The sequence below is a fragment of the Corynebacterium gottingense genome (assembly GCF_002285125.1).
GTDB lineage: Bacteria > Actinomycetota > Actinomycetes > Mycobacteriales > Mycobacteriaceae > Corynebacterium > Corynebacterium gottingense.
Genome location: NZ_NSGN01000002.1, coordinates 1 through 57,252, shown reverse-complemented (window position 1 = coordinate 57,252; position 57,252 = coordinate 1). Strand labels below are relative to the sequence as shown.

The window sequence follows — 57,252 nt, the reverse complement described above, 5'->3', positions numbered from 1 at the left end:
CAGCTGCCGTTCGCGCTCACGGAGGGCCAGTCGGCGGTGTTCGGGGAGATCAGCGCGGACATGGCCTCCGTGCGGCCGATGAGCCGGCTGTTGCAGGGTGAGGTCGGCTCCGGCAAGACGATCATCGCGCTGATCGCCATGCTGCAGGCGGTGGACAACGGCGCGCAGGCCGCGCTTCTCGCGCCGACCGAGGTGCTGGCGATGCAGCACGCGCGCTCGCTTGCAGAGACGCTGCTGCGCGCCGGCGTTCCCGCGCGCGTCGTCGCGCTCACCGGCTCCATGGGGGCCGCGCAGAAGCAGGAAGCGCTGCTCAAGATCGTCTCCGGCGAGGCGGACATCGTCGTGGGAACGCACGCGCTGATCCAGGACACGGTGGACTTTTTCAACCTCGGGCTGGTCGTGGTGGATGAGCAGCACCGGTTCGGGGTGGAGCAGCGTGATACGCTGCGGGCGAAGGCGGGGGAGCGCACCCCGCACCTGCTCGTCATGACCGCGACCCCCATCCCGCGCACCATCGCTATCACCGTGTTCGGCGACCTGAGTGTGTCCACGCTCAAGGAGCTGCCGGGCGGGCGCAAGCCGATTCGCTCCTCGGTCGTGCCGGAGTTTCGGCCGTCCTGGGTGGCGCGCGCGTGGGAGAAGATCCGCGAAGAGATCGCGGCGGGCCACCAGGCGTACATTGTCTGCCCCAGGATCGAGGGCGAGGGTGGCGTGCACGAGGTGGCCGAGTACCTCGCCGACGCGGAGTTCCCGGACAGCACGGTCGCCGTCCTCCACGGCCGGATGAAGGGCGAGGAGAAGGACGCCGTGATGGCGGATTTCGCCGCGGGCGCCACGGACGTGCTCGTGTCCACCACGGTGATCGAGGTCGGCGTGGACGTGCCCAATGCCACGGTGATGATGGTGCGCGAGTCCGAACACTTCGGCGTCTCCCAGCTGCACCAGCTGCGCGGGCGCGTCGGCCGTGGCGGGTTCGAGTCGTGGTGCCTCTTCCATACACTGGCGGACCAGGGCTCCCCGTCGTTTACCCGCGTGCAGCAGGTCGCGGCCACCACGGACGGCTTCAAACTCGCGGAGCTTGATTTGCTCAACCGCCGCGAGGGCGACGTGCTGGGCAAGGAGCAATCGGGCCTGCACCGCACCCTGCGGCTGATCAATCTTGTGGACGACCGAGCACTCGTCGAGCGCGCCTACCGGGACGCGGGCAGCATCGTCGCCGACAACCTGGAGTTCGCGCGCAGCGCCACCGCGGACTTTGTCGCCGAAGACTTCGAATACCTAGACAAAAGCTAAACCCGCGCTACCTGCCCGCTACAGTGTGTGGCATGAACCGCATTATTTCCGGAGACGCCCGCGGCAGGAAGATCAAGGTCCCGCCCGAGGGCACGAGGCCGACATCCGACCGCGCCCGCGAGGGCCTGTTTTCGTCCCTCCAGGTCCGCTTCGGGTTCACGGGGGCGAACGTGCTCGACCTGTTCGCCGGTTCCGGCGCGCTTGGCCTCGAGGCAGCGTCGCGCGGCGCGCAGCAGGTGGTGCTGGTGGAAAATGACCCGCGTGCGGTCGCCGTCATCGAGCACAACGCCGAGGTCGTCGGCCACGCGGACGTCCGCATCGAGCCAGTCAAGGCTTCCACCTACGTTGCGCGCGCCCCGCGCAAGCACTTCCACATGGTGCTCGCAGACCCGCCGTACGCGCTCGATGACGCCACCGTCGCCGAGATGGTCCGCGCGCTCGAGCCATTGCTTATCGACGGAGCCGTGGTCGTCGTCGAGCGCCACCGCGACAGCCCCGAGACCGATTGGCCGGCGACCTTCACCCCGACGGGCCAGAAGCTGAAGAAGCGCACCTACGGCATTGCCCGCATGGACATGGCCGTCTACGCGGACCCCGAGACCAACGAAAGCGAGGAGCAATGACCACCGCTGTCTGCCCCGGGTCCTTCGACCCGATCACGAACGGGCACCTCGACATCGTGCGCCGCGCCTCGCACAGCTTTGACGAGGTCATCGTGCTTGTCACCGGCAACCCGTCGAAGAAGTCGGGCCTGTTTAGCGTGGACGAGCGCATGGCGCTCATCAGCGAGGTGACCGCGGACATCCCGGGCGTGCGCGTGGACTCCTGGGGAGGCCTGCTCGTCGACTACACCAACGAGCACCGCGTGACCGCCCTGGTCAAGGGCCTGCGCTCCTCGCTGGACTACGACTACGAGCTGCCCATGGCGCAGATGAACCGCCGCTTGTCCGGCATCGACACCTACTTCCTCATGACGGACGAGAAGTACGGCTACGTCTCCTCCTCCCTGTGCAAAGAGGTGGCCAAATACGGCGGCGACGTCACCGGGCTGGTGCCGCACACGGTCCGCGAGGCCATGCGGGAGAAGTTCCAGTGATCTGGCTCGCCGTCGGCGTGTTCGTTGCCATCGCTGCCGGCGCCATCTCCCAGCGCGTCTCCGGCATGGGGCTCGGTCTCATCGCCGCGCCCGCGCTCTCGCTCATGCTGGGGCCGGTCGTGGGCATCATCCTCATCAACGTCCTCGCCACGATCAACGCGGTGCTGAACACGTGGTCCATGCGCGCGGACGTCGATTGGGGCAAGTTCGCACCGATTGCGGCGGCGCTCGTCGTCGGCGCGGTGCCGGGTGCGTTCCTCATCCGCGCGGTGTCGCCCTCGGCGCTGCTCGTGGTCGTCGGCATCGTGCTCCTCATCGCGCTGAGCGTGGTGACCCTGGGTAAGCGCTACGTGCCGCCTATCGAAGGCGCGCTGCCCGCGGCCGTCTCCGGCGCCGTCGGCGGGTTCATGAACACGCTCGCTGGCGTGGCAGGGCCCGCCATCACGGTGTACTCGCAGGCGGCGCGCTGGCCGCAGCGCACCTACGCGGCCACCCTGCAGCCCATCTTCATGGTCTCCGGCGCGGTCTCGTTCCTGATCAAGGAGCTCACCGGGGCTGCGAACCTGGCGACCATCCCGGCGGCGTTCTGGGCGGCGGCGGCCGCGGGGCTCATCGTCGGCCAGGTTGCGGGCACGAAATTAGCCCCGCACATCCCGAGCGCCAAGGCGCACACCGTGGCGCTCTCGCTCGCGTTTTTCGGCGGGTCTACCGCGCTCGTGCGCGGGCTGGTCGGGATGTTCGGGGCGTAAAGGGCGCTAGAACGAGCGTTAGAACAGCGTCGAAACGAAGGCCTTGGTGCGCTCCTCGCGCGGGTTGTCCAGGACCTCGGCGGGCGTGCCGTACTCGATGACCTGGCCGTTCGCCATGAACGCAACGTGGTCGGCCACTTCGTGGGCAAACGCCATCTCGTGGGTGACCACCATCATCGTCATACCCTCGGCGGCGAGGTCCTTCATCACGCGCAGCACTTCGCCGACGAGCTCGGGGTCGAGGGCGGACGTGGGCTCGTCGAAAAGCATGAGCTTCGGCTCCATGGCCACGGCGCGCGCGATTGCGACGCGCTGCTGCTGGCCGCCCGAGAGCTGGATGGGGAAGGCGTCGGCCTTCGCGGCAAGGCCGACCATCTCGAGCAGTTCCATCGCGCGCGCCTTCGCCTTCGCCGGGTCCTCGCCCTTGACGTGGATCGGCGCCTCGATGATGTTTTCCAGCACCGTGCGGTGGCCGAAGAGGTTGAAGTTCTGGAACACCATGCCGATGTCGCGGCGCTGCTTGGCCGCATCCTTCTCGCTCATCTCGTAGAGCACGCCGTCGCGCTCGCGGTAGCCAATCAGGTCGCCGTCGACGTACAGGCGGCCCGCGCTGACCTTCTCCAGGTGATTGACGCAGCGCAGGAACGTCGACTTGCCGGACCCCGACGGGCCGATGAGGCAGGTGACGCTGCCCGGCATGACCTCCAGGTTGATGCCTTTGAGCACGTCCAGCTGGCCGAACGACTTCCACACGTCCACGGCCTGGATCATCGGTGTTGCTTTGACCGTCATGGCTTAGCGTCCCTTCTTCTTGTCCGGTGCGGTGATGATTTCCACGTTGGAGGGGATGGTGCCCTCCGCGTCGGCCAAGCTGGCGAGCTGGCGGGCGGTGAGCTGGCGAGTCGCACCGCGCTCGAAGTAGCGCTCCAGGTAGTACTGGGCGACCATGAGCAGCGAGGTGATGACGAGGTACCAGGTCGCCGCGACGAGCAGCAGCGGCACCGGCTGGAACAGGGCCGCCGCGATGTCCATGGAGCGGCCGTACAGCTCGAGCGAGTAGGGGACCGCCACGACCAGCGACGAGGTCTTGAGCAGCGAGATGAACTCGTTGCCCGTCGGCGGGATGATGATGCGCATCGCCTGCGGGAGCACCGTGCGCGTCATCGTTTGGCGCCAGCTCATGCCGAGTGCCTTCGACGCCTCGACCTGCCCCTCCGGCACCGAGGACACGCCCGAGCGGACGATCTCCGCCATGTACGCGGCCTCGTTCAACCCGAGGCCCACGACCGCCAGCGCGAACGCGGAAGAGGTGAACGGCTCGAGCGGGATCTCGGTGAAGCCGAGGTTGATCGAGTCATAAATCGCGCCGATCAGTCCCCAGAACATCAGCTGCACGTAGACCGGCGTGCCGCGGAAGACCCAGAGGAAGAGCCAGGCGACCGCGTTGAACACCGGGTTCGGGCTCATGCGCATGACCGCGAGCAGGATGCCGCCGACGACGCCGATGATCATGCCTAGCAGCGTGATCGCGAGCGTGTGCAGGCCGGCGATGGCGATGCGGGTGTCAAAGAGGTACTGGAAGTAGGTGTCCCACCCGTAGGCGTCGTTACGCGCGGCGCCGATGATGAACCAGGCGACGAGCGCGACCAGGATCGCGGCGAGCACCCAGCGGCCGGGGTGGCGAAGCGGCTTCGCCTCGATGCGCTCCGGCTTGCTCCGCCGGCTGTATACCTTGTTGCTCATCTGGTGTTACCCCAGCCCTTCTATCGGTTGTTCGTTCAGGAGTGCGTGTTCGAGCAGCCCACTATCGACGTTCCACTGCTCCAGGATGCGGGCGTATTCCCCAGTGTCGATCAGGTGCTGCATGGCCAGCGCCATGACGGGGCCCAGCTCCGAGTCCTTCGGTACGGCGATTCCGTACGGCGCCGCGTCAAACATCTCGCCGACGAGTTCGAGGTCGCCGCCCGAGCGCTCCACAGCCCACGCGGTGACGGGGGAGTCTGCGCTGTACGCGTCCGCGCGGCCGACGAGCGCGGCCAGCGCAGCGTTATCGGCGGTGTCGAAGGAGAGGACGGTGATCGGCTCCTTGCCCGCCTCGACGCAGGCGTCGGACTTGGGGCGCACGTCGTCGGTTTCGGAGACGGTCGTGCGCTGCACAGAAACGGTGAGCCCGCAGGCGTCGTTGGGGTCGACGGCGCTGTCAGTCTGCCGCGCCCACTGGATGCCGGCGTACAGGAAGTCGACGAAGTCGAACGATTCGCGACGCTCCGGGTTGTCAGTGAATCCAGATATGCCGGCATCGAGGCTGCCGGCTTGCACCGCGGGGAGGATCATGGAGAAGTCCATGTCTTGCGGGTCGTATTCCAGGCCCATCACGCCCGCGAGCGCGCGTCCGATGTCCATCTCGAACCCGATGAGTTCGCCCTCGGAGTTCTTAAACTCAAACGGGGCGAACGGCGGGTTGGCACCGATGGAAAGCTTGCCGTCCGCGGCGACCTGCTCAGGCACAAGGGCCGCGATCTCGGGGACTTCTTCCGGGACGATCGGCTCCCAGCCATCGGGCGTACCGTCCTCGGTGTTAGTCACGCAGCCGGTCAGCAGGGTCGCTGCGGCGAGGCAGGCCCCGAGGACGCCTGCCCGGCGTGCGGTGAATGTTGCGTGCATGGAACTTCCAGAAGCGTAGAAATATACTGTGCACTGTATATTACTCGCAACGGTGTCGGCGGGGAAGTCGCCATGCCGTGCGGCGTAGCTACTGCTGCGCCATGCGGATGCCGCGCATCACCAGCTCCACGAGCTGGCCGATCACCAGCAGGCCCAGCATGACCGGGATGACGGACGACGCAGCGCGGCTCGACCCCGCGGAGCTCTGCGCGAAGTCACCGGTAAAAAAGCCGGACGACATCATCGACGAGCCCTGCACCTCCTGCTTCGCCAGCTCCCACGGGTTCGCGGTATCCGGCACCGACGAGTTCTTCGCCCACGCCTGCACGACGTCCTTGCCGTCGCCCTCCTCCATGTCCTTGGTCCAATCCAGGAACATCTCGGAGCTCGACACCTTCTTCACCGGGTTCTTGTCCGGATCCAGGTGCATGGGATCCTTCTCTTCGTCGTAGTCCAGCGGCTTCAGGCCGGGCGCGGGGTCGCCGGGCTTGTTGCCCTTGGGGCGAGTGCTTGACGACGCCCCATCGCCCCCGTTCTCTCCCGCCTCCGCAGCGGCGGCGGCCGGGACGAGGGGGCTGAACTGGACAGTGGATACAGCGAGTGCGGCAGCGATGGTGCCGGCAAGAATGGTCTGGCGCATGCGAACATCCTAACCAAGCGGGTGGACCATTGTCCCATCGGCGAGGCACGCGGAAAACCCTTAACCAGTATTAGACGCAATATGTAGGCCCGCGGTTCCCTTCTGCGGATGTTTTGGGAGTCTTCTCACAAGTGCTTGTTTGCGCTGGTCACAGGCCCGTATGGTGCTGGGTATGGATGTGATTGCAGACCTTGTGGCCCACGACCGCGCCGGCGTTGACTACGTCGCCGCGGCCGCTGACAAGTCTGCAAATACGCTTATCGACGCCGGCGTCGCCCCCGACCGCGCCGCCCAGCTAGTCGTTGCCGCCCGCATGTTGTACGCGCCGACGTCGCACTCGCGCTACCAGGCCCGGGCGGTGGCAGGGGCTCGTGAGTGCGGGCATCGGGTGGATACGTTGGCCTATATTGCGCGTGCGTCGCGCTCGATTACAGATGCGACGAACCGGTGGCGGTTTATTGAAACGCTGTGTGCCACCAGTGGTGATTTGGCGTGTGTGCGCCGTGTTGCTGGGCAGTTGAAGCGGGAGTTGTGCCCGGCGCCTGCGCGCACGCCTGGGGTGCGGGTGCGCCAGCATGGTGATGGGATGGCCACGTTGAAGGTCACTGGTCCCTCGCTTGCGGTGCAGGGGTTGTTTGATGCGGCGAAAGATGATGTGGTCGGCTGGTTGTCTGATGAGTGTCCGCGGGCGGAGTATGTGGTGCGGGTGACTGCGAATTTGGACCTGGGGGAGTATGTGAAGGTCATCGCGGGGGCGGGTGATGACGTCCAGGTGCGGTTTGACAATGGTGTGGTGGTCTCCGGTGCGGCGTTTGTGCGGATGCGTTTGGCTGAGTTGGGGTCGGTGATTTTGGTGGGGGCGGCTGATGGGCCGGTGAATGCGTATGACGTGCGGTTTGCGCATCGGAAGCATCGGGAGATGATGTTGGCGGATTCGCTTACGTGTACGTGGAAGGATTGTGATGTGCCGGCGTCACAGTGCGATGCGCATCATATGGTGGAGCATCAGCATGGGGGTGAGACTGAGGTGGGGAATTTGGGGTGGTTGTGTCGGTATCACAATTATCAGGCCGGTCGGCCGTCGCGTGGGCGGACGCAGCGTCGTGGTGGGCGGATTGTGTGGGTCTCGCCGTCGGGTCGGGTCACGCCGACTGGGGTGGATCACGCCGCGCGGGCGCCGTTTCGTACCCCGGACCCGCCGGATGATGGGTAGCGTGCCGTCGCTTTCGTGTTAGCGCCAGTGCCCCTGGCGCCAACACGCATGCGCTGGGGCGGTGGCGTCGTTAAGCGAGGCGACCCAGGTTGCGCTTGCCCACGAGCAGGATTGCGAGGGAGAGGACCAGCGACGCCGCGCCGAACCAGTACGGGACGCCCGCACCGAGGGCAGCGGCGAGCGGGCCGGACACCGCGGGGGCGATGGCGCCGCCGAGGAAGCGCAGTCCGGAGTACGTAGAGGAGGCGACGTTGCGGGGGAGGTGGGTGGCTTCCATGACGGCCTCGGTGAGCACGGTGTTGAAGACGCCGATGAAGATGCCGGCGATGATGACCAGGGTGACGACCGCCGTGAGGTGCAGCGCGGCGAAACCGAGGCAGGCGAGCAAAACGCCGAAGCCGCCGAGGATCAGGTGCAGCACGGGGAAGAGGCCGAGCCATTGTACGAGGCGGGGTGCGAGGAACACCGAGGAGATGGCGAGCGTGAGGCCCCAGCCGAAGAAGACGAATCCAAGCTCGATGGCGCCGAAGTCCTTGCCTGCGAGCGAGGCGGCCTCCTCGATTGGGTACGGGGAGTACGCCAGAAGCGTGAAGAAGCCGAAGTTGTAGAAGAACGCGACCAGGCCGAGCGTGAGCAGTGCCGGTTCCTTGAGCGCGACGAAGCCTGCGCTGAATTCGACGGGGGCGGGATTGTTGGACTTGCGCTTGAGGAGCGTCGCGATTGCGAGAAAGCCGATGGCCATGAGGGCGGCGGTGCCGTAGAAGGGGGCTCGCCAAGAGATCTCGCCGAGGAGTCCACCGGCTAGCGGGCCGACGGCGAGGCCGATGCCCATCGCCGCTTCGTAGAGGATGATGGCTTGGCCGGCGCTGCCTGCGGCGGCGCCCACGATCGCCGCGAGCGCGGTGGAGATGAACAGGGCGTTGCCCAAGCCCCAGCCGGCGCGGAACCCGATGATGGCGTCGACGGAGCCGGCGGCGCCGCACAGAAACGCGAAGGCGACGATGAGTGCGAGGCCAATCAAGAGTGTGACCTTGACTCCGATTCGCGAGGAGATGAAGGCGCTGAAAAACATTGCGAGTGCCGTGATGAGCAGGTAGCTGGTGAACAGCAGCATCGTCTGCGTGGGGGACGCGTCGAGTTCGCGGCTGATTGCAGGCAGAATCGGATCGACCAAGCCGATGCCCATAAACGAGACCGTGCAGGCGAACGCGAGGGCCCACACAGCGATTGGTTGCTTCAGCATTGAATGCGGTTCGGCGTCTTCCAAACCAGCGTTGGACATGAAAACCTCCTTGTTTTTGGGCATGACAAATGTGGTGGGGTCGACTGGATTGCCGACCTCGGTAAGTAGGAATGCAGATGCGCTAGCGCTTCTCGGAGAGTTCCTCGGTGATCTGCTGGAGCAGTTCGGAGGCGCGGTGAAGCACGGCGATGTCGTCGTCGCTCAGCGTGTCCAGCACAGGCAGAATCTGGGCGGCGGAGTCGTTGCGGTACTTCAGGAGAATGTCGCGGCCCTTGTCGGTGATCATGAGGTCCGCGGCGCGCGCGTCTTCGGGCGAGGGGTGGCGGGTGATGAAGCCGCCGTCGACAAGCTTCTTGATTGCCTGACTCATGGACGGCTGTGTGATACCCTCACGACGTGCGAGTTCTCCGACGCGAAGTCCGGGCTCGCGATTGAGTGCGGACATCGCGCGCAGCGAGACGTACGAGAGTTGTACCGGCGTTGCTTGATATGCGGTCCGTGCGAAGCGGCTGCTGGCCCACACGAGGCTGTTGGCGAGCTGTGTTTGTTCGTCAATCTGCATAGCGTAAATATATACTGTGCCTATGTAAGTTGCAATCCGGGCCCACGCCAGGGTGATCTACCCCTGCGGAGGCCTACAACGCTTTACCCAAAGCGCACCCCCGACCAGACATCAAGGCTCATGACTACCGCCTGCGAACCGACAAAGTCGCCAAAAACGGCAAAACAACACTGCGATGGGGCGGCCAACTCAGACGCCTCTACATCGGACGCCGATGGGCCGGAGAACCCATCACCATCATGTGCGTAGACAACACCGCAGACATCAAAATCACGGCCACGGGGCAACACATAGCCCACTACACATTGACACCGGACAAGATCTACTACAACCAAAAAGACAACGAACTCAACCCCAACCCGGGCAACAAAAATTAAAGAAGCCCCGAGACATAACCGGAACGATGTCTCGAGACTTCACAGCGTGCCCCAGGTGAGACTCGAACTCACACTGGACGGGTTTTGAATCCGTTGCCTCTGCCAATTGGGCTACTGGGGCTCGCGGAAAAGTGTAGCGGATGTGCGCGAGGATCTGGAAATTGCGTGGCGTGGGCGGTCGCTAGACTGGTGCACCGTGACTGATCAAAAACGCCTCCTGCTCATCGACGGCCACTCCATGGCCTTCCGCGCCTTCTACGCCCTGCCGGCGGAGAACTTCTCCACCACGGGCGGGCAGCACACGAACGCGGTGTACGGCTTCCTCTCCATGTTTGCCAACATCCTCGCCGACGAGGCCCCGACGCACGTCGCGGTCGCCTTTGACGTCGGCCGCAAGACGTTCCGCACGGAGCGCTTCCCGGAGTACAAGGCGCAGCGCGAGTCGGCGCCGCCGGAGTTCAAGGGCCAAGTCCCGATCATCGAGGACGTGCTGCACACTCTGGGGATTGTCACGCTGTCGAAGGAGAACTTCGAGGCCGACGATATTGTCGCAACGCTGGTCACCCAGGCGCGCGGCGACTACGAAATCGTCATCGTCACCGGTGACCGCGACTATTTGCAGCTTGTCGACGCCCACACGACCATCCTCTACCCAACCCGCGGCGTCTCCACGCTCACCCGGTTCACCCCGGAAGAGGTGGAGAACAAGTACGGCCTCACGCCTGAGCAGTACCCGGACTACGCGGCGCTGCGCGGAGACCCGTCGGACAACCTGCCGAGCGTGCCGAAGGTGGGCGAGAAGACGGCGACGAAGTGGATCGTGAAGTACGGCTCGCTCGCGGAGCTCATCGCCCACGCCGACGAGATCAAGGGCGTGGCCGGGAACAACTTCCGCGAACGCATCGAGCAGGTGCAGCTCAACCGCGAGCTCACCCAGATGGTCACGGACGTCGAGCTGCCGGTCGGCCCGGACGAGCTGGCGCTGACAACCGCGGACGTGGGGGAGGTCTCCAAGGCGTTCGATGACCTGGAGTTCGGCGCCAACCTGCGCGAGCGCGTGCTCAAGGCCGTGCCGACCGAGGGCGATGCGGCTGAGCAACAGGCGCCGGTGGAGCTCGCGGATGTCGAGATTGCGGACGAGCCGCTGGACTCCTGGCTCGAGGCCCGCCGCGGGGAGGGGCTCGCCGTGTACCTGGCTGGTTCCGCGGTGCCGGCGGGTGGTGATGTGACGGGGCTGGGGATCGTCGATAAGCAAAGGCACGGCATCCAGCGAGACACTGCCGAGCTTTCCCCGGCCGAGGACGCGGCGCTCAAAGCCTGGCTGGAGTCGGAGGACCCGAAGTACCTCCACGACGCGAAGGGCGCGTACCACATGCTGCGCGGGCGCGAGATCGAGCTGTGCGGGATCGCGCACGACACGGCGATCGCGGCCTACCTGCTGCGGCCCGGCCAGCGCACGTACGGCCTCGAGGATGTCTACCAGCGCCACCTGCAGCGCCAGCTCACCGTGGGCGGGGACCAGTTGAGTCTGCTCGAGGACACCTCGCTTATCGACGCCGCCGCGGCCGTCCTCGAACTCGCCGAGGAACTCACCACGCAGCTGCGCGACATCGCGGAGTACGAGCTCTACGCGGACCTGGAACTCCCGTTGGTGCCAGTCCTCGCCGAGATGGAGCACACCGGCATCGCCGTGGACCGCGACGTGCTCGAGGCGCAGCGCAAGGACTTCGCCGACAAGGTCACCCAGGTGGAGGAGAAGGCGCGCGAGCTTGTCGACGAGCCCGAGCTCAACCTGTCCAGCCCGAAGCAGCTCTCCGTGGTGCTCTTTGACAAGCTCGAGCTGCCGAAGACGAAGAAGACGAAGACGGGGTACTCGACGGCGGCGTCGGAAATCGAGGCGCTGGCGGAGAAGCACCCGCACGAGTTCCTTGACTACCTGCTGCTGCACCGCGAGTACCAAAAGATGAAGTCCACCATCGAGGGCCTCATCAAGGCGGTCGGCGACGACGGCCGGATCCACACGACGTTCAAGCAGACGGTGGCGTCGACAGGCAGGCTCAGCTCCGCGGACCCGAACCTGCAAAACATCCCGGTGCGGACAGACGCGGGCCGCGAAATCCGCTCCGCCTTCAGGGTCGGCGAGGGCTACGAATGCCTGCTGACGGCCGACTACTCGCAGATTGAAATGCGCGTGATGGCGCACCTGTCGCGCGACGAGGGCCTTATCGAGGCGTACAAGGAGGGGGAGGACCTCCACAACTTCGTGGGCTCGCGCGTCTTCGACGTGCCGATCGACCAGGTCACGCCCGAGTTGCGCCGTCGCGTGAAGGCGATGAGCTACGGCCTGGTGTACGGGCTGTCGGCCTACGGGCTGTCGAACCAGCTGGGCATCTCAGCGGGCGAAGCGAAGCAGATCATGGAGAGCTACTTCGAGCGCTTCGGCGGTGTGAAGCGCTACCTGGATGAGGTGGTCGAGCAGGCGCGGCGCGACGGCTACACCTCAACCCTGTTCGGCCGCCGCCGCTACCTGCCTGAGCTGAACAGTGATAACCGGGTCGCGCGCGAGAACGCGGAGCGCGCGGCGCTCAACGCGCCGATCCAAGGGACGGCTGCGGACATCATTAAGGTTGCGATGGTCCGCGTCGACAGGGCGCTCGCGGGCTACCAGTCGCGAGTGCTGCTCCAGGTGCACGACGAACTTGTCGTCGAGGTTGCCGCGGGTGAGCTCGACGAGGTGCGCGGGATCGTCGAGCGAGAAATGGATGGGGCGATCTCGCTGCTGGTGCCGCTCGAGGTTTCCGCCGGCACGGGCACGAACTGGAACGAGGCGGCGCACTAAACGCACGGAAAATCGCGGGGTGAGCCGTCTCCGTGCAGTTCACCCCGCGCCTTTCGCGCTCAGCTGCGGGCAGAGCCGCCGCTGAGGGACGAGGAGGCGGGCACCAGGGCCGTTAATCTCGTGCCCGCCTCTCGCGCAGCATTCCGGGGAATGCTGCATCCCCCTTCCCCCCGATCGCGTGGCGAACCCCCTCCACCACGCTGTGCTTCCCTTTTCACTTAAACCCCCTGTGAGCGGGGAAGGGTTTTCGATGTTTTTCCCGCCTCAGTGGTCTTCCCTTACCAGAGGGGCGAGCTTCGAAAACCAAGAGCGAGTTTAACATGTTGTGAGCGAATTGCCGGGTTCGCCTTACGTGAAACTCAGGTATGAAGAAGCATTTATATTTTATGACGAGTCTCACGATGTGGAAATATCTTGACCTGCAAGTTGGCTGTGTATAGGTCGATTTTCTCGGAAAAGCGGTAAATGGTCATCTCACTTCAAGGAGCGGTGCAAGTGCCCCTATATGGGGGTGTTGGGTTCGGGGAGAAGCTGAGAGTGTGGGAAGTGAAGCTTAGACCGCCTGGGTAGCGAAGATGGCTGTGCCCGGGAAGAGCGCGCCGCGCTCCGGTGACCACTGCCTCCAGGTTTTTGTGAGGGTGGGCGGCCAGGTTGGCTCGGTGACGTCGACAAGCGGCAGTCCCGCTGTACGGAGGGCGCGGACCCAGTCGCCGAACGTGCGGTGGTATTCCGCGTAGGTCAATCGGCCCTCGGCGTCGCGCTCCTCGTAAGCGCGGTCGAAGTAGCTGATCTCGGCGGTGGTGGAGACGGGGTCGTCGGGGAAGACCCAGCGCATGGGGTGCGTGACGCTGAAGACGAAGCGTGCGCCGGGGCGCAGGACGCGGCGGATCTCGGAGAGGGCCACGTCGAGGTCGGCGACGAACGGCAGCGCGCCGAAGGCGGAGAATGCGACGTCGAAGGCGGCGTCGCGGTACGGGAGGGCGAGCACGTCCGCTTGTGCGAGGGGGAGTCCGGTGGGCGCGCGGCGCAACATGCCCGCGGAAATGTCGAATCCGGTGACAAAACCGGTGCCTTGCTCGGGGCGAGCAAGCCACGCGCTGCACGGGGCGGAGCCGCACCCGATCTCCAGCACGCTGCGCCCGGCGAGGTCGCCGAGGAGGCGTGCCTCCGACTCGTGGAGCATCTCCGGGCACCAGTAGAAACTTGACAGGTACGCCGCGTGATCGGCGTGGTAGCGTGCCGCGTCATCGTCCCAGAATTGGCGGTTTGCCGCGGAGGGGGTGACGGTGGCGTCGATAAGCGAATGATCGGAATTGTGCATGACGGATATTATTTGCTTAAGCAGGTGAAACGGACTACCCTTGCAGGGGCGCATCGACGTATCGGGGCGACACCGGCCGTAATAGGAGGGCCTGGGTCGATCCTCGCGCGAGATCTTTCCCACGTCAAGCCCCCCATTGGAATTTGAACTGGGTGGAGAGATGCGCCCCTGTCCAATTTCGATCTCCTATTCATTTCGGAGCACATATACTTATGCGCACTACTAACGCACCCCAGGTTGCTATCAATGACATCGGTGGCCCTGAGGAATTTCTCGCTGCAGTCGACGCCACCATCAAGTACTTCAACGACGGTGACATCGTCAGTGGCAAGGTTGTCAAGGTTGACCACGACGAGGTCCTCCTTGACATCGGCTACAAGACCGAAGGTGTCATCCCGACCCGCGAGCTGTCCATCAAGCACGACGTCGACCCGGACGAGGTTGTCGAGGTCGGCGACGAGATCGACGCGCTTGTCCTGACCAAGGAGGACAAGGAAGGTCGCCTGATTCTGTCCAAGAAGCGCGCTCAGTACGAGCGTGCTTGGGGCACCATCGAGGAGCTGCAGAACAACGACCAGCCGGTTACCGGTACGGTCATCGAGGTTGTCAAGGGCGGCCTCATCCTGGACATCGGCCTGCGCGGCTTCCTGCCGGCATCGCTGGTTGAGATGCGTCGCGTCCGCGACCTGGAGCCGTACATCGGCCAGGAGCTCGAGGCGAAGATCATCGAGCTGGACAAGCACCGCAACAACGTCGTGCTGTCCCGCCGCGCCTACCTGGAGGAGACCCAGTCCGCGGTCCGCTCCGACTTCCTGCACCAGCTGCAGAAGGGCCAGGTCCGCAAGGGCGTCGTGTCCTCCATCGTCAACTTCGGCGCCTTCGTCGATCTTGGCGGCGTCGACGGCCTGGTCCACGTGTCCGAGCTGTCCTGGAAGCACATCGACCACCCGTCCGAGGTTGTCACCGTGGGCGACGAGGTCACCGTCGAGGTGCTCGACGTGGACCTGGACCGCGAGCGCGTGTCCCTGTCCCTGAAGGCAACCCAGGAGGATCCGTGGCGCGTGTTCGCACGCACCCACGCCGTGGGCCAGATCGTCCCGGGCAAGGTCACCAAGCTCGTCCCGTTCGGTGCGTTCGTTCGCGTCGACGAGGGCATCGAGGGCCTCGTCCACATCTCCGAGCTGGCTCAGCGCCACGTCGAGGTGCCGGACCAGGTTGTCAACGTGGGCGAAGAGGTCATGGTCAAGGTCATCGACATCGACCTGGACCGTCGCCGCATCTCCCTGTCCCTCAAGCAGGCTGACGAGGACTTCACCGAGGAGTTCGATCCGTCCCGCTACGGCATGGCCGACTCCTACGACGAGCAGGGCAACTACATCTTCCCGGAGGGCTTCGACCCGGAGACCAACGAGTGGATGGAAGGCTACGACGAGGCTCGCCAGGAGTGGGAGGCACGCTACGCCGAGGCAGAGCGTCGCCACCAGGCGCACGCCGGCCAGGTGGAGCGTCACCGCGCCGCAGCCGCAGAGGCCGCCGACCAGGCAGCAGACCAGGCAAACTACTCTTCCGACTCCAACGCTGCAGCTCCGGCAGCGGAGCCGGCAGAGTCGTCCATGGGCTCCCTGGCTTCGGATGAGCAGCTCGCCGCACTGCGCGACAAGCTCACCGGCAATTAAATCCTCCATGTGAGGTCGCACGGCGGCCCGCACCCAGTCGCTTATCGACGGGGCGCGGGCCGCTTTGCTCTATCATCGGTGCCCATGTACATGATCGGATTGACCGGCGGCATCGGCAGCGGCAAGTCCACGGTCGCGGCGCTTATGCGCCAGCGTGGCTTTCCCGTCGTTGACGCCGACCAGGTGGCCCGCGACAACATGGAACCCGGCTCGCCCGTCCTCGCCGCAGTGGCGGAGGAATTCGGCGCCGACCTGCTCGGGCCGGACGGCGCGCTGGACCGGGCGGAACTGGCCCGCCGCGCATTCGCCTCGGAGGAGGCGACACAGCGACTCAACGCCATCACCCACCCAGCGATCCGTGCGGAATCCGCCCGCAGGTTCGCCGCGCTGGAGGCCGCTGGGGAGCGGGCAGCGGTATACGACATGCCGCTGCTCGTGGAGCTCGGCATGGACCAGGACATGGACATGACCGTCGTGGTCGACGTGAATCCGGAGGAACGCGTGCGGCGCCTGGTGGCGCACCGCGGGCTGGACGAGGCCGACGCGCGCAACCGCATCGCGCGGCAAATCCCGGAAGTCGAGCGCCGCGCAGCGGCAGACGTGGTGCTGGATAATAACGGCACGGAGGACAAACTTGCACAGCAGGTAGACACGTTGGCAAACCGGATTACCAACATATTGCTTGACGTTTAAGTATTGTTCGCTTTACGGAAAGCAACCTGCAACCAGCCGGTCTTAAGCTAACTGGCCATGGGAACGTGGAACTATGGGCCGTTTGATAATGACCACGCGCGCGACGCCGTGCGTCAGCTTGCCAATGGCACGTTCCGCATGGATAAGTTCCGCTTCGCCTGCCGCGAGCTGCCCCTTGATTCGGGCCAGGCCGAGGTCGTCGTCGCCCTCGTTGCCGTGATGAACGGCAACCTGCCCTCCGAAGAGTTCCACGAGGCTCTGGCGTTTGAATTTTCGTTCCGCGACCGACGCTGGCTGGAGCACCAGGTCCGTGAGCTGATGTCCTCGCCCGACTCCGACTTGTACGAGCAATGGCTCGACGCCGGCGAGCTCGAGCAGTGGCTGGCGGCGACGCGCCGCGCCACGGGGTTTACGGGTTTCGCCGGCGCGTAGCCATTGCGTCGCCGGCGCCTAGCCGGCGAGCGGCCCCGCTAGAGGTCCGCGCAGAACTCCCAGAGCAGCTCGGCCGCGCGCGCGAGGTTACGCAGGAACTTCTCGGGCCGTTCCGCGGTGTCCGCGTTGAAGGACACGCAGTACTCGGTGGCCTTCGGCAGCGGCGTGTAGGCCACGCCGAAGCCCTCGGGCAGCGTCGGCGCGAAGGCGTACCGCACGATCTGGTCCGCGCCGCCGATCGAGGTGGTTGAGAGGAAGTCCTGGCGCGCCGCGATGGTGGTCTCGTCGGTGAAGAACTCCGCCGGGGGCAACCGTTCGTCGAGGCGCTCGAGCATCTGAATGTGGCGGTCAAACCCGTTACCGGACTTGCAACGCTTCACCCACGCGCGGTGGGCGTCGACAGCGGCCACGAGCTGCTCCTGGGTGGCATCGCCGTCCACCAGGTGGCGGGCGAAGGCGACGGCCTCGGGGGTCGCCGCGCGTAGGCACTCGGTGCGGCCGGCGCGGAACTCGCGCATGTCAACGGCCTCGTACACCGCACGCACGCGGCCGTAGGTGAGCTGCTGCGCGATGGACAGGATGAGCTGTGCGCTCGCGTCGCGGCTGAACTTCAACGGTAGGTCGTCCGGTTGGTTGATGTCTACGGCGACGATCTCGGCGGTGTACGGTTGCGCGTCGTCGCCGGTGATGTTGGTGTACGAGCGCACCTCGCGCGCAATGTCTGAGATGTTGCTGTCTAACTCCCAGCGCAGCTCCTGCGGGGCACGCGCGGTCATCGACGCGGACTCGGTGACGTCGGCGTCGTGCATCCGCGTAAGCGCCGTGACCAGTGTCGCCCCGTCCTGGCAGCTGTGCTCGACGTGGACTGCGGTCCACGGGCTGTCCACCCCGAACTGGTAGCTCAGCGGCTTGTAGGTCCAAGCGCCGCGCGGGCGGAACGTCAGGTCCGCCAGGAGCGCGGCGTCGCTGCAGCCCGCGGCCTCCACGAGGTCCACGGTGAACAACAGGTCGCGGAGGCGCGCGTAGGTGCCGGGGTTCTGCGTGAAGAGGCCCGAGAGGGCGTCGCCAAGCGGGCCGGACCCGATCAGCGACGCAGCGTTGAAGTCTGCGTTGAAGTCGGCGGCCTCATCGGTGGACAGCAGCTCGTCGAACGCTGAGGAGAGTTGGTCAAGCGGCGCGACGTTGCCGTCGGCGTCGCTGATCGGCAGGGCGAAGAGGCGACCGCGCACGAACACGCCGATTTCCCGATCCGCGGCGTCGCGATCGCATACAGTGACGCCGTCCACGTCGACGTTCGGGTGGCGGACGCCGCCGTTGTAGACAAACCACTGGTTCATGGTGATGCGGTTGCCGCGCGCGTCTACGTCTTCGGGAACCTGCTGCGCCGCGGCCTGCAGGTGCACAGTGGCGATGCGTTGCACGGCGCTGGCAACCCGGCTCGTACCTGTGCCGTCCCCGAAGGGCGCGAGCTGGAACCCAACGTTCGTGCTCAGCTGCAGTGGCTCCCGGTTTTCCAGGTACCCCTCGTACCACTCGTCGTGCAGCCAGTTCGTGCCTTCCTTCTCGCGGGCGGCGGCACGGTCGCGCAGGGTGGCGTCGAGAAGCGGCCCATCGCCCTGCGCGAAATCCTCGATGACGCGAGTGGCTTGGGCGAGATCCTCCTCGCTGAGTACCGCGGAGAGCGCGGTGCGGTATGCCCCGAGTGTCTGCCCGAGCGGCGGCAGGGGCAGCGGCTTGAGGTCGGCGGTGGCGGGGTGGACTGGCAAGGAGTGCACGGCGGCTCGCTTCCTAGGCTGGGGTCAGATCATCCACCAGCCTAGCGGGCCGCTACAGCGAGGGGACGTCCGCGAGCAGGTGCTTGGTGTAGTCGTGCTGCGGGTTCTCCAGGACCTCGTCGACGGTGCCGGCATCCACGATCACGCCCTTGTTCAGCACCGCGATCCGCGTGGCCACGTGGCGGGCAAGCGCGATGTTGTGGGTGACAAAGAGCATGGACAGGCCCCGCTCGCGGCGCAGCTTGGCCAGCAGGCGCAGGATGGAGGCCTGCACGGAAACGTCGAGCGCGGAGGTCACCTCGTCGCACACGAGCACGGACGGGGCGTTGACCAGGGCGCGGCCGATCGCCGCGCGCTGGCGCTCGCCGCCGGAGAGGTCGCCGGGCCGGCGGTCGTAGAAGCTGGGGTCGAGCTGCACGGCCTCGAGTACCTCGTACACCACGTCGCGCTGCTCGCGCTTGGGCAGGCGCTTCGACAGCTGCATCGGCACGCTCAGCGACTCGCCGATCGTGCGCCGCGGGTTCAGCGAGGAGAACGGGGACTGGAAAATGTACTGCACCGCCTGGCGCTGGTCCAGCGTGCGCTTGCGGCTACCGTGCGCGAGTTCCTCGCCCCCGAGCGCGACCGTGCCGGTGTACCCGGGATTCAGCCCCGCGATGGAGCGCGCGAGGGTGGTTTTGCCCGACCCGGACTCGCCGAGCAGCAGGATCGAGTCGCCCTCGTTGAGCTCGAGGTCGATGCCGTGGAGCACCTTGTTGTCGCCGTAGGACATCTCCAGGTTGCGGACCTGCAGGAGCGGGGCCGGGCCCTTGCTTATCGACGCCCCCGCGCCACCCTTGTCCGCGCCGCTCGCCTCGCGCCCGGCGAGGTTCTTCTTCCCCGCGAGGTCCGGGATGGAGGCGAGCAGCCGCTGGGTGTAGCGGTGCTGCGGGGAGTACAGGACCGATTGGACGGGGCCTTCCTCCACGATGTCGCCGCGGAGCATGACGATGACGCGGTCGACCAGCTCCGCGACGACGGCGAGGTCGTGCGTGATGTAGAGCGAGGCGACGGCGTGGCGGACGGTCATCTCGCGGATCGTTTCCAACACGTGCGCCTGGGTCGAGACGTCGAGGCCGGTGGTGGGCTCGTCGAGGACGAGCACGTCGGGGTGCATCGCGAACGCCATCGCGATGCCGACGCGCTGCTGCTGGCCGCCGGAGAGCTGGTGGGGCCAGCGCGCGAGGTACGCGTCGTCGTCCGGCAGGTCGACGTCCCGCATGACTTCGCGGACGCGCGCGGCGGCGTCCCCGTCGTAGTTGTGCTGGTCCAGCACCTCGGAGATCTGCTCGCCGATCCGCATGGTGGGGTTGAGGCTCAGCGCGGGGTCCTGGGGCACGTAGGCGACGCGGGCGCCGCGCAGCTGGCGCAAGCCGTCCTCGCCGAGGCCGAGGACGTCGACGGTGTCGCCGTTGCGGGTGTGGAGGGTGACGGTGCCGTCGGTAAGCGAAAGCCCCTCGCGGCAGTGACCGAGCGCGGCGAGACCCGCCGTGGTCTTGCCGGAGCCGGACTCGCCGACCAGGCCGACGATCTCGCCGCGGTGCAGGTCGAAGTCGATGCCGTGCAGGATTTCGGTGCCGTCGTTGGCGCGGATGCGCAGGTCGCGGACGCTCAGTACGGTGCCGGCGGCGTCGGTGGGGGTGGTGATCGCGGTGGTCATCGTTGGGCCTCCTCGGACTCGGTGGCGGTAGGTGCGTCGTGGCGGATGGGCTCGTTCTTCGGCTTCCGCGCGGCGTCGAGCTGCTCGGGCGTGGGGCGCGCGGGCATGGCGGTGGACGCGGTGGCGCGCGCGGTGGCGTCGGCAAGCATGTTGGTGCCGATGGTGAGCAGCGCGATGGCCGCGACCGGCAAAATGACGCCCCAGGGCTGGAGCGAGAGTGCGATGCGGTTCTCGTTGATCATCAAGCCCCAGTCCGCGGCGGGCGGTTGGATGCCTAGACCGAGGAAGGACAGCGAGGCGATGGAGCCGATGGAGTAGGTGAGTCGCAGGCCGGCTTCGACGGCGAGGGGGCCGGTGATGTTGGGCAGGATCTCGCGGAGAAGGATGCGCCAGTGCGGCATGGAGTACATCTGGGCGGCGCGGATGTAGTCCTCGTTGGTCACCGACATTGTGGACGCGCGGGCGACGCGGGCGATGCGTGGCGCGTGGGTGAGCCCGATCACCAGCACGAGGACGGTGGCGGAGGGTCCGAAGATGACGATCGCCAGCATGGCGAAGATGAGCTGCGGGAAGGCGAGCACGACGTCGTTGATGCGCATGAGGACCGCGTCGACCCAACCGCCCGCGTAGCCGGCGACCATGCCGATGAGCGTGCCGACGAGCATGCCGAGCGCGGTGGCCAAAAACGCGGTGACTAGCAGGACCAAGCCGCCGGCGATGAACCGGGAGAAGACCGAACGGCCGAGGTTGTCGGTGCCGAATGTGCCCTCGCCGGTGAACGGCAGCCCGAGGAACTCGGTGGTGGAGTAGCCGGTGAGCTGCTCCGCGAAGAGGTAGCCGATGACGGTGCACACGACGATGAGGGAGGTGAGGACGAGCCCGACCTTGCCCTCGGGGATTGCCCAGATGCGGGCGAGCACCGGCGCGGGCTTGGACGCGGATTCCTTGAGCGTCTCGAACTCGTCAGCGGGCTCGTTGCCTGCGGTGCTGTGGGCACCGGTGGTATTCGGTGTGGTCATTGCTAGCTCCTCAGTTTCGGGTTGGCCGTAATGCTGACGATGTCCGCGATGAGGTTCACCACAACGTAGACGGCGGCGATCAGGAGGGACACGGCTTGCACGACTTGGACGTCGCGGTAATTCACGGCGTCAATGAGCGCGACGCCCAAGCCGGGGTAGCGGAACAGGTACTCTACGACGACGATGCCGCCGGCGAGCCACGCAAGCTGGATGGCCACCACCTGCGCGATCGGCCCGACCGCGTGTGGCAGCGCGTGGCGGAAGATGACGCGCCGCTCGGGCACGCCCTTCAGACGCGCCATCTCGACGTAGCCGGAGTCCAGCGTTTCCACCATCGTCGCGCGGGTCATGCGCGCGATGTACGGGCTGACCACCAGCGCGAGCGTGATCGTGGGCAGGATGAGCTGGGACGGGAATTCCCAGACGTGGCTGCCGGGCGGGGACATCGTGACCGCCGGGAGCACCTTGAACACGGAGGTGGCAAACAGCGTGATCAGCGCGATACCGATGACAAACTCCGGCATGGCGGCGAGGATCAGCGTCACCCACGTGATCGCCTGGTCGCGCTTGGTGCCGCGCCACCAGGCGGCGTAGATGCCAACCAGGATGCCAACTGGGATGGCCACGACGGCCGCGAGCACCATGAGCACGAGCGAGTTGGCCAGCGGCTCGCCGAGCAAGTCCGCGACCGGGCCGCCGGTGGACGTCGAGGTCCCCAGGTCCCCGGTGAAGATGCCGCCGAGCCACATGAAGTAGCGCTGCAGCGGGGGCTTGTCCAGGTTCATCTCGGCCTCCAGCGCGGCGATGCGCTCTGGCGTGGCTTGCTGGCCGAGGATCGCCGTGGCTGGGGAGCCCGGCAGCAGCAGCGTGGCGCAGAAGATGATGATGGACACGGCGATGAGGATGAAGATGCTCACCGCGAGTCGGCGCAGAATGAATTTGCCCATGATGTTATGCCTCCGCGAGCCAGATTTTGTGGAACATTGCTTGCGACAGCGGCACACCGCTCGGGTGCGGCGTGAGCCCGACCACGTAGTTGTGGTACGCGTCGACCTGGTTGGCAAAGCCCCAGATGATGTAGCCGCCTTCGTCGTAAAGCTCTTGCTGTAGTTCTCGGATGCGTGCCTCGCGCTCGGGCTTATCGACGATCGCGCGCGCCTCATGCACCCGCTGAGTGAAGTCTTCGCGCACCCAATGCGTCTCGTTGAACGGGGAGTCCGCCGTGGCACACTGGTTGACCTGCTGAAGGAAGTTGCGCGTGTACCAGAACGACTGCGCGAGCGGGTATTCCAGGTAGTTTCCGGACGCGTAGAACGTGGAGGAATCCACCTGCTGGATGTTGACGGTGATGCCTGCCTCGCGGGCCTGCTCGGCGAAGACCTGGGCGGTGCGCACGGCGCCAGACTGGATCTCGGAGGTGACCAGGTCCACCTCGATGCCATCCGGGTAACCGGCCTCCGCGAGCAGCTCCTTCGCCTTCTGCACGTCCTGTTCTCGCTGCGGGAAGTCCCGGGGGTAGGCCTCGTCGTAGAGCGCGAACATGTCGTTGCCCAGCTGGCCCTGGCCGGAGTAGACCTGGTCGACCATCTGCTGCCGGTTCACCGCGAGGCGCATCGCCTGACGCACGCGGACGTCGTCGAACGGGGCGACGTCGACGCGCATGGTCAGCGGCAGCCACATGCCGGTTTCAGAGATGAGCGTGCTCAGGCGCGGGTCTTCATCGATGACGCGGGCGAGCGCGTGGTTGAGGCTGCCGATCGCATCCACCTGGGAAGACAGCAGCGCGTTGAGCATGGCGTCCTCCTCTTGGAAGTCGATGATGCGCACCGCGTCCAGGTGCGCGGGGCCGGCCCAGTAGTTGTCGTTGCGCACGAGTGTGGTGGACTGGCCCGCCGTAAAGTCCTCGAGCGTGAACGGGCCGGCGCCGATTGGATGTTCCGGGTCGTAGTCTTCGGGGACGATGCCCATCTGATACTCCGCGAGCGAATCGACCAACGCGGCGTCCGCGACCGCGAGCCGAATGAGCAGCCGCCGGTTGTCCAGCACCTCCATGCTGTCGATGTGGGAGATCGAGGCCGCGCCGGACTTCGGGTCCTGCGGGTCGCGGATGCGGTCGTAGGAGAACATGACGTCCTCGGGCCGGACGGGGCGGCCGTCGGAGAACTGCGCGCCCTCGCGCAGCGTGATCGTCCATTCGGTGGCGTCCGCGTTCGGCTCGATCGCCTCCGCGAGGCGGTACTCCAGGTTGTAGTCGTCGTCGCGGCGCGCCAGCGCGTCGTACAAATTGATCACGCGCGCGGCGTCGCTCGTACTGGTGGGCACGTGCGCGTCCACGGTATCCGTGGACGAGCCGCCGACGAGTCCGATGCGCAGCGTGCCGCCCTGCTTGGGTGGGCCGGAGGTATCAATGTCGTCGACGGGTGCGGTGGAACAGGATGCGAGCGCGAGCGTCGCGCCTCCCATCACCGTGGCCTGCAGCAGCTGCCTGCGGCTCAATTGCAACATGTCGTTCACACCTTGCTTTCGTGTGCTTGGGAATCTCGGGCGGGGGCAACGTCTGGGGGCGAGCTTGCTGGCTCGCGGCCTGCGCCGCCGCTATCGCTGTGCGTGATCCAGCCGCGGATGCTGCCGGTGACCACCGCGTGGACGTCGGCCGGGCTGAGGTCGCCCGCGAGCATTCGGATCCCCAGGCCGTCGATGAGCGCGGTCAGCGCCGTGACCATGGTCTGGGGGTCCCCGGCCCGGAAGGTGCCGTTGTCTATGCCCTCTTGCACGACAGGCAGGAGTTCCCGCTGCCAGCGCGAGTACGCGATCTCGGTGGCGTCGTGCGCATCGGTGAAAATGGCGGAGGAGGACCAGAACTGCGCCCAGGTTGCCCATTCGCGATGCGCCTCCGGGGAGCCGTCGAGTTGGACGGCGAAGAGCGCGTTGAGCCGGTCGACCGGGTCTGCGACCGCGTGCGCTGACGCCCGGCGCGCAATGCCCTGCAGCGAACAGGCATCCAAGGTAGCCAGGAAGATCTCGTTCTTGGTGGGGAAGTAGTAGTGCACGGCGGAGGCGGACATGCCCGCGGCGGCGGCGATGTCGGCCACGGTCACTGGCTGGTACCCGTGCGCCGCAAACAGCGGCCACGCGGCGCTGACAATGGCGTGCCGGCGGCTTGATCGCGCCTGGTCGCGCCGTGCCTGGTCGCGCCGTGCGTCGTGCTGGCGCGGTGGGCGTGGCTCGCCGTGGACGGCGAGCTCCCGGGCGGGGACGCCGGTGAGGTCGGCCAGGAGGGCCAGCTCCGTTGCGGTGAAGCGCCGCACCCCGGAGAGGGACTTTGAGAGTTTGCTCGCGTCAATGCCCAAGTGCTGAGCGACGTCGCGCTGCCGCAAGCCGGAGGCGGCGATGGCGGCGCGCGCCGCGTCATATGGGTGGGCTGGAGTCATAACAATGACCGTATAAATAGCTGGAAGGAGTCGCAACTCCCTGACGCGGAGTCAGGGAATCGTTCGCAATTACGCCCTATCCGGGGGCAACGCGGCGTGCACCTGGCGGAACACTTCGTCGCCGTGGAGATAGATGCCGTCGTGCTGGTACGTCGGGTGCGTGGTGACGGACAGGTTGGGAATCTGCGCCGCCTGGGCGCGGGCGTAGTCAAAGGGGACGAAAAGGTCGTCCTCGTAGAGCAGGACGGCGGCGGGTGTGTCGTTCGCGCGCAGCGCGTCGGCGTCCACGCTGGGGCGCTGGCCGGTGCGTTGCGCAATACCCTCCACCGCCTTGCGGAACGGGCGGAGCGCAGGGTCCTGGTCGAAGTGGAACGGGAAGAAGGCGTTGCCCAGCAGATAGAAGGGAGCGTCGCTCCGCGGGTCCGCGTGGACCGAAAACCCTTCGGCCTCCTCGTACGTCCGGGCGCCGGGCCAGTTGGTGGGACGCGGGGTCAGGCCGGCGAAAATCTGGTCGTGGACCACGGCCCATAGGGGGTTGGGCGCCAGGCTGAGCATCGCGCCCGCCGCAGCGAGGAAGTCGGTGCGCAGCCGCTTGTGCGCGCCGCGGTGGAACGGTGCTTCGAGCAGCATGGCAAGCGTGTCCGCACCAGTTTCCTCGCCGAGCCGCACGCCCACGAAGCGGAAGCGCTCCGGGGTGAGCCGCTCGCCGGTGGGCAGAAACTCCTCGGTGTCCGCCAGGTGCGCGCACACCTCCCGGACACGCCCTTCGGCCCACGGCACCGCGGCGTAGAAGCGCTCGACGCGTTGGGCCATGAGCGCCACCGACTGGCGGTTGAACTCCTCCGGCGTGGTCCCGAACGGCGGGACCACGCCAGTCATCATCGCGCGCCCAATGCCCTCCGGAAAGTAGGAGAGGTAGGCGCCGACACAGATCCCGCCAAATGAGTTGCCCAGGATGTCCCAGGTGTCAAAGCCAAGGTGGCGGCGCAGGTCCTCGGCGTCGGCGGCGATGTCGGGTGGGCGGAGGCGGGAGAGATGCGCGGCGTCGAGAAGCGTGCACTGCGTCGCATCGATCCTGGTGGAACGGCCGGTGCCTCGCTCGTCGATGAGGAAGACGCGGTAGTGCTTGAGTGCCTCGGGGATCCACCCCATGAGCATGCGCGGGCCGGGGTTGCCGGGGCCGCCCTGGAAGTAGGCGAGGGGCGGCGCGTCGGGGTCGGTGTACAGCTCGCGCGCGAAGAGCTCGAGGGTGCCTAGCGACGCGTCAGTGCGGTCCCAGGGGACGCGGATGACGTGCTCGCGGATCTGGAAACCGTGGGGGATCAGCGTAGAAAGCATGTGCCTCATTCTGGCACGGCGGCAGCGGAGCAGTTGGGGAGCGGCGAGTATGCTGACAGCCATGGCTTTCGCTGCAGAACACCCAGTCCTTGCGCACTCCGAGTTCCGCCCCGTCGGCGAGATTGAGCGGCGCGAAAAGCCGTTTGAGGTGGTCTCCGAGTTCGAACCGTCCGGCGACCAGCCCGCCGCGATCGCGGAGCTGGACGAGCGGCTGCGCCGCGGCGAGGAGGACGTCGTGCTCATGGGCGCCACGGGCACAGGTAAGTCCGCGACGGCGGCGTGGCTGATTGAGCAGCAGCAGCGGCCCACGCTGGTGATGGCGCCGAACAAGACGCTGGCCGCGCAGCTGGCAAACGAGCTGCGGCAGCTACTGCCCAACAACGCCGTCGAGTATTTCGTCTCCTACTACGACTACTACCAGCCGGAGGCGTACATCGCGCAGACCGATACCTACATTGAGAAGGACTCGTCCATCAATGATGACGTGGAGCGCTTGCGCCACTCCGCAACCTCCGCGCTGCTGAGCCGCCGCGACGTGGTCGTCGTCTCCTCCGTGTCCTGCATCTACGGCCTGGGCACTCCGCAGTCCTACCTGGACCGCTCGATCGTGCTGCGCGTGGACGAGGAGGTCGAGCGCGACCGGTTCCTGCGTCTGCTCGTGGACGTCCAATACGAGCGCAACGACATCGACTTCAAGCGCGGCACCTTCCGCGTCAAGGGCGACACCGTCGACATCATCCCCGCCTACGAGGAGGTCGCCGTGCGCGTCGAGTTCTTCGGCGACGAGGTCGACTCGCTCTACTACATCCACCCGCTCACGGGCGACGTACTCAGCCAGGAGGACGAGGTGCGCATCTTCCCGGCCACCCACTACGTGGCCACCGAGGAACGCATGGAAAAGGCGATCCAGGCGATCAAGGAGGAGCTCGCCGACCGGCTCGAGGAACTGGAGAGCAAGGGCAAGCTCCTCGAGGCGCAGCGCCTGCGGATGCGCACCGAGTACGACCTGGAGATGATCCAGCAGGTGGGGTTCTGCTCCGGTATTGAGAACTACTCGCGGCACATGGACGGCCGCGGCCCCGGCTCCGCGCCGGCCACGCTCATTGACTACTTCCCGGAGGACTTCCTCACCATCATTGATGAGTCCCACGTGACCGTGCCCCAGATCGGCGGCATGTTTGAGGGCGACATGTCGCGCAAGCGAAACCTCGTGGAGTTCGGGTTCCGCCTGCCCAGTGCCGTCGATAATCGGCCCCTGACCTTCGACGAGTTCGAGGCGCGCGTAGGGCAGACCGTGTACATGTCGGCGACCCCGGGCGACTACGAGCTCGAGGCCGCGCAGGGCGAGTACGTCGAGCAGGTGATCCGCCCGACCGGACTGGTGGACCCGAAGGTGACCGTCAAGCCGACGAAGGGGCAGATCGACGACCTCATCGACGAGGTGCGCCAGCGCGTGGACAAACAGGAGCGCGTGCTCGTGACCACGCTGACCAAGCGCATGGCCGAGGACCTCACCGACTACCTGCTCGACCACGGCATCAAGGTGCGCTACCTGCACTCCGACATTGATACGCTGCAGCGCGTCGAGTTACTGCGCCAGCTCCGGCTTGGCGAGTTCGACGTGCTCGTGGGCATCAACCTCCTGCGCGAGGGCCTCGACCTGCCCGAGGTCTCGCTCGTGGCCATTCTGGACGCGGACAAGGAGGGCTTCCTGCGCTCCACGAAGTCGCTCATTCAGACCATCGGCCGCGCGGCCCGCAACGTCTCCGGCGAGGTCATCATGTACGCCGACACAATCACCGAATCCATGCAGGAGGCGATCGATGAGACCGAGCGCCGCCGCGAGAAGCAGCTGGCCTACAACAAGGAGCACGGCATCGACCCGCAGCCGCTGCGCAAGAAGATCGCCGACATCCTCGACCAGGTCTACGAAAACGGCGATGCCGAGGAACAGGCGAGCCTGAGCTCGGATGCAGCGGTGGCAGAGAAGCCGGACGTGACCACCATGGCCTCCGACGAGGTGCAGAAGCTTATTGACGATCTGACGAAGCAGATGGGCGACGCGGCCCGCGAGCTGAAGTTTGAGCTCGCCGGCCGACTCCGCGATGAGATTGCAGATCTGCGCAAGGAACTCCGTGGTATGAAAGACACAGGAAACTAGAACGAGAAAGGGCGCAATACCCATCATGCACACTTACACATCCATCGCCGTGGGCACCGACGGTTCGCCGACCTCCCTGGTGGCCGTCCGCGCCGCAGCCAGCCTGGCCCGCGTGTACGACGCCCAGCTCACCGTGATCTGCGCGCACTACACCGCGTCCGGTTCCATGCTGAACTCCACGAACGCCGAGCTGAGCAAGATCGACATCGTGACCGAGACCGGTGCCCAGGAGATCCTGACCCGCGCCCGCGCGATCGCGGAGGAGGAGCAGGCCCCGAAGGTCAACGTCGTGTCCAAGGCAGGCCAGCCGGCGAACGTGCTGCTTGAGTCCGTCTCGGAGTACGAGGTCGACCTGCTCGTGGTGGGCAATAAGGGGATGCGCTCGCTGGCTGGCCGGGTATTTGGCAACATCCCCGGGAGCGTGGCAAAGAAGGCTCCGGTGGACGTTATGCTGGTAGATACCAGGGCCGAGGGGCATAACTAACCTCCCCGGAGCACCCGGAGTACCATGTCCACAGATTCCTAAACTCGATGAAAGGTCACCCAGACACTATGGCTGAGTACTACAACACCATCGTCGTCGGCTCCGACGGCTCCAAGTCCTCCCTCCTCGCTGTGGAGCGCGCGGCACGGATGGCAGCGGCCTTCGGGGCAACGCTGGTCATCGGCACGGCGTACTACCGCACCGAAGAGGACGCCTCCAAGGCCTTGCGCCAGGACTCGGTGACGATTCTGGGCGACGAGCAGGCGCTGAAGAACCTCGAGGAGGCCGCTGAGCACGCTCGCTCCTTCGGCGTCGAGGATGTGCAGACCGCGACCCGCCCGGGCACCCCGGTCGAGGCGCTCATGGCGATCGTGAACGACAACAAGGCTGAGCTGCTGGTCGTGGGCAACCGCGGCATCAACTCGCTGACCGGCCGCCTGCTGGGCTCCGTGCCGGCTGACGTTGCCCGTCAGTCCGACTGCGACGTGATGATCGTCCACACCGTCAAGTAACGGTGACCCCGCCGCGCTGCGCGGCGGGGCGCTGACGGTGGCGCTTAGCCGATCACCGTCAGGCTCTGAGTCGCTCGCGTAGCGGCAACGTAGAGGTCTTGCCACCCCTGTGGCGAGGCCTCTACTACTTTGTCCGGATCGACCACGATGACGTGGTCAAACTCCAACCCCTTCATCTGCGCCACGTTGGCGGCATCGATGACGGCAACGGTGCGCTGCTCCTGCGCATCCCCCTGGTGCAGCTCCACGCGCACCCACTCCGGGTCGGTCCCGGCAGGCAGGCGGCGCACCGGAACACCGGTCTCGCGGATGGCTACCGACGCCTGCGCCTCCGGGTCGATCTGCGCCAGGACGTCGCCCGCGTACTCCATGATTTCCGCGGGGGTGCGGTAGTTTACCGTGAGCTCGTGGGTGACAAACCGCTCGCCGACGAACGGCGCGAGTGACGCGGCCCAGTCGTCCGTGCCGGCGGGCGCCGACGTCTGCGCGGGGTCGCCCACCAGCGTCATCCACCTTGACGGGCACCGGCGGAACACCATTCGCCACTCCATGGGGGAGAGCTCCTGCGCTTCGTCGACGATCACGTGGCCGTAGGCCCAGGTGTGATCCGCCCGCGCGCGCTGCGCGGTGGAGCGGATGTCGGTGACGCGCTGGCGGCTTGCCAGGGTCTCCGCGTCGATGACGTCGGCAGCGGAAAGGATTTCCGCTTCGAACTGGTCGTCGTCGTTGTCCGTGGACTCGGAGGACGCGAGCACGTCAAGGGCGTCGGCGGCCTCCTCGACCTGCTGGCGCCACTGCGCGTCCTCCTTCGCGCGCTGGTCCTCGGGCGCGACGACGCCGATGAGGACGGACAGCTCGTCGATAAGCGCGGTGTCCGACGCGAAGAACCCCGAACCCGGCGCGCGGTAGAGCGCGTCTTGGGTGTAGGCGTCGTAGTCCCCGGCGACCTTTGCGATGCGCGCGCGGTCCGTGAGCGTGACGTCGAGGACCTCGGCGGGGTCGAGCTCCGGGAAGTGCTCGTCCACCAGCGCGATCACCTGCGGGTCGTCGGCGAGGTCGTCGTGCAGCTGGTCCACGTCCGCGGCGGAGAGGAGGTTGCGGCCGCCGAGCGGGTCCGCGCCGATCTTCTCCGCCAGGGCCTCCGCGAGCGACTGCGTGAGGTGCTCGGCGAAGTACTCGCGGGCCTGGTTGTGCGGTTTGCGCGAACGCCGGGCGCGGGTGCGTGCCGCCTTCACCATCGCCGGGGTGGCCTCGATGTCGACGGAGTCGATCTTCAAGGTGACGGGGCGCTCGGGCACCGTCTCAAAGGCCTGCACGGCGCGCTTGAGCACCGTGACCATCTCCTCCGAGCCCTTGACCTCGCGCGCAGCCAACGGCTCCGCGTCACGCGCCGGCGTGAACCCGGGGACGAGGTCCTCGATGGTGGACAGGACGACGCCGGTTTCGCCCAACTCGGGCAGGACGCGGGAGATGTACTCCAGAAACGTCGGGTTCGGGCCGATGATGAGCACGCCGGTGCGCGAAAGCTGCTCGCGCCAGGTGTACAGCAGGTAAGCCACGCGGTGCAGCGCGACTGCGGTCTTACCGGTGCCGGGGCCACCCTGGACGACCATGACGCCGCGAGTGGCGTCGCGGATGATCTCGTCCTGCTCGCGCTGGATCGTCTCCACGATGGACTGCATGTGGCCGGTGCGCGCGGTGTTCATGGCGCGGCGCAGCGCGGCCTCGGAACCGACGTTGCCGCCGTCGGTCGCTGACTCTGCGGCACCAGGCTGGTCGGCGTCGGTGCTGTCTCCAGACAGGACCTCGTCATCCACCGCCGTCACCTTGCGGCCGCGCATGCGGATGTTGCGGCGCTGTTCAACGCCCTCGGGGTGCGCCGTGGTTGCCAGGTAAAACGGCCGCGCCAGTGGCGCGCGCCAGTCCAGCAGGAGGGTGCGGTAGTTGTCCGCGCGATCGTCCATCCCCATGCGACCGATGTAACGCCGCTCGAGCCCAGGACGCCCCGGGACCGGATTCTCCACGTCCGTGTCGGCGACGTCGATGCGGCCGAAGACCAGCCCCACCTCGGCGATGTTGAGTGCATCGAGTTTGGCGTTGAGCCCGTGGTACTCCGTTTCGCGGCGCACGAGTGCGTCCGAGTCCGGGTTGTCTGGGTCGACGTCGCGCTGCACCGCAGCCAGCTTCTCTTGGGCTGCGGTGACCTCCGCATCCAGGTGCCGGAAGAGCTCATCGACGTAAGCCTGCTCGGATGCGATGTGTTGGGGATTTCTCACCCGCGTGTACCTCCTCACGATTCTCCGCGGTCAAACCGCGCCGTGTAAGCAACAAACGGCCCCGCCGCCCGGATTATTCCGGGGTGGCGGGGCCGCGGTGCGCGAAAGCGGGGGATTAGCCCAGCTTCTTCTGCAGCTTCTTCACCGACTTCTTGGCGCGCTTCTCGGCCTTTTTCGCCTTGCGCTTCCACTTCAGCTTCTGAATCCAAGACGGGTCAGCGTCGAGCTTGTCAAACGCAGCCTGCAGCTTATCGACGGAACCCTGTGCCTTCTTTTCCAGCTTCGCATGGTTCTTCTTCACCTTGTGCTTTGCGGAGAGCTTCTCCAGGGTGCTCGGGCGAAGGTCATCGATGGAGCCCTGCAGGTCGCCGACAATGCCGTGGACCTTGCGCTTGGCCTGGAACTGCTCGAGCTTGGACGGGGTAGCCTGCTCGATCAGCTTCTCCGCGTCGAAGTCCTTGTACGCGTCCTGCGCGCGGTCGGAGGTCTCAGCGAGGAACTTCGAGGTCTGCTTCTTTGCGTCCTCGAACCAGTCGCCGGCTACCTCGGTGGCGTGGGAAGCAGCCTTCTTCCAGTCGTCCTTGTTGTCATCGACGTAGCTGGTGACCTGGCTGGTGACCTGGTCGGTGGTGTCGGACAACCAGTCGCTGGCCTTGCTCATGGTCTTCTCGGTCTCGGACTGAGTGGGCAGCGCCTGCTGGACGTTCTTGCGCGCAACCTTTGCGGCATTCTGCGCGCGCCACTGCAGGCCCGGCTTGCCGGCCGTGTCGACGGTGGCCAGCAGGACGCCGCCTGCGAGTGCGACATCGGTCAGCGCGCCGGTGCGGCGGCGGGCCTTGTCGTCCGCATCATCTGCCTCCCAGAACGCGTTGCGCCCGATCAGGGACGGGACGGTGGAGAGGGCGAGCAGGGACGCGGAGGTGCGCGGCATCTTGCCGATGGCGAAGAGGCTACCGGCACCGGCCTTGACGCCACCCACGATCTGGGCGGCGGTCTCCGGGTCCTTCGGCAGGAAGCTGCGGTACTGACGCGGCAGTACGGAGCGCACCTTCTTCAGTGCGGAGTCCGCAGCGTCCTTGTGCGACGCCGGGTTCAGCGCGGTCTCAACGCCGTCAATGATGTAAACGGACGCCAACATCGGGCGAGCGATCTTACGGATCATCTTGCAAACCAGTCCTTTTCATTTGATCGTGGTTTATTCAGGTTCATGCTGGAGCCCACAGCGGGACTCTTCTGGGCACAACTGTACTTACGTTCCGGTCTCATCGGGGAAACTCGGTGAAAAACGCTCGGCTACCAGCGACGCTGCCACCACTCATCCAGGTGGGGTCGTTCCTCGCCCAGCGTCGTCGGCTTCCCGTGGCCTGGGCGGACGATGGTGTCGTCCGCGTAGGCGTCGAACAGCTTGGTTTTCACCTCGTTGAAGAGGCGGACAAAATCGCCCTCGGAGGCCGTCTTGCCCAGGCCACCGGGGAAGAGGGAGTCGCCGACGAAGAGGTTCGTCGCGCCGTCGATCTCCGCCGCGAGCGCCGCGCCGCCGGGGGTGTGGCCGCGCAGGATCATGACGGGGAACTGCTGGCCGTCGAACTCGAGGGTGTCGCCGTCCTTGAGCTCGCGGTCCACCGGCGCCGGCAGTGCGGGCGCGTCCAGGAACGGCGCCCAGTGCGTCGCGCCGGTCGCTTCGAGGACCTCCTTGAGCGCGCGGACGTGGTCGTGGTGGCGGTGCGTGGTGAGCACGTCGGTGATCTCCACGCCCGCGTCGCTGGCGAGGGAGAGGAGTGCGGCGGGGTCGGCGGCGGCGTCGATAAGCAGCCCCTTGCCCTGGGAAGCGATGAGGTAGCAGTTGTTGTCCATCTCGGAGACGGAAATCTGGTGCAATGAAAGCGTCATGGCGCCCCAGCGTAGCCGGGCGGGAATAGCTCGGGGGTGGCCCGAGTTGGTAGTTTCTAGGACTGAACCCCACAGAGAACCGCTAGGGAAGGGACGTGGTGACGTGGCCGAATGGCTGACCGTGCGCGGCGCGCGCGAACACAACCTCAAGGGCGTCGACATTTCGCTACCGCGAGACAAGATGGCCGTGTTTACCGGGCTCTCCGGCTCGGGCAAGTCTTCCCTGGCGTTCGACACGATCTTTGCGGAAGGCCAGCGCCGGTACGTGGAGTCCCTGTCCTCGTACGCCCGCATGTTTCTGGGGCAGATGGACAAGCCGGACGTGGATTACATCGACGGGCTCAGCCCCGCGGTGTCCATCGACCAAAAGTCCACGAACCGCAACCCACGCTCGACCGTGGGCACGATCACGGAAATCTATGACTACCTGCGTCTGCTGTACTCGCGCGCGGGGACGCCACACTGCCCGGTGTGCGACGCGGTGATCCAGCGGCAGACGCCGCAGCAGATCGTCGACCAGGTCCTTGAGTACGAGGAGCGCACGAAGTTCCAGGTGCTCGCGCCGATCGTGCGCAAGCGCAAGGGCGAGTTCCAGGACCTGTTCGCAGACCTGGCCTCCCAGGGCTATTCCCGCGTGAACGTGGACGGAGAGACCTACCAACTCTCCGAGCCGCCGAAGCTGGAAAAGCAGATCAAGCACACGATCGACGTCGTCGTGGACCGCCTGCAGGTGAAGGAGAGCCAAAAGCAGCGCCTCACCGACTCCGTCGAGACCGCGCTGAAGCTTGCCGACGGGCTCGTCGGGTTCGACTTCGTCGGCCTGGACGCGGACGACCCGGATCGCGTGCAGATCTTCTCGGAGAAGATGGCCTGCCCGAACGGACACAAGCTGGACGTGGAGGAGTACGAGCCCCGCGCATTCTCGTTCAACTCCCCGTTCGGCGCGTGCCCGGCCTGCGACGGCCTGGGGATGCGCAAGGAGATTGACACCGACCTGGTCATCCCGGACCCGGACGCCCCCGCGGTCGACGCGTTCCAGCCGTGGAACTCGAGCCCGAACAAGAAGTACTTCGTGCGGCTCATCGAGGCGCTGGCCAAGGAAGAAGGCTTCGACGCGCACGTCCCGTTCTCCTCGCTGACCAAGACGCAGCAGAAGCACCTGGTCAACGGTTCGAAGACCAAGGTGAGCGTGCGGTATAAGAACCGCTACGGCAGGCAGCGCTCCTTCAGCGCCGCGTACGAAGGCGTGATCGGCTACCTGGAGCGGAAGCTCGAGCAGGCGGAGACGGACACGCAGAAGGAGCGCCTGCTCGCTTACACCCGCGAGGTCCCGTGCCCGACGTGTAAGGGGGCGCGCCTGAAGCCGGAGATCCTGGCGGTGCGCTTGGACTCCACGACGCACGGCGAGCGCTCGATTGCCGGGCTGACCGAGCTGTCCATCGAGGACGCGTCGGAATACCTGGACCACCTGGTGCTGGGGTACCGCGAGGAGATGATCGCCGGTGCCGTGCTGCGCGAGATCCAGGCAAGGCTCCACTTCCTGCTGGACGTGGGCCTGAACTACCTCACGCTGTCGCGTTCCGCCGGGACGCTCTCCGGCGGCGAGGCGCAGCGTATCCGCCTGGCCACGCAGATCGGCTCGGGACTTGCTGGCGTGCTGTACGTGCTGGATGAGCCCTCCATCGGCCTGCACCAGCGCGACAACAACAGGCTCATCGCCACGCTGAAGAAGCTGCGTGACCTTGGCAACACACTCGTGGTGGTGGAGCACGACGAGGACACGATCCGCGAGGCGGACTGGCTCATCGACATCGGCCCGCGCGCCGGTGAGTACGGCGGCGAGGTGGTCTACCAGGGCGAGCCCGACGGACTCGTCGAGGCGGAAGGCTCGCTCACCGGCGACTACATCGCCGGCCGCAAGAAGATCGAGGTGCCTGCGCAGCGGCGACCGCTGGATAAGGACCGGAAGATCAAGGTGGTCGGGGCCCGCGAGAACAACCTGAATAACGTCAGCGTGGAGATTCCGCTCGGCCTGCTCGTCGCGGTGACGGGCGTGTCCGGCTCCGGCAAGTCCACCCTGGTCAACGAGATCCTGGCCAAGACTCTGCAGAACGAACTGAACGGCGCCCGCCAGGTTCCCGGCCGCGTCAAGCGCGTGGAGGGGCTGGACTCGTTGGACAAGCTGGTCCAGGTAGATCAGAGCCCGATCGGGCGCACGCCGCGCTCGAACCCGGCGACGTACACGGGCGTGTTTGACAAGATTCGCAACCTTTTTGCCGAAACACAGGAGGCGAAGGTGCGCGGGTACAAGGCGGGCCGCTTCTCCTTCAACGTCAAGGGTGGCCGGTGCGAGGCCTGCCGCGGCGACGGCACCATCAAGATCGAGATGAACTTCCTGCCCGATGTGTACGTGCCCTGCGAGGTGTGTGGCGGCGCGCGCTACAACAGGGAGACCCTCGAGGTCCGCTACAAGGGGAAGACGATCGCGGAGGTGCTGGAGATGCCGATCTCCGAGGCCGCCGAGTTCTTCGAACCGATTTCTTCCATTCACCGGTACCTCGCCACGCTTGTCGACGTCGGCCTCGGCTACGTCCGCCTGGGACAGTCCGCGACGACCCTGTCCGGCGGCGAGGCGCAGCGTGTGAAGCTGGCAACCGAGCTACAAAAGCGATCCAACGGCCGCACCATCTACATCCTGGACGAGCCGACGACCGGCCTGCACTTCGAGGACATTCGCAAGCTGATGCTCGTGCTCAACGGCCTGGTGGAGAAGGGCAACACCGTCCTGGTTATCGAGCACAACCTCGACGTTGTAAAGTCCGCCGACTGGATCATCGACATGGGCCCGGAGGGCGGCTCCGGCGGCGGCACCGTGGTTGCGCAGGGAACGCCCGAGGACGTGGCAGCGGTGGAAGGTTCGTTTACGGGCGAGTACCTGCAAAAGGTCCTGCACTAGCTGCCGGGGCGGGGTGCGGAGAATCGAAATAGCCCGTCTCGGCGTGCGATTTGGTGTCTCTCGCAACGGCTGCTAGCATATGCACCACTACCGCCCAGTGCTCCTGATTCAGGTGTACGGGCCGCAAGTGGAGTTACTCCCACCCCACGCCGCGCAGCAGCGCAGGATACGGGTCAACGGTATGGCACACGCGAGACGTGTGTTGTGCTGAACGGATGAACTCCCGCTGGCGTAAACGCTAGCGGGTTTTTCGTGTGGGATGACGTCGCTTGGGGCTCGGTAGCGATCACATTGTCATTCTCGTCTTTAGGAGTTCTCATCAGCGCTGAAGCTCGGATCAACGAACGAATCCGCGTACCGGAAGTTCGCCTCGTCGGCCCGTCCGGCGAGCAGGTGGGCATTGTCCGCACGGATGATGCCCGCAAGTTGGCGTACGACGCGGACCTCGACCTGGTCGAGGTCGCGCCGAAGGCCAAGCCGCCCGTGGCCAAGATCATGGATTACGGCAAGTACAAGTACGAGCAGGATCAGAAGGCCCGCGAGGCTCGCAAGAACCAGCAGCAGACCGTGGTGAAGGAACAGAAGTTCCGCCCGAAGATCGATGAGCACGATTACCAGACGAAGAAGGGCAATGTCGAGCGCTTCCTGGAGAAGGGCAACAAGGTCAAGGTGACCATCATGTTCCGTGGCCGCGAGCAGTCGCGTCCGGAACTCGGCTACCGCCTCCTCGAGCGTCTTGCAGACGACATCGGTGAGCTGGGCGTGGTCGAGTCTCGTCCGAAGCAGGACGGTCGCAACATGACGATGGTCTTCGGGCCGGCTCGCAAGGGCAAGAAGTAGCACACATTTTCAACTCTGAAGGGCTTTTACCATGAAGCAGAAGACCCACAAGGGCACCGCAAAGCGCATCAAGGTCAACGGCAAGGGCAAGCTGCGCCGCGAGCAGGCCGGCAAGCGCCACCTCAACGAGTCGCTGTCCTCCAAGCGTCGCCGCAAGCTGTCCGGCACCACCGACGTCGCACGGGCAGATCAGAAGCGCATGAAGCGCCTTCTTGGCCGCGCATAGTTCAACCAGCGCCCCGTAACCAGCACAAATACCGAATAAGTAAAGGAAGTTTGACTCATGGCACGTGTGAAGCGTTCAGTCAACGCCAAGAAGAAGCGCCGCGCAATCCTCAAGTCCGCGAAGGGCTACCGCGGCCAGCGCTCCCGCCTGTACCGCAAGGCCAAGGAGCAGTGGCTGCACTCCCAGACCTACGCGTACCGCGACCGTCGTAAGCGCAAGGGTGAGTTCCGCAAGCTGTGGATCCAGCGCATCAACGCCGCTGCTCGTCTCAACGACATCACCTACAACCGCCTCATCCACGGCCTGAAGCTGGCCGAGGTCGAGGTCGACCGCAAGATCCTCGCCGAGCTTGCCGTCAACGACTTCGCTGCGTTCTCCGCGATCTGCGAGATTGCCAAGAACGCCCTCCCGGAGGACGTGAACGCTCCGAAGGCTGCGTAAGCACCCTTCGCTTATCGACGCCCACCTCACCCTCGCGCTTGCGAACGGGTCGGGGTGGGCGTTTCGCGTGCCCGGGCGTGTTCGGGTGCCTGAGTAAGGTGTGAGACATGACGAACCCCTATGACAACGGCAGCAACAACAACACCGGTGGACCCTACGGGAGCGGGTACCCCAGTGGACACGGCAATGGTGCAGATGACTGGTACTGGGACGAGCAGGGCGCGGCTGCCAACGAGTGGGCGCGCACCCGGCAGTTCTACGGCGGCAGACCCGGTAGCGCGAGCGCTCCCGCGCTGTCGGATCACTTCGAAACACTTCGCTCCTCAACCGCATCCGTGCAGCCTGTGAGGCAGCCCCGCGCATGGCCCCTTGCTGTCCTGCTGTGCCTTTTCTTTGGGCTTTTCGGTGTGCACAATTTTTACTTGGGGTACACCAAGCGGGGGCTTGTCCAATTGGGGCTCCACTTCTTCGGCTGGTTGACGACGTTCTTCTTGGTTGGCTTTGTCGTGTTGGGGGTGCTGGGGATCTGGGTGCTGTGCGACCTCGTCAGAATTTGCACGCGCAGCGGCTTCTACTCCACGGACGCGGACGGCGTGCCGTTGTTGCGGTAGCACGCCGGTAGAATCTAAGGCCATGAGCCTTGATTTCACGCAACCCTTTACTGAGCGCACCCCCCGAGTCGTCAACGCGGCGAAGCTGCACCGGGCGCAGGCCCGAAAGAAGGCGAACCGCTTCTTGGTGGAAGGCGCAAACTCAGTGGAGGCGGCCGTGGCGACGGGCGCGGCCACCGATCTTTTTGCCACAGAGCGTGCCGCAGACGAGTTCGCGGACATCATCACCACGGCGGACTACATGGACGTGTTCACCCACGCCATTACTGATCAGGCGGCGAAGCACATGTCTGATACGGTCCACACCACCGGGCTCTTCGCCGTGTGCAAGCCGTCGCTGTGGACTGTTGGAGCGGCGCTGCGCGGGACCCCAGAGTTCGTCGCCGTAGGAGTGGAAACGAACGACCCAGGCAACGCGGGCACCATCATCCGTATCGCCGATGCGACTGGCGCGGATGCCGTGATCTTTGCCGGAGAGACGGTGGACCCGGAATCTTCCAAGGTCGTGCGTTCCTCCGCCGGTTCGCTGTTCCACCTCCCCGTCGCACGCGAACGAAACATCAAGGACGTCCTGGGTCAGTTGCGCGCCAAAGGCTTGCAAATCGTCGCGACCGCCATGGACGGTGAAGTCTCCCTCGACGCAGCGGGGGAGGTGCTCGCGAAACCGACTGCGTGGCTCTTCGGCAACGAAGCGCACGGGCTCCCCGACGAGATCCTGGAACTGGCTGACCACCGGGTGGCAATTCCAATCAAGGGAAGCGCGGAGTCATTGAACCTCGCCACTGCTGCAGCAATGTGCATGTGGGAGTCCTCCAAGGTGCTCGGCCAGCATTAGGCGACGCGTCGGGCCGTGTGCGCCCTCGAAGTTGTCTCTGCAGGCGTCGGACAATTGATGTGTGCGCCCGGGTATGCTTGTGTGCGCTGAAATATCACCAGACAAGTGGAAGGGACGAGCGTGTCCGAGACCCCGGAGATTCAACTGACCGAGGAAGCGCTAGACAGCGCTGCCGCGGCGGCGATCGAAGCGTTTGAGAACGCGGCAGACTTGCCGGCGTTGGAAGAGGCGCATAGGCAGCATCTGGGGGAGAAGGCCTTTATCCCGCAGGCGCGGCGTGCCCTGGGCACCCTACCGAAGGACCAGCGCAAGGACGCTGGTCGGATGGTGAATATGGCGCGCGGGCGCGTCGAGAAGCGCTTTGCGCAGCTGCGCGAGCTGCGCGAGGCCGAATACCGTGCGCAGCAGCTCAAGGAAGAAGCGGTGGACGTCACGCTGCCGACAACTCGTGGGCAGGTCGGGGCGATGCACCCGATCACCACGCTGAGCGAGCAGATTGCGGACATTTTTGTCGGCATGGGCTGGGAAATCGCCGAGGGGCCGGAGGTTGAGGCGGAATACTTTAACTTCGACGCGCTCAACTTCATCCCGGATCACCCCGCGCGCACCCTGCAGGACACCTTCTACATTGGTGAGCCGGGCTCCAAGCAGGTCATGCGTACGCACACCTCGCCGGTGCAGGTGCGCTCCATGCTGGATCGTGACGTTCCGCTGTACATCGCGTGCCCGGGTCGCGTCTTCCGTACCGACGAGCTTGACGCCACGCACACCCCGGTGTTCCACCAGATTGAGGGCCTGGCCGTGGATAAGGGGCTGACCATGGCGCACCTTCGCGGCACCCTGGACCACCTGGCCAAGACGCTGTTCGGGCCGGCGGCGAAAACCCGCATGCGTACGAACTACTTCCCGTTCACGGAGCCGAGCGCTGAGGTGGACGTGTGGTTTGAAAACAAGAAGGGCGGCGCAGGTTGGATCGAGTGGGGCGGCTGCGGCATGGTCAACCCGAACGTGCTGCGCGCTGTCGGCGTGGATCCGGAAGAGTACCAGGGCTTTGCCTTCGGCATGGGCCTGGAGCGCACCCTGCAGTTCCGCAACGGGCTGACGGACATGCGCGACATGGTCGAGGGCGACGTGCGCTTCACCCTGCCGTTCGGCGTGCAGGCGTAAGCAGGCAATAGGAGAGAAGGGACAAGGACAACAATGCTGATTTCCAAGAACTGGATCACTCGCCTGCTGCGCAACGCGGGCAACGAGGGCTGGACCGTCACCGACGAGGAGCTGGACGCAGGCTTCGTCCGCGTGGGCTTCGAAACGGAGGGCTACGCGCCGATCGAGGAGACTACCGGCCCGCTCGTGCTGGGACGCGTCGCCGAGATTGAGAAGCTCACCGGGTTCAAGAAGCCGATCCGCTACTGCCAGGTCGACGTCGGCGACGCGAACGGCACCGGCGAGCTGCAGGGCATCATCTGCGGTGCGCGTAACTTCGCGCTCGGCGACTACGTCGTAGTGTCGCTGCCGGGCGCGGTCCTGCCGGGTGGCTTTGCCATCTCCGCGCGCAAGACCTACGACCACATCTCCAACGGCATGATGGCGTCCGCCGCGGAGCTCGGCATCACCACGAAGAGCGACGGCATCATCACCCTGCCCGAGGGTATGGGCAAGCCGGGCGATGATGCCCGCGAGATCCTCCAGCTCGATGACACGATCTTTGACGTCAACATCACCCCAGACCGTGGCTACGCGCTTTCCGCGCGCGGCCTGACCCGCGAGATCGCCTCCGCGTTCGACCTCACGTTCACCGATCCCGCCGCGGACCCGCAGGTCGCAGCCGTAGACACCTCGCAGGTCCCCGCAGTGCAGGGTTCGCTTATCGACGTCACCGTGGACGACTCCACCCGCGCTCGCCGCTTCGGGCTGGCCAAGGTCGAGGGCATTGACCCGGCAGCGAAGGCCCCGTTCTGGATGCAGCGCGAGCTCATGCTCTCCGGCATCCGCTCCGTCAACGCGGCGACTGACGTGACCAACTACGTCATGCTGCTCCTCGGCCAGCCGATGCACGCCTTTGACGCGGACAAGATCTCCGGCAACCTGCACGTGCGCAACGCGTCGGTGGGCGAGGAATTTGAGACGCTGGACCACACGAAGCGCACCCTGCTGGACTCCGACGTGGTCATCACCGACGACGCGGGCATCCAGTCCCTCGCGGGCGTGATGGGTGGCGTCACCTCTGAGATCTCGGACGAGACGGTAAACGTGTACTTCGAGGCCGCCAGCTGGGACGAGCTCACGGTGGCGAAGACGGCGCGCCACCACAAGCTGAGCTCGGAGGCGTCGCGCCGGTTCGAGCGTGGCGTCGACCCGGCCATCGTGGAGGTAGCCCTGGACGTTGCGTGCGCGCTGCTGACCAGCATCGCTGGCGGCGAGATCGCGTCCGGACGCACCCTCGTCGGCGCGGTCCCGCAGCGCGAGGCCATTGAACTGCCGGTGGCCGCGCCGTCCAAGCTCATCGGCGTCGAGTACGCCGAGGAGACGGTCGTGCGCCGCTTGGAGGAGGTCGGCTGCATCGTGGAAGCCGTGGAGAAGGCGGCCGAGGGCATCCTGGCTGTCACCCCGCCCACCTGGCGCGGCGACCTCACCGTCCCGGTCGAGCTGATCGAGGAAATCGTGCGCCTGGAAGGGCTGGACGACATCCCGTCTCTCCTGCCCACCCCGCGCGGTGGCCGCGGTCTGACTCCGGCGCAGCAGCGCCGCCGCGCCGTGACGCACGCGCTGGCCTACGCCGGTTACGCCGAGATTATCCCCACCCCGTTCATGGCAAACAGCACCTTCGACACCTGGGGCCTGGACGAGGAAGACCCGCGTCGCAACACCGTGAAGGTGCAGAACCCGCTGGATACTGACTACGGAGTGCTCGCCACGACGCTGCTGCCGGCGATGCTCGAGGCCGTAGGGAAGAACGTGGCACGCGGTCGCGCTGACATCGCGATGTACTCGGTGGCGCAAACGGCGTTCAAGCGCGCGGAAGCCTCGCCGCTGCCCAGCGTGGAAGCTCGCCCCGACGGGGCGACCATCTCGGGCATCCTGGATTCGGTGCCGCACCAGCCGCTGCATGTGGCAACCGTCGCGCTGGGCAACGCCGAGGAGGCAGGCCCGTTCGGCCAGGCTCGTGCCTACACCTGGGCAGACGCGCTCGAGTCGGCGCAGGTCGTGGCCCGCGCCGCAGGCGTTGAGCTCACGGTTGCCTCTGCGGAGTACCTGCCGTGGCACCCGGGCCGCTGCGCTGAGCTGCGCGTCGGCGCGACCGTCGTGGGGCACGCCGGCGAGCTTCACCCGCAGATTTTGGAGGCGCTCGAGCTGCCGCCGCGCGTGTGCGCGATGGAGCTCGACCTCTCCGCGCTGCCGTTTGCGGAGGTCCTCCCGGCCCCCATCCTTTCCGTCTACCCGGCGCTGCACCAGGACATCGCGCTCGTCGTCGACGAGGCAGTGCCGACCGAGGAGGTCCGCAGGGTCCTCGAAGAGGGGGCAGGTGAGCTGCTCGAGGGCGTCACGCTTTTCGACGTCTACCGCTCCGAACAGCTCGGCGAAGCCAAGAAGTCCCTGGCGTTTGGCCTGGTGTTCCGCGCACCGGACCGCACGCTCACCGAGGACGAGGCTTCCGAGGCCCGCCTCGCGGCGGCGGAGGCGGCCAAGGCCCGCTTCGGTGCCGAGATGCGTGGCTAAACCAAGAATGAATAATTTGCAGCCGACTGCATAAAAGCGTAGGGTGTCTGTATGACACTGAACGTAGCAGTCGCCGGGGCGACGGGGTACGCAGGCGGAGAAATCCTCCGCCTGCTCCTGCGCCACCCCCTGTACGAGTCGGGCGACCTCACTATCGGCGCACTGACCGGAAACTCCACGACGGGGCAGTCCGTCGCCGAGCTGATGCCACACCTGCCGCAGTTGGCGGATCGGGTCATCGAGCCGACCTCTGTGGAGGTGCTCGGCGGGCACGACGTCGTCTTCCTTGGGCTGCCGCACGGGGTCTCAGCCGAAATTGGCGCGAAGCTGCCGGACACAACGATCGTGATCGATTGCGCGGCGGATTTCCGTCTCCGTGATGCCGGCGCGTGGCAGCGCTACTACGGCTGCGCGCACGCGGGCAGCTGGCCCTACGGTATTCCGGAGATGCCCGGCCACCGTGACCAGCTGCGCGGCGCGACCCGCGTCGCCGTACCCGGCTGCTTCCCAACGGGTGCGACCCTCGCCGCCTACCCGGCCGTTGCAGCGGGGTTGGCGGTACCCGACCTCCGCGTTGTGGCTATCACCGGGGTCTCGGGCGGCGGCAAGAAAGCGTCCGTCGCCATGCTTGGCGCAGAGACGATGGGCTCGCTTAAGACGTACAAGACCGCAGGCGCGCACCGGCACACCCCGGAGATCGCGCAGAACATCGCCGAGGCCACGGATGAGGACGTCACCGTGAGCTTCACCCCGGTCCTGGCACCGCTCCCGCGCGGCATTCTCACCACCGTGACCATGCCGCTACGCAGCGGGATCGACGACGCCACCGCTCGCGCGGCGTACGAGTCGGCGTACGGCGACGAACCGTTCGTGCACGTCCTCCCGGAAGGCGCGCACCCGCAGACGCAGCACGTCGTGGGTGCAAATACGTGCCACGTTCAGGTTGAGGTCGACGAGGGAGCCGGAGTACTGCTCGCCACGTCCGCCATTGACAACCTGACTAAGGGCACCGGCGGCGCGGCAGTGCAGTGCATGAACCTCGCCCTCGGACTGGACGAGACGGCCGGCCTGCCACGACAGGGCGTCGCCCCCTAGCCCAGGCACACCTGGAAGATCATCCCTACAACGCCACCCGCGCGGCGACCTTTACACAGAAAGCGAGACACCATGGAAACCCCACACCCATCACCGAGTACCCACAATGCCGCCGAAGCGCCCCGACTGAGTGTGACCGCCCCGCAGGGGTTCCGCGCCGCGGCGACTGCGGCGGGCATCAAGCCGTCGGGGAAGTCGGACATGGCACTCGTGGTCAACGACGGCCCGAATGACGCGGCGGCCGCGGTGTTTACGCGCAATCGCGTGAAGGCGTCGCCGGTCAAGCTGTCGCAGGCGGCGCTGGCAGACGGCGCGCTGCGCGCAGTGCTGTACAACTCCGGGAACGCAAACGCGTGCAACGGCGCGCAGGGCGACGCGGACGCGCGCGAGTCCCAGGCGCTCGCCGCAGCGGCGCTCGGTGTCGAGCCCTCGGAGGTGGCCGTGTGCTCGACCGGGCTGATTGGGGAGCTGCTGGACATGGGGAAGGTGCGTGGTGGCGTCGAAAAGCTGCTGCCCCTGCTCGGCGACGACGAGGCGCAGGGCGAAGCGGCGGCTGACGCGATTTTGACGACGGACCTTGTGCGGAAAGAGGCTGGCTACCGCGGCGAAGGCTGGACGGTCGGGGCGATGGGCAAGGGCGTGGGCATGATGGCGCCCTCGCTCGCCACGATGCTGGTGTGCATTACTACCGACGCCGCCGCGACACCCCAGGCGCTGGACGCCGCGCTGCGCAAGGCGACGAAGGTGACGTTTGACACCGTCGATATTGACGGCTCGACCTCCACCAACGACACGGTCATCGTGATGGCCAACGGCGCGAGCGGGGTTACCCCGAGCCAGGACGAGCTGGATCGCGCGATCCACGCGGTGTGCGATTCACTGGCGCGCCAGATGCAGGCCGACGCCGAAGGCGTGACCAAGCGCGTCAACATCACGGTGACCGGCACCGCGAGCGATGACGACGCACTCAACGCCGCCCGCACGCTGGGCCGCGACAGCCTGTTCAAGTGCGCCATGTTCGGCTCCGACCCGAACTGGGGCCGCACTCTCGCGGCGGTCGGCATGGCGGACGCAGCGATGGACCCCGAGAACATCGCCGTGTACTTCAACGGGCAGCCGGTGTGCGAGCGCTCTACCGGAACGCCCGGCGCGCGCGATGTCGACCTCTCCGGCGTGGACATCGACGTCCGCGTGGACCTGGGGACCGGGGGCCCGGGCACCGCGACGGTCCACACCACCGACCTGTCCCATGACTACGTGGAGATCAACTCCGCGTACAGCTCCTAGTTGGAAGGGCAACGAAGCAATGAGCGAACCAACTCCGGCGCAGCCGCTGAAACCCCTGAAGCATCTCAGCAGCGAGGACCGCGCACACGTCCTCGCGGAGGCCCTCCCGTGGCTGCAGCACTACCGCGACAAGATCGTCGTGGTCAAGTACGGCGGCAACGCCATGATTGATGAGCAGCTGAAGGCCGCGTTCGCCGCGGACATGGTGTTTCTGCGCACGGTTGGCGCTAAACCCGTTGTCGTGCACGGCGGCGGGCCGCAGATTTCGGCGATGCTCAAGCGGCTGGGCCTCGATGGGGGGGAGTTTGTTGGTGGCTTTCGCGTCACCACGCCGGAGATCCTCGACGTGGTTCGCATGGTCCTGTTCGGCCAAGTCGGCCGCGACCTGTTGGGCAAGATCAACTCGCACGGCCCATACGCGGTGGGGACCTCCGGCGAGGATGCCGGGCTGTTTACCGCGAAGCGCAGGCTTGTCGACGTGGACGGGCAACCCACTGACATCGGCCTGGTCGGCTCGATCACGGACGTGAACCCCTCTGCAGTGATGGACATCATTGAGGCCGGCCGGATCCCTGTCGTCTCCGGCATCGCGCCAGGTGAGAGCGGCGACGTGTACAACATCAACGCCGACGAGGCAGCCGGCGCGCTGGCCAAGGCGATCGGTGCGGAGCGCCTGGTTGTGCTCACCAACGTGGAGGGCCTCTACACCGACTGGCCGGACAAAGACTCGCTCCTGTCCAAGATCCAGGTCGGGGAGCTCGAGCGCATGATGCCAGACCTGGATTCCGGCATGATCCCCAAGATGGGGGCCTGCCTGACGGCGGTGAAAGGGGGAGTGCGCGCTGCCCACGTGATTGACGGCCGCATTGCCCACTCCGTGCTGCTGGAGCTGCTCACCGAGGGCGGTATCGGCACCATGGTGTTCCCGGACGCTTTTGACGTGAACAACTACCCGGAGGGCACGGCCACCACTGTGTTCAGGAAGGATGAAAACGCATGACCGAGCAGACGCACTCCGCGCAACCAGCGCTCGCGGCCTGGGGCGACACGCTCATGAACACCTACGGCACGCCGCCCGTGGAGCTCGCCCGCGGCGAGGGCGCACGGGTCTTTGGCCCGCAGGGAGCCGAGTTCATCGACATGTTGGCTGGCATCGCGGTCAACTCCTTGGGCCACGCCCACCCGGCGGTGATCGACGCTGTCACCGAACAGATTGGCAAGCTGGGCCACGTCTCCAACCTCTTCGCCTCCGAGCCGGTGGTGCAGGCCGCACAGAAGCTCAAGGCGCGGTGTGGCGACGATGCTGCGCGACTGTTCTTCTGCAACTCGGGCGGCGAGGCGAACGAGGCTGCGTTCAAGCTTGCTCGCTTGACTGGGCGCTCGCGCGTCCTCGCCGCGGTGAACGGTTTCCACGGCCGCACGATGGGTTCGCTCGCGCTTACCGGCCAGCCCGAGAAGCGCGCGCCGTTCGAGCCCCTGCCCTCCGGCGTGGAGTTCTACCCCTACGGCGACATCGACTACCTGCGCAAACTCGTGGCCGTAAACCCGGGTGACACCGCGGCGATCATCCTCGAGCCGGTCCAGGGCGAAACCGGCGTCATCCCCGCGCCCGAGCATTTCCTCACCCAGGTCCGCCAGCTGTGCGACGAGTCCGGGGCGCTCATGCTTATCGACGAAGTCCAGACCGGCATCGGACGCACCGGAGACTTCTTTGCGTTCCAGCACGAAGGCATCGTCCCGGACGTGGTGACCATGGCTAAGGGGCTCGGCGCCGGCCTGCCCATCGGCGCGGTCCTGGCGCGCGGGAAGGCCGCGGAGCTGTTCACCCCGGGCTCGCACGGCACGACCTTTGGCGGCAACCCCGTCGCCTGCGCTGCGGCGAACGTGGTGCTGGACACTGTTGATGACGCCTTCCTCGCGGAGGTGCGCCGCAAGGGGGAGAAGCTCGCTGCGTCGGTCGCGGCGTTGGACGGCGTGCAGGAGGTGCGCGGCCGCGGCCTTATGCTCGGGGTGGTGCTCGACCGGCCCGTGGCCAAGGACGTGGTGGCGAAGGGGCTGGAGCGGGGAGTGATTGTGAACGCTCCGTCGACAAGCGTGGTGCGACTCACGCCGCCCCTCATCATCACGGACAATGAGATTGATGCGGCCGTTGAGCGCATCGCGCTCGCGCTTGCCGACGCCACCGAGAACGAAAGGAACGACTCATGACCAGGCACTTTTTGGCTGATGACGATTTGACGCCGGACGAGCAGGCCGAGGTGCTCGCGCTCGCCGCTGAGATGAAGCGCGACCCGTACGCGAACCGCCCGCTCGAGGGGCCGAAGTCTGTGGCCGTGCTCTTTGACAAGACGTCCACACGGACCCGCTTCTCCTTCGACGTGGGCATCCACCAGATGGGCGGGAACGCGATTATCACGGACACATCCAACTCCCAGATGGGGAAGGGGGAGACGCTGCAGGACACGGCGGCGGTGCTGTCGCGGTTCGTTGACGCGATCGTGTGGCGCACCTACGCGCATGACAACTTCCACGCGATGGCCGAGACCGCGACGGTCCCGCTGGTCAACGCGCTGTCGGATGACCTGCACCCCTGCCAGATCCTCGCGGACCTGCAGACTATTCAGGAAAACTTCGGCCGCCTCAAGGGGCTGCGCGCCGCGTACCTGGGCGACGGCGACAACAATATGGCGAATTCCTACATGCTCGGGTTCGCCACCGCGGGGGTGGACATTGCCATCGTCGCGCCCGAGGGGTTCCAGCCTAAGGAGCAGTTTGTGCAGCGGGCACGCGAGCGCGCCGAACTGACCGGCGCGACGGTCACGGTGGGCACCGACCTGGCCGCGGTGGACGGCGTGGACGTGGTCATCACCGACACGTGGGTGTCCATGGGCATGGAGGACGACGGGTTGGATCGTCGGACCCCGTTTTTGCCCTACCAGGTCAACGCGGAGGTCATGGCACGCGCGTCGGAGGATGCCGTATTCTTGCACTGCTTACCTGCGTACCGCGGCAACGAGGTCACGGCGGAGGTGATCGACGGCGCGCAATCGCGCGTGTTCGACGAGGCGGAAAACCGGCTGCACGCCCAGAAGGCATTGCTGGCGTGGCTCATGGAACACCAAGACGAGGAGGAACACCAGGTATGACCCAACCCGTATCGCGCACGGCGCGACAGGCCCGCATCCTTGAGATCATCGGGAGCACACGGGTGTCTTCGCAGGCGCAACTCTCCGAATTCTTGCAGGCCGACGGCATCGACATCACCCAGGCGACGCTGTCGCGCGACCTGGATGAGCTCGGGGCGAAAAAGATCCGTCCCCTTGGGGGCGGCCGTGCGTATTACACGGTGACCTCTGACACGGGGTCGCTCTCCGTCGTACAGACCGGGCCGCGGGACAAGCTGCGCCGCATGATCGAGGAGCTTGTCGTCTCGGTGGACTACACCGGCAACACCACGGTCTTGCGCACGCCTCCCGGCGCCGCGCAGTACCTGGCCAGCTACATCGACCGCGTCGGCCTCGACGAAGTCGTGGGTTGCATCGCGGGCGACGACACGATCTTTGTCCTGGCTCGGGAGCCGCTCAGCGGCAAGGAACTGGGCGAAAAGATCTTCGGCCACGCGCACCCCGCCAACGAATAGCGTGTTCCGCAGCAGCGGGTCACAGGAAACGCACATCCCCGGGTAACCTCAGTAACCGGGTGTGTCACAACTTGAACAACCTCGAACATTATTGAAGGAGCTACTTCTCATGAGCAATCGCGTCGTACTCGCATACTCCGGCGGTCTGGACACCTCCGTCGCCATTTCCTACCTGGGCGAAATGCTTGATGCCGACGTCGTCGCAGTCGCCCTCGACCTGGGCCAGGGCGGCGAGGACATGGAGTCCGTCCGCCAGCGCGCCCTGGATTGCGGCGCCGTCGAGTCCATCGTCGTTGATGCGAAGGACGAGTTCGCTGAGGACTACTGCCTGCCCACCATCAAGGCGAACGGCATGTACCAGGGTGAGTACCCGCTGGTCTCCGCGATTTCGCGCCCGCTGATTGTCAAGCACCTGGTCAAGGCCGCCCAGGAGCACGGCGGCACCCACGTTGCCCACGGCTGCACCGGCAAGGGCAACGACCAGGTCCGCTTCGAGGTCGGCTTCCTCAACCAGGACCCCGACCTGGAGATCGTGGCCCCGGCTCGCGACTTCGCCTGGACGCGCGATAAGGCAATCGAGTACGCCGAGGGCAAGGACCTGCCGATCGAGCAGTCCGCCGCGTCACCGTTCTCCATCGACCAGAACGTGTGGGGCCGCGCCGTCGAGACCGGCTTCCTCGAGGACCTGTGGAACCCGCCGACAAAGGACCTCTACGCATACACCGAGGATCCGGCGATGGGCAACGCGCCGGACGAGATCATCATCTCCTTCGAGGGCGGCAAGCCCGTTGCCATCGACGGCCGTAAGGTCACCGTGCTCGAGGCCATCGAGGAGCTCAACCGTCGCGCCGGCGCGCAGGGCATCGGCCGCCTGGACATGGTCGAGGACCGCCTGGTGGGCATCAAGTCCCGCGAGGTCTACGAGGCACCGGGCGCGGTTGCGCTGATCACCGCGCACAAGGCGCTTGAAGACGTCACCGTTGAGCGTGAGCTTGCGCGCTACAAGCGCCTTATCGACGCCCGCTGGTCCGAGGAGGTCTACGACGGCCTCTGGTTCGGCCCGCTGAAGCGCTCGCTCGACGCCTTCATCGACTCCACCCAGGAGCACGTCACCGGCGACATCCGCATGGAGCTGCACGCGGGCAAGGCGACCGTCAACGGCCGCCGCTCCAACCACTCCCTCTACGACTTCAACCTGGCCACCTACGACACCGGCGATACCTTCGACCAGACCCTGGCCAAGGGCTTCGTGCGCCTGCACGGCCTGTCCTCCCAGATTGCCAACAAGCGCGACCGCGAGGCCGGCGCCCAGGAGAAGCAGGAAAAGTAGCCATGGAACAGCACAAGACCAACGAAGGCGCGCTGTGGGGCGGCCGCTTCTCCGGCGGCCCCTCGGAAGCGATGTTCGCGCTCTCCGTGTCCACCCACTTTGACTGGGTCCTCGCACCCTACGACGTGCTCGCGTCCAAGGCGCACGCGAAGGTGCTCAACAAGGCAGGGCTGCTTTCCGACGCTGACCTGCACACCATGCTCGACGGTCTCGACCAGCTCGGGCGCGACGTGGCGGCCGGCTCCTTCGTCCCGGCCCCGACGGACGAGGACGTCCACGGCGCCATGGAGCGCGGACTGATCGAGCGGGTCGGCCCCGAGGTGGGCGGACGGCTGCGCGCCGGCCGTTCCCGCAACGACCAGGTCGCCGCGATGTTCCGCATGTGGTGCCGTGACGCGCTGCGCGGCGTGGCCGTCGAGGTCAGCGCGCTCATCGATGCGCTCGTCGACCAGGCCGCCGCGCACCCGGACGCGATCATGCCGGGCAAGACCCACTTCCAGGCGGCGCAGCCGATCCTGCTTGCGCACTCGCTGCTGGCGCACGCGCAGCCGCTGCTGCGCGATCTCGAGCGGATCCAGGACGCGGACAAGCGTCTCGCTGTCTCGCCTTACGGCTCGGGCGCGCTGGCGGGCTCGTCGCTGCACCTGGACCCTGAAGCGATCGCGACCGAGCTCGGTTTCGACTCCGCATGCGACAACTCGCTGGACGGCACCGCCTCGCGCGACTTCGCGGCGGAGACCGCCTACGTGCTCACCCAGATTGCCGTGGACATTTCGCGGCTGTCCGAGGAGCTCATCGCGTGGTCGACCCCTGAGTTCGGCTACATCACGCTTGACGACGCCTGGTCCACCGGGTCCTCGATCATGCCGCAGAAGAAGAACCCGGACGTGCCGGAGCTGGCTCGCGGCAAGACGGGCCGTCTTCTGGGCAACCTGACCGGCCTGCTCGCCACGCTGAAAGCGATGCCGTTGGCGTACAACCGCGACCTGCAGGAGGACAAGGAGCCGGTGATCGATTCGGTCAACCAGCTGCGGGTGCTGCTGCCCGCGATGACCGGGCTCGTCTCCACGCTCGTTTTCCACGAGGACCGCATGCGCGAGCTCGCGCCCGCCGGCTTCACGCTGGCGACGGACCTCGCGGAGTGGATGGTGCGCCAGGGTGTGCCGTTCCGCGAAGCGCACGAGGCGTCGGGCGCGTGTGTGCGCATCGCCGAGGAGCGTGGTGTGGACCTCATCGATTTGACGGATGAGGAGCTGGTGGGCGTCGATAAGCGACTGACCCCCGAGGTCCGTGAAGTCCTCACGATCGACGGGGCCGTGGCATCCCGCGATACCCGCGGCGGTACCGCCAAGGTGCGCGTGGACGAGCAGCGGCAGCGCGTTTCCGAGGCGAACGCGGCATTCCGCGCGTGGGCGGAGGCGCCGGTGCGCGGCGCGTAACCTCGGCATTGGCGCAATGACCTGCGCCACAACCGCGCAGCCCTTATGCTGAGTGCATGAGCGACACCAACGGAGGGAAGCGGTCTTTCTCTGCAATAGTCTCGATCATCATCGCGGTTGTGCTCATTGTGATGATCGGGCTTGCGCTGAGCGACGCCCGCGGCGAGAACAACGCGATACGCTGGCTGAACTTCGGAGGCGGCGAAGGTGGTGGCGCCGGAACCACCACCGTAGAGGGCATCATCGGCTCGGAGAAGCGCGACTACTTCGAGGACCCGGAAGTGAAAAGCCGGCTCGCGGAGCTCGGCTACACCGTGAAGTTTTCCACCGCGGGCTCGCGCCAAATCGCGACGAACACTGACCTGGACAAGCAGGACTTTGTCTTCCCGTCGTCCGGACCGGCAGCCCAAAAGGTGAAGAGCCAGGGCGGCAGCTACTCGGTGGACTACCCGTTTTTTACCCCGATGGCCATCGCCACCTGGCAGCCGATCGTGGACCTGCTCGAGCTGGAGGGCGTGGTGCGCAACACGGGCGACGGCTACGCCTTTGACATGGGCGCGTACATCAAGCTCGCCGAAAGCGGGAAGCGGTGGCGCGACCTCGGCGACACTTTCCCGTCCCCGCGCCAGGTGCAGGTGAGCACGACGGACATTCGCACCTCAAACTCCGCTGCCATGTACCTCTCGCTGCTGACCTGGCAGTTTGAGCAGGAAAAACCGGGGATGAGCACCGAGGAACTGGTGGACAAAATTTCGCCGTTCTTCGTGGGGCAGGGGTACTCGGAATCGTCTTCTTCCGCGCCCTTCCGCGACTACCTGAGCCAGGGCATGGGCTCGACGCCGCTGGTCCTGGTCTACGAGGCCCAGTTCCTTGGCGAGCAGATGAAGGACAACTCGCGCGTTCGCGACGACATGGTCCTCCTGCGCCTCGAGCCGACCGTGGTGGCAAACCACGGCATCGTCGGCATCTCGGACAAGGGCAAGGAGCTCGGCCGCCTGCTGAGTACTGATCCGGAATTGCAGCGACTCGCTGCGAAGCACGGTTTTCGCCCGGCTGAGAGCGGCTCGCTCGCGGACGAGCTCCAAGCGCACGGACTGCCCGCGCCGTCCGACTACGTCAACAGTGTCGACCCACCGACCTTCGATCGCCTCGAGCAGCTTCTCGACGCCGTCGGGCAACGCTACAGCGGACAACCACCAGCCAATGAGGAGGCCACCCTATGAAGAAACTACTTGCCGTTCTTTCCGCGCTGTTCATGGTGACTGCCACCGCCGGCTGCATGAACCTCGGCGGTGAATCCGGTGGCCTGGGAGGATCGGGTGGGTCCGGTGGGAGTGGTGATGCATCGCTGCACATTCTCGCTGCGACCGAGCTGAAGGATCTTGAACCGTTGATCCAACAGGCGGCTGATGACCTGGGAATGGACATCAGCGTGAGCTACGACGGTGGCACCTTGGAGAACTCACAGGGCCTGAAGGACGGTGGGTACGACGGCACGTACGACGCCACTTGGTTTGCCACCAACCGCTACGCGGACCTGATCGGCGCCTCTGACGCGCTGGCGGACCAGTACCCGTTGGCCAATTCCCCGATCGCGCTAGGAGTTCGCAGCGATCTGGCGCAACAGAAGGGCTGGGTTGACAACCCGCCGACCTGGGACGACCTCGTTGCCGCCGCCGATGCCGGCGAGCTGTCCTTCGGAATGACCGACCCCACGGCGTCGAACTCCGGCTTTTCCACGGTGGTCTCTGCCGCGACGGCGCTGGCCGATACCGGGCTCGCGCTGACGGAGGAGGACATCAACCGGGTCGCCCCGCAGCTGCAAACGTTCTTCTCCTCCCAGACGGTTTCGTCTGGGTCCTCCGGCTGGCTCGCGGACACGTTCGCGCAGGATCCGACGAAGGCGGACGCGATCTTCAACTACGAGTCGACGCTCTTCCAGTTGAAGAAGGCAGGGCAGGACATCGAGGTGGTGGTCCCCGCCGACGGAACCATCACCGCGGACTACCCGCTCAGTGCGCTCAAGCACCCGCAGAATACGGGCTCGGGCGAGGCGGTCCGTGAGCTTGCGGATTGGTTCCAGGAACACCAGCAAGAGGTGGCGGATACGTACCGGCGCCCGGTGCAGGGCGTCGATACTCTGCCCGCTGAGCTCGCGCGGCACACGCCGATCGAGCTGCCGTTCCCGGCCACGGAGAACGTCACGGCGCAGCTGCTGGACAAGTACAACGGCGAGTTCCGCATGCCCGGCCAATCGACATTCCTGCTGGACACCTCCGGCTCGATGGAGGGCGAGCGCCTTGCGTCGCTGAAGCGGATCATGCACGAGCTCATCGGCGGCACTGCTGCCACGTCGACCGGTGATGTCTCCTTCCGCGACAGGGAAAGCGTCGAGCTCCTGCCGTTCAATGATGCACTGGAGGAAGGCGCCTCAAGTGTCATTGCTGATGCGGACCCCGCGTCCCGCGAAAACCTTGACGCCTTTGTGAACAACCTCGAGCCGGGCGGGTACACCGCGACCTACGCCGCGCTTGAGCAGGTGCTTACCCAGCAAGCTGCGGCGAAGGCGAAGAGCGAGTCGACGCAGGACCAGAACGAGAAGACCCGGACTCCCACGGTCGTGCTCCTGTCCGACGGGCAGGCGACCGCCGAACCGTTCTACGATCAGTTCGTTGCGGATTACGGGCAGCACCCCGAATGGTCTGGTATCCCGGTCTTTGTGATCCTGTACGGTGAAGCGAACCGGGGCGAGATGGAGCAGTTGGCTCAGCTCACCGGCGGTAAGGTATTCGACGCCCAGAACGGCGACTTGGCCGAGACGTTTAAGGAGATCCGTGGCTACCAGTAAATGGGACTATTTCGCCTCGCCGAAAAACCAGGTTGGCATGATCGCGGCCGCGGTCACCACCGGGGCGTTCGCCGTCTTCGGCCTGGTGGGGGCGCTCGGAGTGATTCCCTGGGCGGTCGCCGCCGGAGTCGCGTACGGGGCGGGTGCGTTGCTCACGCCGTCGAATAGCCAAAAGGCGCTCCCGGCGGCTGAGACGACTTCGACCGAGTCGATGATTGATGAGTCAATCAAGGAAAACCTGGCCAAACTGCACCGCGCGAACGTGCCACCGCCGGTGTACAACGAGGCGATGAAGCTGCAGTCGGTCACCCGCTTCGTGCTCTCGCAGTGGGAGAGCCTGACGCCGACTCCTGAGCACCAGCAGACCGTGTACAACGTGTCAAAGGTCTACCTCCCCGAGGTTGTCGACACCTACCTCAAGGCGCCCCAGTACCGCGGGCGCGAGGCGTCGATGCGCTGCATCGATTCGCTGCGTACGATGTACGACGCGGTTAACCGCGTCAAGCACGGCATCCTGGACAACAACCTCCGCGCCCTGGATTCGCAGGCTTCGTACCTCAAGGAGGCGCTGCAGGGGCCCGTTTCGCTTGACGACGCCGCCGTTGACCCTCCCTCCGATCCCGACACGTCGGGGACGAGCCCGTACAAGTAGGATGAACCCCATGAGTCTCGATCCGAAACTCCTTGACGTCCTGGCCTGCCCGAAGGACAAGGGCCCACTGACATACAGGGAAGACGAACAGCTGCTGGTCAACGAGCGCCTCAACATCGCGTATCGCATCGACGACGGGATCCCGGTGCTGCTTATCGACGAAGCCGAGCCCTATCCCGCAGCCTAAGACCTCACCCCAGCAGCTGAATTCAACTACCCGAGACAACTGCGCTTTTCCACGCGCGAAGGACACCGATGAGCACAAACATTGTTGAAGAACTCGAATGGCGCGGACTGATCAACCAGTCCACCGACCTGGACGCACTGCGCGCCGCGACGGAATCGCCGATCAGCTTGTACTGCGGCTTCGACCCGACTGGCCCGTCGCTGCATGCCGGCCACCTCGTGCCGTTGCTCATGCTGCGGCGCTTCCAGGAGGCTGGGCACCGACCGATCGTGCTGGCGGGCGGCGCCACAGGCATGATTGGTGATCCCCGCGACGTAGGGGAGCGGACCATGAACTCCTCCGACACAGTTGCGGATTGGGCTGGACGTATCAGCGGTCAGCTCAAGCGGTTCGTCTCCTTTGAGGGCGAGAACGGCGCGTTGTTGGTGAACAACAACGACTGGACGAAGGACATGTCGGTCATCGACTTCCTCCGCGACGTGGGCAAGCATTTCTCCCTGTCCACGATGCTTGGCCGCGACACGGTGAAGCGCCGCCTGGAAAACGACGGCATCTCGTACACCGAGTTTTCCTACATGCTGCTGCAGGCGAATGACTACGTGCAGCTTCGCCGCAACCACGACTGCGTGTTGCAGGTTGGTGGAGGTGACCAGTGGGGCAACCTTGTCGCTGGTGTGGACTTGAACCGTCGCATGGACGGCGAGCAGGTGCACGCGCTGACGGTGCCGCTGGTCACCGACTCCGAGGGCAAGAAGTTTGGCAAGTCCACTGGTGGCGGCTCGCTGTGGCTCGATCCCGAGATGACCAGCCCGTACAAGTGGTACCAATACTTTGTGAACACCGCTGATGCCGACGTGATCCGCTACCTGCGCTGGTTTACGTTCCTGGACCAGGAAGAACTCGATCGCCTTGCGGTTGAGGTGGAGGAGCGACCGTTCAAGCGTGAGGCTCAAAAGCGTCTTGCACAGGAGATGACGGACCTCATTCACGGCCGCGAAGCCCGCGAAGCTGTTGAGCTGGCTTCGCAGGCGCTGTTCGGGCGGGCGGAACTGACCGACCTGGACGAGAAGACGCTCGCTTCCGCGGTTTCGGAGACCCAGGTGTTCGAGTTCCGCGATGCGGAGACCACCATTGTTGACCTGCTCATTGGCGCAGGCCTTGCCGATTCGAAGGGCGCTGCCCGTCGCTCGATCAAGGAGGGTGGCATCTACGTGAACAACGAGCGGGTGGCATCCGAGGACTGGAAGCCCGGAAGTGACGACTTGCTGCACGGCGCGTGGCTGGTCCTCCGCCGCGGGAAGAAGAACTTCGCCGGTGCCAAGAAGGTGGGATAGCCCCTCACCGCTACCAACCGCCAACAGTTTTCGTGTAAGCGAGCTGTTGGCGGTTTTTGTTTGCCCAAAAACCTGTTGTGTGCTGGGGGTTTGCGTGTTTGTGTTGTTCGTGGTTAAGTGTTTCCTCGTTGCCGAGAGCGAGTGAGTCGCTCGGTGGGAACGGGATAATTTCACAGTGTTGCCGGCTTGGTTGCTTGAGTTTGGTTGAGGTTTTCCTCGATTTTGACTTTTGTTTACCTTGTGTGTAACGTTGTTTTCCGCTGCCGAGCACTGATTGGTTGTGTTTGACTGGTTGGTCTGGTGTGCGTGTGTTGTTTGAGAACTCGATAGTGTGCCAATGTACTTTTGTTTGTGGATTGGTTGCGTGCCTGTGTTGTGCTGGCTGCACGTTTTGTGTGGTTGGTGTGTGCCGGTGGCGCTGCTTGTGA

The 57,252-nt window shown here is 65.8% G+C and carries 51 protein-coding genes, 1 tRNA gene and 1 pseudogene (1 of these 53 only partly in view); 34 read left to right on the top strand and 19 right to left on the bottom strand.

Translation table 11 applies throughout. From position 1 onward, the window contains the following. The 4 genes in view from CKJ82_RS02420 to CKJ82_RS02405 are tightly spaced (at most 32 nt apart) and all read left to right on the top strand, a layout consistent with a single transcriptional unit that may run on beyond the window. On the top strand, positions 1-1,293 hold the 3' portion of the coding sequence (locus CKJ82_RS02420; protein WP_095536881.1) for an ATP-dependent DNA helicase RecG. Its footprint begins 810 nt before the window's first position; the window shows 1,293 of its 2,103 coding nt (coding positions 811-2,103); its start codon lies off the left edge, out of view; it ends in the stop codon at positions 1,291-1,293. A 32-nt stretch (positions 1,294-1,325) separates the two neighbouring features. Then, positions 1,326-1,916 (top strand): 16S rRNA (guanine(966)-N(2))-methyltransferase RsmD, encoded by a 591-nt coding sequence (rsmD, locus tag CKJ82_RS02415; protein WP_095534988.1) that lies wholly within the window; start codon positions 1,326-1,328, stop codon positions 1,914-1,916. Beyond that, positions 1,913-2,389 (top strand): pantetheine-phosphate adenylyltransferase, encoded by a 477-nt coding sequence (gene coaD / locus CKJ82_RS02410; RefSeq protein ID WP_095534987.1) that lies wholly within the window; start codon positions 1,913-1,915, stop codon positions 2,387-2,389. The genes rsmD and coaD overlap by 4 nt, the downstream gene beginning before the upstream one ends. After that, the gene (locus CKJ82_RS02405) at positions 2,386-3,138 is read left to right on the top strand and encodes a TSUP family transporter (protein WP_338063593.1); all 753 of its coding nucleotides are present in this window, start codon (positions 2,386-2,388) and stop codon (positions 3,136-3,138) included. Before coaD ends, CKJ82_RS02405 begins: the two co-directional genes overlap by 4 nt. Before the next feature lie 18 nt (positions 3,139-3,156). Here the strand turns inward: CKJ82_RS02405 and CKJ82_RS02400 are convergent, their stop codons facing one another. The 4 genes from CKJ82_RS02400 to CKJ82_RS02385 form a co-directional block, all read right to left on the bottom strand. After that, positions 3,157-3,930, bottom strand: a complete 774-nt coding sequence (locus tag CKJ82_RS02400; protein ID WP_269150535.1) for an amino acid ABC transporter ATP-binding protein — start codon at positions 3,928-3,930, stop codon at positions 3,157-3,159. Between the two features lie 3 nt (positions 3,931-3,933). Further along, the gene (locus tag CKJ82_RS02395) at positions 3,934-4,881 is read right to left on the bottom strand and encodes an amino acid ABC transporter permease (protein WP_095536880.1); all 948 of its coding nucleotides are present in this window, start codon (positions 4,879-4,881) and stop codon (positions 3,934-3,936) included. 6 nt (positions 4,882-4,887) lie between these two features. Further along, complete coding sequence (locus CKJ82_RS02390) at positions 4,888-5,802, bottom strand: ABC transporter substrate-binding protein (RefSeq protein ID WP_095536879.1); 915 nt, start codon at positions 5,800-5,802, stop codon at positions 4,888-4,890. A gap of 88 nt (positions 5,803-5,890) precedes the next feature. Then, the gene (locus tag CKJ82_RS02385; protein ID WP_095276195.1) at positions 5,891-6,442 is read right to left on the bottom strand and encodes a hypothetical protein; all 552 of its coding nucleotides are present in this window, start codon (positions 6,440-6,442) and stop codon (positions 5,891-5,893) included. 172 nt (positions 6,443-6,614) lie between these two features. Here CKJ82_RS02385 and CKJ82_RS02380 point away from each other — a divergent pair, with 172 nt between their 5' ends. After that, on the top strand, positions 6,615-7,655 hold the full coding sequence (locus tag CKJ82_RS02380; protein WP_095536878.1) for an HNH endonuclease signature motif containing protein: 1,041 nt from the start codon (positions 6,615-6,617) through the stop codon (positions 7,653-7,655). A 70-nt stretch (positions 7,656-7,725) separates the two neighbouring features. Here the strand turns inward: CKJ82_RS02380 and CKJ82_RS02375 are convergent, their stop codons facing one another. Then, complete coding sequence (locus tag CKJ82_RS02375; RefSeq protein WP_095536877.1) at positions 7,726-8,937, bottom strand: MFS transporter; 1,212 nt, start codon at positions 8,935-8,937, stop codon at positions 7,726-7,728. Positions 8,938-9,019: 82 nt separating this feature from the next. Next, positions 9,020-9,460 (bottom strand): MarR family winged helix-turn-helix transcriptional regulator, encoded by a 441-nt coding sequence (locus CKJ82_RS02370; RefSeq protein WP_095536473.1) that lies wholly within the window; start codon positions 9,458-9,460, stop codon positions 9,020-9,022. Between the two features lie 59 nt (positions 9,461-9,519). On the opposite strand from CKJ82_RS02370, the pseudogene CKJ82_RS02365 reads away from it, so the two are divergent. After that, positions 9,520-9,837 (top strand): annotated as a pseudogene (locus CKJ82_RS02365) (IS481 family transposase); the annotation flags it as partial. Positions 9,838-9,884: 47 nt separating this feature from the next. Here CKJ82_RS02365 and CKJ82_RS02360 read toward each other — a convergent pair. Continuing rightward, positions 9,885-9,958: transfer RNA gene (locus tag CKJ82_RS02360), tRNA-Leu, on the bottom strand. Positions 9,959-10,033: 75 nt separating this feature from the next. Between CKJ82_RS02360 and polA the strand changes: the two genes are divergently transcribed. Next, positions 10,034-12,676, top strand: coding sequence for a DNA polymerase I (polA, locus tag CKJ82_RS02355; protein WP_095537051.1), 2,643 nt, complete (start codon positions 10,034-10,036; stop codon positions 12,674-12,676). 553 nt (positions 12,677-13,229) lie between these two features. On the opposite strand, the gene CKJ82_RS02350 is transcribed toward polA, so the two are convergent. Beyond that, complete coding sequence (locus CKJ82_RS02350) at positions 13,230-13,997, bottom strand: class I SAM-dependent methyltransferase (RefSeq protein WP_095536876.1); 768 nt, start codon at positions 13,995-13,997, stop codon at positions 13,230-13,232. A 212-nt stretch (positions 13,998-14,209) separates the two neighbouring features. Here CKJ82_RS02350 and rpsA point away from each other — a divergent pair, with 212 nt between their 5' ends. From rpsA to CKJ82_RS02335, 3 genes are all read left to right on the top strand, one after another. Continuing rightward, positions 14,210-15,673, top strand: coding sequence for a 30S ribosomal protein S1 (gene rpsA / locus CKJ82_RS02345; RefSeq protein ID WP_095278821.1), 1,464 nt, complete (start codon positions 14,210-14,212; stop codon positions 15,671-15,673). Positions 15,674-15,757: 84 nt separating this feature from the next. Further along, the gene (gene coaE, locus CKJ82_RS02340; protein WP_095536875.1) at positions 15,758-16,366 is read left to right on the top strand and encodes a dephospho-CoA kinase; all 609 of its coding nucleotides are present in this window, start codon (positions 15,758-15,760) and stop codon (positions 16,364-16,366) included. Between the two features lie 57 nt (positions 16,367-16,423). Continuing rightward, on the top strand, positions 16,424-16,798 hold the full coding sequence (locus CKJ82_RS02335) for a DUF4259 domain-containing protein (RefSeq protein WP_095278823.1): 375 nt from the start codon (positions 16,424-16,426) through the stop codon (positions 16,796-16,798). Positions 16,799-16,836: 38 nt separating this feature from the next. Here CKJ82_RS02335 and CKJ82_RS02330 read toward each other — a convergent pair whose 3' ends face one another. The 7 genes from CKJ82_RS02330 to CKJ82_RS02300 form a co-directional block, all read right to left on the bottom strand. After that, positions 16,837-18,573, bottom strand: coding sequence for a choline/carnitine O-acyltransferase (locus tag CKJ82_RS02330; RefSeq protein WP_095536874.1), 1,737 nt, complete (start codon positions 18,571-18,573; stop codon positions 16,837-16,839). Between the two features lie 52 nt (positions 18,574-18,625). Then, complete coding sequence (locus CKJ82_RS02325) at positions 18,626-20,272, bottom strand: ABC transporter ATP-binding protein (protein WP_095536873.1); 1,647 nt, start codon at positions 20,270-20,272, stop codon at positions 18,626-18,628. Beyond that, positions 20,269-21,291 (bottom strand): ABC transporter permease, encoded by a 1,023-nt coding sequence (locus tag CKJ82_RS02320; protein ID WP_095536872.1) that lies wholly within the window; start codon positions 21,289-21,291, stop codon positions 20,269-20,271. The genes CKJ82_RS02325 and CKJ82_RS02320 overlap by 4 nt, the downstream gene beginning before the upstream one ends. A 2-nt stretch (positions 21,292-21,293) precedes the next feature. Further along, complete coding sequence (locus CKJ82_RS02315) at positions 21,294-22,238, bottom strand: ABC transporter permease (protein WP_095536871.1); 945 nt, start codon at positions 22,236-22,238, stop codon at positions 21,294-21,296. A gap of 4 nt (positions 22,239-22,242) precedes the next feature. Then, positions 22,243-23,796 carry an ABC transporter substrate-binding protein gene (locus CKJ82_RS02310; protein WP_095278857.1) on the bottom strand — a complete coding sequence of 518 codons (1,554 nt, stop codon included), beginning with the start codon at positions 23,794-23,796 and terminating at the stop codon, positions 22,243-22,245. Between the two features lie 5 nt (positions 23,797-23,801). After that, positions 23,802-24,722 carry a TetR family transcriptional regulator C-terminal domain-containing protein gene (locus tag CKJ82_RS02305; RefSeq protein WP_095536870.1) on the bottom strand — a complete coding sequence of 307 codons (921 nt, stop codon included), beginning with the start codon at positions 24,720-24,722 and terminating at the stop codon, positions 23,802-23,804. A gap of 69 nt (positions 24,723-24,791) precedes the next feature. Next, positions 24,792-26,060: an alpha/beta fold hydrolase gene (locus tag CKJ82_RS02300; RefSeq protein WP_165765361.1), complete on the bottom strand. Its 1,269-nt coding sequence runs from the start codon at positions 26,058-26,060 to the stop codon at positions 24,792-24,794. Between the two features lie 61 nt (positions 26,061-26,121). Between CKJ82_RS02300 and uvrB the strand changes: the two genes are divergently transcribed. From uvrB to CKJ82_RS02285, 3 genes are all read left to right on the top strand, one after another. Further along, on the top strand, positions 26,122-28,221 hold the full coding sequence (uvrB, locus tag CKJ82_RS02295; protein ID WP_095278830.1) for an excinuclease ABC subunit UvrB: 2,100 nt from the start codon (positions 26,122-26,124) through the stop codon (positions 28,219-28,221). A 25-nt stretch (positions 28,222-28,246) separates the two neighbouring features. Next, complete coding sequence (locus tag CKJ82_RS02290) at positions 28,247-28,705, top strand: universal stress protein (protein WP_095536868.1); 459 nt, start codon at positions 28,247-28,249, stop codon at positions 28,703-28,705. A gap of 68 nt (positions 28,706-28,773) precedes the next feature. Further along, entirely contained in the window at positions 28,774-29,217 is a 444-nt protein-coding gene (locus CKJ82_RS02285) for a universal stress protein (RefSeq protein WP_095536867.1), read from the top strand. A gap of 44 nt (positions 29,218-29,261) precedes the next feature. Here the strand turns inward: CKJ82_RS02285 and CKJ82_RS02280 are convergent, their stop codons facing one another. From CKJ82_RS02280 to CKJ82_RS02270, 3 genes are all read right to left on the bottom strand, one after another. Further along, the gene (locus tag CKJ82_RS02280; protein WP_240510646.1) at positions 29,262-31,493 is read right to left on the bottom strand and encodes a HelD family protein; all 2,232 of its coding nucleotides are present in this window, start codon (positions 31,491-31,493) and stop codon (positions 29,262-29,264) included. Positions 31,494-31,608: 115 nt separating this feature from the next. Continuing rightward, positions 31,609-32,655, bottom strand: a complete 1,047-nt coding sequence (locus CKJ82_RS02275) for a DoxX family protein (RefSeq protein ID WP_095536487.1) — start codon at positions 32,653-32,655, stop codon at positions 31,609-31,611. A 131-nt stretch (positions 32,656-32,786) separates the two neighbouring features. After that, entirely contained in the window at positions 32,787-33,383 is a 597-nt protein-coding gene (locus CKJ82_RS02270) for an MBL fold metallo-hydrolase (protein ID WP_095536488.1), read from the bottom strand. Between the two features lie 103 nt (positions 33,384-33,486). On the opposite strand from CKJ82_RS02270, the gene uvrA reads away from it, so the two are divergent. The 21 genes from uvrA to tyrS all read left to right on the top strand — a co-directional run bounded on the left by uvrA (position 33,487) and on the right by tyrS (position 56,824). Beyond that, on the top strand, positions 33,487-36,339 hold the full coding sequence (gene uvrA / locus CKJ82_RS02265) for an excinuclease ABC subunit UvrA (protein ID WP_095536865.1): 2,853 nt from the start codon (positions 33,487-33,489) through the stop codon (positions 36,337-36,339). Between the two features lie 291 nt (positions 36,340-36,630). Then, positions 36,631-37,179: a translation initiation factor IF-3 gene (gene infC / locus CKJ82_RS02260; RefSeq protein WP_205691350.1), complete on the top strand. Its 549-nt coding sequence runs from the start codon at positions 36,631-36,633 to the stop codon at positions 37,177-37,179. A 31-nt stretch (positions 37,180-37,210) separates the two neighbouring features. Next, on the top strand, positions 37,211-37,405 hold the full coding sequence (gene rpmI / locus CKJ82_RS02255) for a 50S ribosomal protein L35 (protein ID WP_095278838.1): 195 nt from the start codon (positions 37,211-37,213) through the stop codon (positions 37,403-37,405). Positions 37,406-37,462: 57 nt separating this feature from the next. Next, positions 37,463-37,846 carry a 50S ribosomal protein L20 gene (gene rplT, locus CKJ82_RS02250; RefSeq protein WP_095278839.1) on the top strand — a complete coding sequence of 128 codons (384 nt, stop codon included), beginning with the start codon at positions 37,463-37,465 and terminating at the stop codon, positions 37,844-37,846. Between the two features lie 107 nt (positions 37,847-37,953). Further along, on the top strand, positions 37,954-38,457 hold the full coding sequence (locus CKJ82_RS02245) for a TM2 domain-containing protein (protein WP_095278840.1): 504 nt from the start codon (positions 37,954-37,956) through the stop codon (positions 38,455-38,457). 22 nt (positions 38,458-38,479) lie between these two features. Further along, the gene (locus CKJ82_RS02240) at positions 38,480-39,292 is read left to right on the top strand and encodes a TrmH family RNA methyltransferase (RefSeq protein WP_095278841.1); all 813 of its coding nucleotides are present in this window, start codon (positions 38,480-38,482) and stop codon (positions 39,290-39,292) included. A gap of 120 nt (positions 39,293-39,412) precedes the next feature. Then, the gene (gene pheS / locus CKJ82_RS02235) at positions 39,413-40,459 is read left to right on the top strand and encodes a phenylalanine--tRNA ligase subunit alpha (protein ID WP_095278842.1); all 1,047 of its coding nucleotides are present in this window, start codon (positions 39,413-39,415) and stop codon (positions 40,457-40,459) included. Positions 40,460-40,492: 33 nt separating this feature from the next. After that, on the top strand, positions 40,493-43,012 hold the full coding sequence (pheT, locus tag CKJ82_RS02230) for a phenylalanine--tRNA ligase subunit beta (RefSeq protein ID WP_095536864.1): 2,520 nt from the start codon (positions 40,493-40,495) through the stop codon (positions 43,010-43,012). Between the two features lie 51 nt (positions 43,013-43,063). Continuing rightward, positions 43,064-44,107, top strand: a complete 1,044-nt coding sequence (argC, locus tag CKJ82_RS02225) for an N-acetyl-gamma-glutamyl-phosphate reductase (protein WP_095536863.1) — start codon at positions 43,064-43,066, stop codon at positions 44,105-44,107. A 72-nt stretch (positions 44,108-44,179) separates the two neighbouring features. Next, a complete protein-coding gene (argJ, locus tag CKJ82_RS02220) occupies positions 44,180-45,394 on the top strand; it encodes a bifunctional glutamate N-acetyltransferase/amino-acid acetyltransferase ArgJ (RefSeq protein WP_095536862.1) in 1,215 nt (404 codons plus the stop codon). Between the two features lie 19 nt (positions 45,395-45,413). Then, positions 45,414-46,394, top strand: coding sequence for an acetylglutamate kinase (gene argB, locus CKJ82_RS02215; protein ID WP_095536861.1), 981 nt, complete (start codon positions 45,414-45,416; stop codon positions 46,392-46,394). Beyond that, positions 46,391-47,602, top strand: coding sequence for an acetylornithine transaminase (locus CKJ82_RS02210; RefSeq protein WP_095536860.1), 1,212 nt, complete (start codon positions 46,391-46,393; stop codon positions 47,600-47,602). The genes argB and CKJ82_RS02210 overlap by 4 nt, the downstream gene beginning before the upstream one ends. Then, entirely contained in the window at positions 47,599-48,540 is a 942-nt protein-coding gene (argF, locus tag CKJ82_RS02205; RefSeq protein ID WP_095536859.1) for an ornithine carbamoyltransferase, read from the top strand. The genes CKJ82_RS02210 and argF overlap by 4 nt, the downstream gene beginning before the upstream one ends. Further along, complete coding sequence (locus CKJ82_RS02200) at positions 48,537-49,034, top strand: arginine repressor (protein ID WP_095278849.1); 498 nt, start codon at positions 48,537-48,539, stop codon at positions 49,032-49,034. Before argF ends, CKJ82_RS02200 begins: the two co-directional genes overlap by 4 nt. 109 nt (positions 49,035-49,143) lie before the next feature. Beyond that, entirely contained in the window at positions 49,144-50,364 is a 1,221-nt protein-coding gene (locus CKJ82_RS02195; RefSeq protein ID WP_095278850.1) for an argininosuccinate synthase, read from the top strand. Between the two features lie 2 nt (positions 50,365-50,366). Then, positions 50,367-51,803 (top strand): argininosuccinate lyase, encoded by a 1,437-nt coding sequence (gene argH, locus CKJ82_RS02190; protein WP_095536858.1) that lies wholly within the window; start codon positions 50,367-50,369, stop codon positions 51,801-51,803. A gap of 56 nt (positions 51,804-51,859) precedes the next feature. After that, positions 51,860-53,026, top strand: coding sequence for a hypothetical protein (locus CKJ82_RS02185; protein WP_095536857.1), 1,167 nt, complete (start codon positions 51,860-51,862; stop codon positions 53,024-53,026). After that, positions 53,023-54,651: a VWA domain-containing protein gene (locus CKJ82_RS02180; RefSeq protein ID WP_095536856.1), complete on the top strand. Its 1,629-nt coding sequence runs from the start codon at positions 53,023-53,025 to the stop codon at positions 54,649-54,651. The genes CKJ82_RS02185 and CKJ82_RS02180 overlap by 4 nt, the downstream gene beginning before the upstream one ends. Then, complete coding sequence (locus CKJ82_RS02175; protein WP_095536855.1) at positions 54,638-55,303, top strand: hypothetical protein; 666 nt, start codon at positions 54,638-54,640, stop codon at positions 55,301-55,303. Before CKJ82_RS02180 ends, CKJ82_RS02175 begins: the two co-directional genes overlap by 14 nt. Positions 55,304-55,313: 10 nt before the next feature. Beyond that, on the top strand, positions 55,314-55,490 hold the full coding sequence (locus tag CKJ82_RS02170) for a Trm112 family protein (RefSeq protein WP_095537049.1): 177 nt from the start codon (positions 55,314-55,316) through the stop codon (positions 55,488-55,490). 68 nt (positions 55,491-55,558) lie between these two features. Continuing rightward, the gene (tyrS, locus tag CKJ82_RS02165) at positions 55,559-56,824 is read left to right on the top strand and encodes a tyrosine--tRNA ligase (protein WP_095536854.1); all 1,266 of its coding nucleotides are present in this window, start codon (positions 55,559-55,561) and stop codon (positions 56,822-56,824) included. A 10-nt stretch (positions 56,825-56,834) separates the two neighbouring features. Here tyrS and CKJ82_RS11910 read toward each other — a convergent pair. After that, on the bottom strand, positions 56,835-57,252 hold a 418-nt coding region (locus tag CKJ82_RS11910; protein ID WP_205691349.1), incomplete at its 5' end, for a hypothetical protein.

Coding starts and splice junctions, on each gene's coding strand:
- uvrB (WP_095278830.1), top strand. CDS start 26,122: ATGGCTTTCGCTGCAGAACACCCAGTCCTTGCGCACTCCGAGTTCCGC.
- CKJ82_RS02300 (WP_165765361.1), bottom strand. CDS start 26,060: ATGCTTTCTACGCTGATCCCCCACGGTTTCCAGATCCGCGAGCACGTC.
- CKJ82_RS02375 (WP_095536877.1), bottom strand. CDS start 8,937: ATGTCCAACGCTGGTTTGGAAGACGCCGAACCGCATTCAATGCTGAAG.
- CKJ82_RS02320 (WP_095536872.1), bottom strand. CDS start 21,291: ATGACCACACCGAATACCACCGGTGCCCACAGCACCGCAGGCAACGAG.
- rpmI (WP_095278838.1), top strand. CDS start 37,211: ATGAAGCAGAAGACCCACAAGGGCACCGCAAAGCGCATCAAGGTCAAC.
- CKJ82_RS02390 (WP_095536879.1), bottom strand. CDS start 5,802: ATGCACGCAACATTCACCGCACGCCGGGCAGGCGTCCTCGGGGCCTGC.
- CKJ82_RS02350 (WP_095536876.1), bottom strand. CDS start 13,997: ATGCACAATTCCGATCATTCGCTTATCGACGCCACCGTCACCCCCTCC.
- CKJ82_RS02400 (WP_269150535.1), bottom strand. CDS start 3,930: ATGACGGTCAAAGCAACACCGATGATCCAGGCCGTGGACGTGTGGAAG.
- CKJ82_RS02170 (WP_095537049.1), top strand. CDS start 55,314: ATGAGTCTCGATCCGAAACTCCTTGACGTCCTGGCCTGCCCGAAGGAC.
- CKJ82_RS02335 (WP_095278823.1), top strand. CDS start 16,424: ATGGGAACGTGGAACTATGGGCCGTTTGATAATGACCACGCGCGCGAC.
- CKJ82_RS02395 (WP_095536880.1), bottom strand. CDS start 4,881: ATGAGCAACAAGGTATACAGCCGGCGGAGCAAGCCGGAGCGCATCGAG.
- argH (WP_095536858.1), top strand. CDS start 50,367: ATGGAACAGCACAAGACCAACGAAGGCGCGCTGTGGGGCGGCCGCTTC.
- CKJ82_RS02285 (WP_095536867.1), top strand. CDS start 28,774: ATGGCTGAGTACTACAACACCATCGTCGTCGGCTCCGACGGCTCCAAG.
- CKJ82_RS02180 (WP_095536856.1), top strand. CDS start 53,023: ATGAAGAAACTACTTGCCGTTCTTTCCGCGCTGTTCATGGTGACTGCC.
- CKJ82_RS02305 (WP_095536870.1), bottom strand. CDS start 24,722: ATGACTCCAGCCCACCCATATGACGCGGCGCGCGCCGCCATCGCCGCC.
- CKJ82_RS02315 (WP_095536871.1), bottom strand. CDS start 22,238: ATGGGCAAATTCATTCTGCGCCGACTCGCGGTGAGCATCTTCATCCTC.
- CKJ82_RS02270 (WP_095536488.1), bottom strand. CDS start 33,383: ATGACGCTTTCATTGCACCAGATTTCCGTCTCCGAGATGGACAACAAC.
- CKJ82_RS02210 (WP_095536860.1), top strand. CDS start 46,391: ATGACCGAGCAGACGCACTCCGCGCAACCAGCGCTCGCGGCCTGGGGC.
- CKJ82_RS02290 (WP_095536868.1), top strand. CDS start 28,247: ATGCACACTTACACATCCATCGCCGTGGGCACCGACGGTTCGCCGACC.
- tyrS (WP_095536854.1), top strand. CDS start 55,559: ATGAGCACAAACATTGTTGAAGAACTCGAATGGCGCGGACTGATCAAC.
- CKJ82_RS02380 (WP_095536878.1), top strand. CDS start 6,615: ATGGATGTGATTGCAGACCTTGTGGCCCACGACCGCGCCGGCGTTGAC.
- CKJ82_RS02195 (WP_095278850.1), top strand. CDS start 49,144: ATGAGCAATCGCGTCGTACTCGCATACTCCGGCGGTCTGGACACCTCC.
- rsmD (WP_095534988.1), top strand. CDS start 1,326: ATGAACCGCATTATTTCCGGAGACGCCCGCGGCAGGAAGATCAAGGTC.
- CKJ82_RS02240 (WP_095278841.1), top strand. CDS start 38,480: ATGAGCCTTGATTTCACGCAACCCTTTACTGAGCGCACCCCCCGAGTC.
- rplT (WP_095278839.1), top strand. CDS start 37,463: ATGGCACGTGTGAAGCGTTCAGTCAACGCCAAGAAGAAGCGCCGCGCA.
- argJ (WP_095536862.1), top strand. CDS start 44,180: ATGGAAACCCCACACCCATCACCGAGTACCCACAATGCCGCCGAAGCG.
- CKJ82_RS02385 (WP_095276195.1), bottom strand. CDS start 6,442: ATGCGCCAGACCATTCTTGCCGGCACCATCGCTGCCGCACTCGCTGTA.
- pheT (WP_095536864.1), top strand. CDS start 40,493: ATGCTGATTTCCAAGAACTGGATCACTCGCCTGCTGCGCAACGCGGGC.
- argB (WP_095536861.1), top strand. CDS start 45,414: ATGAGCGAACCAACTCCGGCGCAGCCGCTGAAACCCCTGAAGCATCTC.
- argF (WP_095536859.1), top strand. CDS start 47,599: ATGACCAGGCACTTTTTGGCTGATGACGATTTGACGCCGGACGAGCAG.
- CKJ82_RS02245 (WP_095278840.1), top strand. CDS start 37,954: ATGACGAACCCCTATGACAACGGCAGCAACAACAACACCGGTGGACCC.
- CKJ82_RS02275 (WP_095536487.1), bottom strand. CDS start 32,655: ATGATCCGTAAGATCGCTCGCCCGATGTTGGCGTCCGTTTACATCATT.
- coaE (WP_095536875.1), top strand. CDS start 15,758: ATGTACATGATCGGATTGACCGGCGGCATCGGCAGCGGCAAGTCCACG.
- CKJ82_RS02325 (WP_095536873.1), bottom strand. CDS start 20,272: ATGACCACCGCGATCACCACCCCCACCGACGCCGCCGGCACCGTACTG.
- argC (WP_095536863.1), top strand. CDS start 43,064: ATGACACTGAACGTAGCAGTCGCCGGGGCGACGGGGTACGCAGGCGGA.
- CKJ82_RS02200 (WP_095278849.1), top strand. CDS start 48,537: ATGACCCAACCCGTATCGCGCACGGCGCGACAGGCCCGCATCCTTGAG.
- CKJ82_RS02310 (WP_095278857.1), bottom strand. CDS start 23,796: ATGTTGCAATTGAGCCGCAGGCAGCTGCTGCAGGCCACGGTGATGGGA.
- coaD (WP_095534987.1), top strand. CDS start 1,913: ATGACCACCGCTGTCTGCCCCGGGTCCTTCGACCCGATCACGAACGGG.
- rpsA (WP_095278821.1), top strand. CDS start 14,210: ATGCGCACTACTAACGCACCCCAGGTTGCTATCAATGACATCGGTGGC.
- CKJ82_RS02370 (WP_095536473.1), bottom strand. CDS start 9,460: ATGCAGATTGACGAACAAACACAGCTCGCCAACAGCCTCGTGTGGGCC.
- CKJ82_RS02185 (WP_095536857.1), top strand. CDS start 51,860: ATGAGCGACACCAACGGAGGGAAGCGGTCTTTCTCTGCAATAGTCTCG.